The organism is Pseudonocardia sp. C8 (assembly GCF_014267175.1).
In the GTDB taxonomy this organism is placed as follows: domain Bacteria; phylum Actinomycetota; class Actinomycetes; order Mycobacteriales; family Pseudonocardiaceae; genus Pseudonocardia.
In genome coordinates, this window is the sequence record NZ_JACMTR010000002.1 from 2068608 (window position 1) to 2124341 (window position 55734).

At 73.2% G+C, this 55734-nt stretch carries 59 protein-coding genes, 1 other RNA gene and 1 riboswitch (2 of these 61 running past the window's edge); of the genes, 38 read left to right on the forward strand and 22 right to left on the reverse strand.

Features of this window, described 5'->3' with window-relative positions; genetic code table 11:
* From H7X46_RS10330 to H7X46_RS10350, 5 genes are all read left to right on the forward strand, one after another.
* Window positions 1-228, forward strand: the 3' portion of a protein-coding gene (locus H7X46_RS10330; RefSeq protein ID WP_186362576.1) for a bile acid:sodium symporter family protein. Its footprint begins 741 nt before the window's first position; only the last 228 of its 969 coding nucleotides appear in the window; the start codon falls outside the window, past its left edge; it ends in the stop codon at window positions 226-228.
* The gene (locus tag H7X46_RS10335) at window positions 225-1067 is read left to right on the forward strand and encodes an aldo/keto reductase (RefSeq protein WP_186359195.1); all 843 of its coding nucleotides are present in this window, start codon (window positions 225-227) and stop codon (window positions 1065-1067) included. Before H7X46_RS10330 ends, H7X46_RS10335 begins: the two co-directional genes overlap by 4 nt.
* Window positions 1068-1104: 37 nt before the next feature.
* Window positions 1105-2562 carry a YdiU family protein gene (locus H7X46_RS10340; RefSeq protein ID WP_186359196.1) on the forward strand — a complete coding sequence of 486 codons (1458 nt, stop codon included), beginning with the start codon at window positions 1105-1107 and terminating at the stop codon, window positions 2560-2562.
* A gap of 152 nt (window positions 2563-2714) precedes the next feature.
* Window positions 2715-3114, forward strand: an RNA gene (gene rnpB, locus H7X46_RS10345) — RNase P RNA component class A.
* A 380-nt stretch (window positions 3115-3494) separates the two neighbouring features.
* Window positions 3495-4643 carry a hypothetical protein gene (locus tag H7X46_RS10350; RefSeq protein ID WP_186359197.1) on the forward strand — a complete coding sequence of 383 codons (1149 nt, stop codon included), beginning with the start codon at window positions 3495-3497 and terminating at the stop codon, window positions 4641-4643.
* A 167-nt stretch (window positions 4644-4810) separates the two neighbouring features.
* Here H7X46_RS10350 and H7X46_RS10355 read toward each other — a convergent pair whose 3' ends face one another.
* The 3 genes from H7X46_RS10355 to H7X46_RS10365 are packed head-to-tail and all read right to left on the reverse strand — an operon-like array spanning window position 4811 to window position 8066.
* The gene (locus tag H7X46_RS10355; protein WP_186359198.1) at window positions 4811-7126 is read right to left on the reverse strand and encodes a restriction endonuclease; all 2316 of its coding nucleotides are present in this window, start codon (window positions 7124-7126) and stop codon (window positions 4811-4813) included.
* A gap of 2 nt (window positions 7127-7128) precedes the next feature.
* The gene (gene cutA, locus H7X46_RS10360) at window positions 7129-7464 is read right to left on the reverse strand and encodes a divalent-cation tolerance protein CutA (RefSeq protein ID WP_186359199.1); all 336 of its coding nucleotides are present in this window, start codon (window positions 7462-7464) and stop codon (window positions 7129-7131) included.
* Entirely contained in the window at window positions 7461-8066 is a 606-nt protein-coding gene (locus H7X46_RS10365) for a helix-turn-helix transcriptional regulator (RefSeq protein WP_186362577.1), read from the reverse strand. Before H7X46_RS10365 ends, cutA begins: the two co-directional genes overlap by 4 nt.
* Window positions 8067-8233: 167 nt before the next feature.
* Between H7X46_RS10365 and H7X46_RS10370 the strand changes: the two genes are divergently transcribed.
* From H7X46_RS10370 to H7X46_RS10415, 10 genes are all read left to right on the forward strand, one after another.
* Window positions 8234-8680 carry a plasmid replication, integration and excision activator gene (locus H7X46_RS10370; RefSeq protein ID WP_186359200.1) on the forward strand — a complete coding sequence of 149 codons (447 nt, stop codon included), beginning with the start codon at window positions 8234-8236 and terminating at the stop codon, window positions 8678-8680.
* A 116-nt stretch (window positions 8681-8796) separates the two neighbouring features.
* The gene (locus tag H7X46_RS10375) at window positions 8797-9258 is read left to right on the forward strand and encodes a hypothetical protein (RefSeq protein WP_186359201.1); all 462 of its coding nucleotides are present in this window, start codon (window positions 8797-8799) and stop codon (window positions 9256-9258) included.
* A 140-nt stretch (window positions 9259-9398) separates the two neighbouring features.
* The gene (locus H7X46_RS10380) at window positions 9399-9680 is read left to right on the forward strand and encodes a WhiB family transcriptional regulator (protein WP_186359202.1); all 282 of its coding nucleotides are present in this window, start codon (window positions 9399-9401) and stop codon (window positions 9678-9680) included.
* Window positions 9681-9855: 175 nt separating this feature from the next.
* The gene (locus tag H7X46_RS10385; protein ID WP_186359203.1) at window positions 9856-11442 is read left to right on the forward strand and encodes an FtsK/SpoIIIE domain-containing protein; all 1587 of its coding nucleotides are present in this window, start codon (window positions 9856-9858) and stop codon (window positions 11440-11442) included.
* Window positions 11439-13118, forward strand: coding sequence for a replication initiator (locus H7X46_RS10390; protein WP_186359204.1), 1680 nt, complete (start codon window positions 11439-11441; stop codon window positions 13116-13118). The genes H7X46_RS10385 and H7X46_RS10390 overlap by 4 nt, the downstream gene beginning before the upstream one ends.
* Complete coding sequence (locus H7X46_RS10395) at window positions 13108-13308, forward strand: AlpA family transcriptional regulator (RefSeq protein ID WP_186359205.1); 201 nt, start codon at window positions 13108-13110, stop codon at window positions 13306-13308. Before H7X46_RS10390 ends, H7X46_RS10395 begins: the two co-directional genes overlap by 11 nt.
* On the forward strand, window positions 13308-14507 hold the full coding sequence (locus tag H7X46_RS30595; protein WP_186359206.1) for a site-specific integrase: 1200 nt from the start codon (window positions 13308-13310) through the stop codon (window positions 14505-14507). Before H7X46_RS10395 ends, H7X46_RS30595 begins: the two co-directional genes overlap by 1 nt.
* Before the next feature lie 103 nt (window positions 14508-14610).
* On the forward strand, window positions 14611-15117 hold the full coding sequence (locus tag H7X46_RS10405) for a hypothetical protein (protein WP_186359207.1): 507 nt from the start codon (window positions 14611-14613) through the stop codon (window positions 15115-15117).
* A gap of 324 nt (window positions 15118-15441) precedes the next feature.
* The gene (locus tag H7X46_RS10410; protein ID WP_186359208.1) at window positions 15442-16101 is read left to right on the forward strand and encodes an MmpS family transport accessory protein; all 660 of its coding nucleotides are present in this window, start codon (window positions 15442-15444) and stop codon (window positions 16099-16101) included.
* 62 nt (window positions 16102-16163) lie between these two features.
* Window positions 16164-16868 carry a hypothetical protein gene (locus H7X46_RS10415; RefSeq protein WP_186359209.1) on the forward strand — a complete coding sequence of 235 codons (705 nt, stop codon included), beginning with the start codon at window positions 16164-16166 and terminating at the stop codon, window positions 16866-16868.
* On the opposite strand, the gene H7X46_RS10420 is transcribed toward H7X46_RS10415, so the two are convergent.
* On the reverse strand, window positions 16869-17282 hold the full coding sequence (locus H7X46_RS10420; RefSeq protein ID WP_186359210.1) for a VOC family protein: 414 nt from the start codon (window positions 17280-17282) through the stop codon (window positions 16869-16871).
* Window positions 17283-17387: 105 nt separating this feature from the next.
* On the opposite strand from H7X46_RS10420, the gene H7X46_RS10425 reads away from it, so the two are divergent.
* From H7X46_RS10425 to H7X46_RS10435, 3 genes are all read left to right on the forward strand, one after another.
* A complete protein-coding gene (locus tag H7X46_RS10425) occupies window positions 17388-17654 on the forward strand; it encodes a hypothetical protein (protein WP_186359211.1) in 267 nt (88 codons plus the stop codon).
* 40 nt (window positions 17655-17694) lie between these two features.
* Window positions 17695-19596 (forward strand): molecular chaperone HtpG, encoded by a 1902-nt coding sequence (htpG, locus tag H7X46_RS10430; protein ID WP_186359212.1) that lies wholly within the window; start codon window positions 17695-17697, stop codon window positions 19594-19596.
* Window positions 19597-19657: 61 nt separating this feature from the next.
* Complete coding sequence (locus H7X46_RS10435) at window positions 19658-20710, forward strand: ABC transporter substrate-binding protein (protein WP_186359213.1); 1053 nt, start codon at window positions 19658-19660, stop codon at window positions 20708-20710.
* A gap of 109 nt (window positions 20711-20819) precedes the next feature.
* Here H7X46_RS10435 and H7X46_RS10440 read toward each other — a convergent pair whose 3' ends face one another.
* Complete coding sequence (locus tag H7X46_RS10440) at window positions 20820-21425, reverse strand: TetR/AcrR family transcriptional regulator (protein WP_186359214.1); 606 nt, start codon at window positions 21423-21425, stop codon at window positions 20820-20822.
* Window positions 21426-21708: 283 nt separating this feature from the next.
* On the opposite strand from H7X46_RS10440, the gene H7X46_RS10445 reads away from it, so the two are divergent.
* Together H7X46_RS10445 and H7X46_RS10450 are read left to right on the forward strand one after the other, a co-directional pair.
* Window positions 21709-22383: an HAD family hydrolase gene (locus tag H7X46_RS10445; RefSeq protein ID WP_222131263.1), complete on the forward strand. Its 675-nt coding sequence runs from the start codon at window positions 21709-21711 to the stop codon at window positions 22381-22383.
* A 27-nt stretch (window positions 22384-22410) separates the two neighbouring features.
* A complete protein-coding gene (locus tag H7X46_RS10450) occupies window positions 22411-23313 on the forward strand; it encodes a pseudouridine-5'-phosphate glycosidase (protein WP_186359215.1) in 903 nt (300 codons plus the stop codon).
* Window positions 23314-23430: 117 nt separating this feature from the next.
* On the opposite strand, the gene H7X46_RS10455 is transcribed toward H7X46_RS10450, so the two are convergent.
* From H7X46_RS10455 to H7X46_RS10470, 4 genes are all read right to left on the reverse strand, one after another.
* Entirely contained in the window at window positions 23431-23964 is a 534-nt protein-coding gene (locus tag H7X46_RS10455; RefSeq protein WP_186359216.1) for an NAD(P)H-dependent oxidoreductase, read from the reverse strand.
* Complete coding sequence (locus tag H7X46_RS10460; RefSeq protein WP_186359217.1) at window positions 23961-24482, reverse strand: flavin reductase family protein; 522 nt, start codon at window positions 24480-24482, stop codon at window positions 23961-23963. The genes H7X46_RS10455 and H7X46_RS10460 overlap by 4 nt, the downstream gene beginning before the upstream one ends.
* A 161-nt stretch (window positions 24483-24643) precedes the next feature.
* Window positions 24644-25759 (reverse strand): sigma-70 family RNA polymerase sigma factor, encoded by a 1116-nt coding sequence (gene sigB / locus H7X46_RS10465; RefSeq protein ID WP_222131264.1) that lies wholly within the window; start codon window positions 25757-25759, stop codon window positions 24644-24646.
* A 296-nt stretch (window positions 25760-26055) separates the two neighbouring features.
* A complete protein-coding gene (locus tag H7X46_RS10470; RefSeq protein ID WP_186359218.1) occupies window positions 26056-27408 on the reverse strand; it encodes an alpha/beta fold hydrolase in 1353 nt (450 codons plus the stop codon).
* Window positions 27409-27681: 273 nt separating this feature from the next.
* On the opposite strand from H7X46_RS10470, the gene H7X46_RS10475 reads away from it, so the two are divergent.
* The 3 genes from H7X46_RS10475 (at window position 27682) to H7X46_RS10485 (ending at window position 30634) form a co-directional block, all read left to right on the forward strand.
* Window positions 27682-29466 carry a PHA/PHB synthase family protein gene (locus H7X46_RS10475; RefSeq protein WP_370588694.1) on the forward strand — a complete coding sequence of 595 codons (1785 nt, stop codon included), beginning with the start codon at window positions 27682-27684 and terminating at the stop codon, window positions 29464-29466.
* Window positions 29467-29633: 167 nt separating this feature from the next.
* On the forward strand, window positions 29634-30140 hold the full coding sequence (locus H7X46_RS10480) for a helix-turn-helix domain-containing protein (protein ID WP_370588695.1): 507 nt from the start codon (window positions 29634-29636) through the stop codon (window positions 30138-30140).
* Between the two features lie 131 nt (window positions 30141-30271).
* Entirely contained in the window at window positions 30272-30634 is a 363-nt protein-coding gene (locus H7X46_RS10485; RefSeq protein ID WP_186359220.1) for a hypothetical protein, read from the forward strand.
* Between the two features lie 63 nt (window positions 30635-30697).
* On the opposite strand, the gene H7X46_RS10490 is transcribed toward H7X46_RS10485, so the two are convergent.
* The 3 genes from H7X46_RS10490 to H7X46_RS10500 all read right to left on the reverse strand — a co-directional run bounded on the left by H7X46_RS10490 (window position 30698) and on the right by H7X46_RS10500 (window position 33031).
* Window positions 30698-30982 (reverse strand): YggT family protein, encoded by a 285-nt coding sequence (locus tag H7X46_RS10490; RefSeq protein ID WP_186359221.1) that lies wholly within the window; start codon window positions 30980-30982, stop codon window positions 30698-30700.
* A gap of 79 nt (window positions 30983-31061) precedes the next feature.
* Window positions 31062-31520: a D-aminoacyl-tRNA deacylase gene (gene dtd / locus H7X46_RS10495; protein WP_186359222.1), complete on the reverse strand. Its 459-nt coding sequence runs from the start codon at window positions 31518-31520 to the stop codon at window positions 31062-31064.
* The gene (locus tag H7X46_RS10500; RefSeq protein WP_186359223.1) at window positions 31517-33031 is read right to left on the reverse strand and encodes a methyltransferase; all 1515 of its coding nucleotides are present in this window, start codon (window positions 33029-33031) and stop codon (window positions 31517-31519) included. Before H7X46_RS10500 ends, dtd begins: the two co-directional genes overlap by 4 nt.
* Window positions 33032-33070: 39 nt before the next feature.
* Here H7X46_RS10500 and H7X46_RS10505 point away from each other — a divergent pair, with 39 nt between their 5' ends.
* The 5 genes from H7X46_RS10505 (at window position 33071) to H7X46_RS10525 (ending at window position 36023) form a co-directional block, all read left to right on the forward strand.
* Window positions 33071-33661 (forward strand): HhH-GPD-type base excision DNA repair protein, encoded by a 591-nt coding sequence (locus H7X46_RS10505; protein WP_186359224.1) that lies wholly within the window; start codon window positions 33071-33073, stop codon window positions 33659-33661.
* A gap of 18 nt (window positions 33662-33679) precedes the next feature.
* The gene (locus H7X46_RS10510) at window positions 33680-34087 is read left to right on the forward strand and encodes a metalloregulator ArsR/SmtB family transcription factor (RefSeq protein ID WP_186359225.1); all 408 of its coding nucleotides are present in this window, start codon (window positions 33680-33682) and stop codon (window positions 34085-34087) included.
* Window positions 34084-35280, forward strand: a complete 1197-nt coding sequence (locus H7X46_RS10515) for an AMP nucleosidase (RefSeq protein ID WP_370588696.1) — start codon at window positions 34084-34086, stop codon at window positions 35278-35280. Before H7X46_RS10510 ends, H7X46_RS10515 begins: the two co-directional genes overlap by 4 nt.
* Before the next feature lie 82 nt (window positions 35281-35362).
* Window positions 35363-35734, forward strand: a complete 372-nt coding sequence (locus H7X46_RS10520; RefSeq protein WP_186359226.1) for a DUF3099 domain-containing protein — start codon at window positions 35363-35365, stop codon at window positions 35732-35734.
* A 37-nt stretch (window positions 35735-35771) separates the two neighbouring features.
* The gene (locus H7X46_RS10525) at window positions 35772-36023 is read left to right on the forward strand and encodes a DUF3039 domain-containing protein (protein ID WP_186359227.1); all 252 of its coding nucleotides are present in this window, start codon (window positions 35772-35774) and stop codon (window positions 36021-36023) included.
* 5 nt (window positions 36024-36028) lie between these two features.
* Here H7X46_RS10525 and H7X46_RS10530 read toward each other — a convergent pair whose 3' ends face one another.
* Both H7X46_RS10530 and H7X46_RS30375 read right to left on the reverse strand, forming a co-directional pair.
* Window positions 36029-36871 (reverse strand): alpha/beta fold hydrolase, encoded by an 843-nt coding sequence (locus H7X46_RS10530; protein ID WP_222131265.1) that lies wholly within the window; start codon window positions 36869-36871, stop codon window positions 36029-36031.
* 64 nt (window positions 36872-36935) lie between these two features.
* The gene (locus H7X46_RS30375) at window positions 36936-38489 is read right to left on the reverse strand and encodes a hypothetical protein (RefSeq protein ID WP_186359228.1); all 1554 of its coding nucleotides are present in this window, start codon (window positions 38487-38489) and stop codon (window positions 36936-36938) included.
* Between the two features lie 88 nt (window positions 38490-38577).
* On the opposite strand from H7X46_RS30375, the gene H7X46_RS10540 reads away from it, so the two are divergent.
* Window positions 38578-39216 (forward strand): class I SAM-dependent methyltransferase, encoded by a 639-nt coding sequence (locus H7X46_RS10540; RefSeq protein ID WP_186359229.1) that lies wholly within the window; start codon window positions 38578-38580, stop codon window positions 39214-39216.
* 156 nt (window positions 39217-39372) lie between these two features.
* Window positions 39373-41103: a DEAD/DEAH box helicase gene (locus tag H7X46_RS10545; protein ID WP_186359230.1), complete on the forward strand. Its 1731-nt coding sequence runs from the start codon at window positions 39373-39375 to the stop codon at window positions 41101-41103.
* Between the two features lie 24 nt (window positions 41104-41127).
* On the opposite strand, the gene H7X46_RS10550 is transcribed toward H7X46_RS10545, so the two are convergent.
* On the reverse strand, window positions 41128-42078 hold the full coding sequence (locus tag H7X46_RS10550) for an EamA family transporter (RefSeq protein WP_186359231.1): 951 nt from the start codon (window positions 42076-42078) through the stop codon (window positions 41128-41130).
* Between the two features lie 290 nt (window positions 42079-42368).
* On the opposite strand from H7X46_RS10550, the gene H7X46_RS10555 reads away from it, so the two are divergent.
* Window positions 42369-42554, forward strand: coding sequence for a hypothetical protein (locus H7X46_RS10555; RefSeq protein WP_186359232.1), 186 nt, complete (start codon window positions 42369-42371; stop codon window positions 42552-42554).
* A gap of 63 nt (window positions 42555-42617) precedes the next feature.
* Here H7X46_RS10555 and H7X46_RS10560 read toward each other — a convergent pair whose 3' ends face one another.
* Window positions 42618-44306, reverse strand: a complete 1689-nt coding sequence (locus H7X46_RS10560; RefSeq protein ID WP_186359233.1) for a choline dehydrogenase — start codon at window positions 44304-44306, stop codon at window positions 42618-42620.
* A gap of 121 nt (window positions 44307-44427) precedes the next feature.
* On the opposite strand from H7X46_RS10560, the gene H7X46_RS10565 reads away from it, so the two are divergent.
* The gene (locus tag H7X46_RS10565) at window positions 44428-44847 is read left to right on the forward strand and encodes a hypothetical protein (RefSeq protein ID WP_186359234.1); all 420 of its coding nucleotides are present in this window, start codon (window positions 44428-44430) and stop codon (window positions 44845-44847) included.
* Window positions 44848-44919: 72 nt separating this feature from the next.
* Here H7X46_RS10565 and H7X46_RS10570 read toward each other — a convergent pair whose 3' ends face one another.
* Window positions 44920-45615 carry a hypothetical protein gene (locus tag H7X46_RS10570; protein WP_186359235.1) on the reverse strand — a complete coding sequence of 232 codons (696 nt, stop codon included), beginning with the start codon at window positions 45613-45615 and terminating at the stop codon, window positions 44920-44922.
* A 149-nt stretch (window positions 45616-45764) separates the two neighbouring features.
* Window positions 45765-45877: riboswitch (TPP riboswitch) on the forward strand.
* Between H7X46_RS10570 and H7X46_RS10575 the strand changes: the two genes are divergently transcribed.
* The 3 genes from H7X46_RS10575 to H7X46_RS10585 all read left to right on the forward strand — a co-directional run bounded on the left by H7X46_RS10575 (window position 45872) and on the right by H7X46_RS10585 (window position 48377).
* Complete coding sequence (locus H7X46_RS10575; protein WP_186359236.1) at window positions 45872-46894, forward strand: ABC transporter substrate-binding protein; 1023 nt, start codon at window positions 45872-45874, stop codon at window positions 46892-46894. Its footprint overlaps the riboswitch before it by 6 nt.
* The gene (locus tag H7X46_RS10580; RefSeq protein WP_186359237.1) at window positions 46891-47643 is read left to right on the forward strand and encodes an ABC transporter permease; all 753 of its coding nucleotides are present in this window, start codon (window positions 46891-46893) and stop codon (window positions 47641-47643) included. The genes H7X46_RS10575 and H7X46_RS10580 overlap by 4 nt, the downstream gene beginning before the upstream one ends.
* A complete protein-coding gene (locus tag H7X46_RS10585) occupies window positions 47640-48377 on the forward strand; it encodes an ABC transporter ATP-binding protein (protein ID WP_186359238.1) in 738 nt (245 codons plus the stop codon). Before H7X46_RS10580 ends, H7X46_RS10585 begins: the two co-directional genes overlap by 4 nt.
* A gap of 46 nt (window positions 48378-48423) precedes the next feature.
* On the opposite strand, the gene H7X46_RS10590 is transcribed toward H7X46_RS10585, so the two are convergent.
* Entirely contained in the window at window positions 48424-49086 is a 663-nt protein-coding gene (locus H7X46_RS10590) for a haloacid dehalogenase type II (protein WP_186359239.1), read from the reverse strand.
* An 18-nt stretch (window positions 49087-49104) separates the two neighbouring features.
* Here H7X46_RS10590 and H7X46_RS10595 point away from each other — a divergent pair, with 18 nt between their 5' ends.
* Both H7X46_RS10595 and H7X46_RS10600 read left to right on the forward strand, forming a co-directional pair.
* Window positions 49105-49869, forward strand: coding sequence for a cobalt-precorrin-6A reductase (locus tag H7X46_RS10595; protein WP_186359240.1), 765 nt, complete (start codon window positions 49105-49107; stop codon window positions 49867-49869).
* Between the two features lie 21 nt (window positions 49870-49890).
* Entirely contained in the window at window positions 49891-50517 is a 627-nt protein-coding gene (locus tag H7X46_RS10600; RefSeq protein WP_370588697.1) for an HAD-IA family hydrolase, read from the forward strand.
* Between the two features lie 335 nt (window positions 50518-50852).
* Here H7X46_RS10600 and H7X46_RS10605 read toward each other — a convergent pair whose 3' ends face one another.
* From H7X46_RS10605 to H7X46_RS10620, 4 genes are all read right to left on the reverse strand, one after another.
* Entirely contained in the window at window positions 50853-52412 is a 1560-nt protein-coding gene (locus tag H7X46_RS10605; protein ID WP_186359241.1) for a precorrin-2 C(20)-methyltransferase, read from the reverse strand.
* Entirely contained in the window at window positions 52409-53047 is a 639-nt protein-coding gene (locus H7X46_RS10610; RefSeq protein WP_186362583.1) for a precorrin-8X methylmutase, read from the reverse strand. Before H7X46_RS10610 ends, H7X46_RS10605 begins: the two co-directional genes overlap by 4 nt.
* Window positions 53044-54429, reverse strand: a complete 1386-nt coding sequence (locus H7X46_RS10615) for a precorrin-3B synthase (protein ID WP_186359242.1) — start codon at window positions 54427-54429, stop codon at window positions 53044-53046. Before H7X46_RS10615 ends, H7X46_RS10610 begins: the two co-directional genes overlap by 4 nt.
* A gap of 79 nt (window positions 54430-54508) precedes the next feature.
* On the reverse strand, window positions 54509-55306 hold the full coding sequence (locus H7X46_RS10620) for an IclR family transcriptional regulator (RefSeq protein WP_370588698.1): 798 nt from the start codon (window positions 55304-55306) through the stop codon (window positions 54509-54511).
* A gap of 130 nt (window positions 55307-55436) precedes the next feature.
* Between H7X46_RS10620 and H7X46_RS10625 the strand changes: the two genes are divergently transcribed.
* Window positions 55437-55734: the beginning of an oxaloacetate decarboxylase gene (locus tag H7X46_RS10625; RefSeq protein ID WP_370588699.1), read on the forward strand. 557 nt of this gene lie beyond the right edge of the window; the window shows 298 of its 855 coding nt (coding positions 1-298); it begins with the start codon at window positions 55437-55439; the stop codon falls past the right edge of the window.

Below are 55734 nucleotides of genomic sequence, written 5' to 3' on the forward strand. Positions count from 1 at the left end.
CGGCTCGACCTCGGTGCCGCGCGGGCGGTGTCCATCGAGGTCGGCATGCAGAACTCGGGGCTCGCCGCGACACTGGGCACCGTGCACTTCGGCCCGGCCGCGGCGCTGCCCGGCGCAGTCTTCTCGGTGTGGCACAACGTGTCCGGTGCGGCACTGGCCGGGTACTGGTCCCGCCGTCCGGTGACGCCCGAGCCGGCGGGGGCGACCGTGGACGGAGCGGACCGGTGAGCCGGGCCGAGCTCCCCACCGTCGTCCTGCCCGGGGGCGAGCGGGTCCCCGCGCTCGGCCAGGGCACCTGGGGTTACGCCGAGGACCCGGCCCGCCGGGCCGACGAGATCGCCGCGCTGCGCCACGGCGTCGACCTGGGCATGACCGTCGTCGACACCGCCGAGATGTACGCCGACGGGGGTGCCGAGGAGCTCGTCGGCGCGGCGCTGGGGGACCGGCGCGACGAGATCTTCCTGGTCGACAAGGTGCTGCCGTGGGACGCCTCCCGGGCCGGGACCGTCGAGGCCGCCGAGCGCGCGCTGCGCCGGCTGGGCACCGACCGGATCGACCTCTACCTGCTGCACTGGCGCGGCGGGCACCCGCTCGACGAGACCGTCGCCGCGTTCCACGAGCTGCGCGACGCCGGGAAGATCCGGAACTGGGGCGTCAGCAACCTCGACGCCGCGGACATGGCCGAGCTCGCCGCGATCGATCCGGGCGCGGCCACCGACCAGATCCTCTACAACCTCACCCGCCGCGGCCCGGAGTGGGACCTGCTGCCGTGGCTGCGCGAGCGCGGCATCCCGGTGACCGCGTACTCGCCGATCGAGCAGGGACGGCTGCTCGGCCACCCCGCGCTCGACGCCGTCGCCGCGGCCCACGGTGCGACGGCCGCCCAGGTCGCGCTGGCCTGGGTGCTGCGCGACGGTGACGTCCTCGCCATCCCGAAGGCCACCGGCACCGCGCACGTCGAGGAGAACCGGGCCGCCGCCGGGCTCGCCCTGACCGCCGACGACCTCGCCGCGCTGGACCGCGCGTTCCCGCCGCCGGACCGGGCCCGGCCGTTGCAGATGCTGTGAACGGGCCGCGTCGCCGTCCGGTCCGTAGCCTGGAGGCATGACGGCAGCCACCGAGATCGCGTTCGAGAACACCTTCGTCCGCGACCTGGAGGGCCTGTACGTGCCGTGGCAGGGAGCCCGGGTCCCGGAGCCGCGGACGGTGCTGGTCAACGACGCCCTGGCCCGCGAGCTGGGCCTCGACCCGGCGGTGCTGCGCTCGCCCGAGGGGCTCGGACTGCTCACCGGGACCGCGGTGCCGGAGTCCGCGACGACGGTCGCCCAGGCCTACGCCGGGCACCAGTTCGGCGGCTACGCACCCCGGCTCGGCGACGGCCGCGCGCTGCTCGTCGGCGAGCTCGTCACCCCGACCGGGGAGCGGCGCGACCTGCACCTGAAAGGGTCGGGGCGGACGCCGTTCGCCCGCGGCGGCGACGGCAAGGCCCCGCTCGGGCCGATGCTGCGCGAGTACGTCGTGTCCGAGGCCATGCACGCGCTCGGCGTGCCCACCACCCGGTCGCTGGCGGTCGTCACGACCGGCGAGCACGTGCTGCGTGACCGCGGTCCGGAGCCGGGGGCGGTCCTGGCCCGGACGGCGGCCAGCCACCTGCGGGTCGGGACGTTCCAGTTCGCGGCCTCCACCGGCGACGCCGACGTGCTGCGCCGGCTGGCCGACCACGCGATCGCCCGCCACCACCCGTCCTGCGCCGGGGCCGCGAACCCGTACCTGGAGCTCTTCCGCCGGGTCGTCGAGGTGCAGGCCACGCTGATCGCGCAGTGGATGCACCTCGGCTTCGTGCACGGCGTCATGAACACCGACAACATGACGATCTCCGGCGAGACGATCGACTACGGCCCGTGCGCATTCCTCGACGCGCACGACCCCGCCGCCGTCTACAGCTCCATCGACCACGGCGGCCGGTACGCCTACGGCAACCAGCCCGGGATCGCCCAGTGGAACCTGGCCCGGTTCGGCGAGGCCCTGCTGCCGCTGCTGGACGACGACCGGGACGAGGCGGTCCGGCTCGCCACCGAGGTCCTGGAGGGCTTCGCCGAGCTGTACCTGTCCGCCCGCGACGACGGCTACCGCACCAAGCTCGGCCTGCCCGCCGGGTTCGCCGCGGGGCCGATGCTGGAGGACCTCGCCCGGCTGCTCGCCGAGCAGAAGCCCGACCACACGCTGTTCTTCCGCCGGCTGTCGACGGCGGCCCGCGGCGACGCCGGCCCGGTCCGCGCGCTGTTCGACGACCCGTCCACCGCCGCCGACGACTGGCTGGCGTCCTGGCGGGCCGCCGGCCCGGACGGCGCCGCCATGGACCGGGTCAACCCGATCTACGTCCCGCGCAACCACCTGGTCGAGGAGGCGCTCGGTGCCGCCGTCGCCGACGGTGACCTCGAACCCGTCCAGTGGCTGCTGCAGGTGCTGGGGCACCCGTACGAGGAGCGCCCCGGGTACGAGCGGTACGCCGAGCCCGCCGGGCCGGATGCCCCGCCGTTCGTGACGTTCTGCGGGACCTGACCCCTGCTCGCGCCGCGCCCTCGGTCCCACCCCCGCCGCCGAGATGCAGCCGAGGGTTCCGTGGAGATCGACAATTCGCGCTGGGGCTACATGTCGGCGGGGGAGCGGGTCGCCGGCCGACCACGCGCGGCGGCTATCCTCGAACGCGCGGACGAGTCGGTCGGGCGGCCGCGTCGGGGCCCCCGGGTCCCGCCGAGGAAAGTCCGGACTCCACAGGGCAGGGTGGTTGCCAACGGCAACCCGGGGTGACCCGCGGGACAGTGCCACAGAAAACAGACCGCCTCCGGGCTCGCCCGGAGGTAAGGGTGAAACGGTGGTGTAAGAGACCACCAGCACCCCGGGCGACCGGGGTGGCTCGGTAAACCCCACCCGGAGCAAGGTCAAGAGGTCGCGCACGCGCGTGGCTGCGCAGGCGTTCGAGGGTGGCCCGCCCGATGCCTGCGGGTGGACCGCTGGAGCCTGCCGGCGACGGCAGGCCGAGATGGATGGTCGCCGAACGGTGCACCGTGAGGTGCCCGGGAACAGGATCCGGCTTACAGACCGGCTCGTCCGCCCCGCTCTCCCTCGACTGCGGTGGGGGAGCGCGGCATGTGCGTTGACCAGGCAAGACGCTCTCGCGGCCTCTTGCGAGTTCTCGACGCTCTGCAACGCCCGACGGCCCAGCCACGGCCCGGGGGTTGATCTTGGTGGCCATTCTCCCGGCATCGCCCTCGTCCTGGCCGCGCTGCTCGTCGCAGAGGCGGGGGCAAGGGTGGCGCCAGCCATCGCGTCAGCGACGCCGTCAGGCGCCCTTGTGGCCGACTCTGCGGCGTGGACACTCCTCGGCCGAGGGGGTGGCGGTCGTACGCGTCGGAACTGTCGGAGGCGGGTGCTTCACTAGTAGGTGACTGCTCATCGCTTGGGGTGGGCAACCGGTTCGCCTGGAGGTGCCCGTGGCCATACGCGCCACAGAGGTGGGTTCTGGCAGGGAGATCGATCTCGAGCGAGCGGCTGAGCCGGAGATGGCTGAGTTGCTGGCGGAGCTGCATCACAAGACCACCTCGGGAGACCGTCCGATCGGCGGTCGGTACGTGCTGGAGTGTCGAGAGCACGACCAGCCGGGACAGCCGTTTCACGGCGCCTGGGTCTATCTCCGTCTGGATGAATACAAGCGGTGGATCTTGGCTCACTTCGACGCCACGTTGGGCGAACATAAGGCCAGCCGCATGACGGACCAGCACCGCTGGCAGCAGGACTACTGGATGCGAGCGGGCTCCGACGCTGGACACTCGGTCGAGCCGGAGAAGACGATCCCGGGGGCGACGGTCGATGTACTGATCGAAGGGTCCGTCAAGGTTGGCGTTGAAGTCCAGCACAGTGGCATGAGCGAGCAGACCGCGAAGGCGAGGACATTCAAGGCAGCGCGAAGCGGTATCACGAGGCTCTGGTCGGGGGACAGGCCAGACGGACCGCCGAAGTGGGCGTACCGCGTGCCGACGGTCCTGACCAACGAACTCCCGCACGGTTTCGCCCCGCGCGGCTCGTGGACCGTCGTCAACGGGCTGCGGCAGCTGCACGAGTTCAAGTGCGCACGTCCCTGGTTCCAAGACACCACGGCGCAGGGGTTCGGCGGTGTGTGCCCTCACACAAAGCGCCCCCGCCCGTGTGGAGAGTGGCACCCGAAGTTCTTCCCCCTCGGTGGCTACAGCGTCGATGACGTAGCAGAGCAAGCACCGGACGGTGGCCTTCTTCCGATCGAGGTCTCGGTCGGCGTCAGGCGGATCAAGGCCACGTACATGGTCAGGGCGAAGGACGCCGCTCGGTTCGCTGAGATGACGGCAGGGACGTTCATCGACCCGGATCCGGTTGCCCGAGGTGCGAGCGAGCACGACGAGGTCGGACCGATCGGACCATGCACGGCGGACGTCGAGCGTCGGTTGACGGCACTGATCCCGCAGCAGCGTGGCCGGGTGGAGACGCGGTACCTCGCGCTCGATCACACGAGTGCGTGCCGATACTGCGGCGAACCGCTTCGGGAGGTGTCGGTGCGGCAGGGCATCCGGAATCACCTCCGCTGCTGGCAGGAGTCAGGGCGGCCCTGAGCGGCGCGGGCCGGGTAGCCGGACCGACGGCCGCGACCGGGCCGGAGGTAGAGGGAGCGAAGCCGGCGGGCCGGCGTGGCCGGCCCGCGCGCCGCCGAAGGCGGCGCTCTTGATCTCATAGAGGTAGATTCGGCAGGCTAGTTGGTCGTAGGGTGACAGTTGGGTTCTTACTGAAGTGGGCGAAACAGGCTGTCGATCGCCTCGTCAGGGCCAGCTATCCGGGGCGCGTCGCGCGCTTCAGTGATGCGTTCCAGCAAGCTAGCTGATGTGCTGCCGCTGCTGCTCCTGTCGCCGTACTCTGCGAGGTATCCAGCGCCATCGAATTCTTCGAACTTCTCCGTAACCTTCTGCTCGAAGTTTTCAAACTCGAATGAGAATCGTTCGGATCCGAACAATCGGTGCGCTTCGGTCTCGGCTTCTGAAATCCAGTCTCGCGCTTCTTGTGCGCTCGTCGCGTTATCGACTATTCCGTCAATCTCGCCGTCGAGCCACGTGCCAAAGTGGGAAGCTATGGTGTCATAGCATTGACGATACTGTTCATCGGTCAGTTCTTCTCGCACCGACGCGAGAGCGGAGTTCAGGTCGGTCCATTTGCTGTTGCCCTCCATTGCTAGCGCGCTAGCGACGGCGCGGAAAATCAGAACAAGGTTGGAGGTCTCTGCGGGCCTGAGAGGCGACTCCCTATTGCCTATTTCGCTGAGAAGGTCGAGTGCATCTGCGCTTAGGTCTGCCTCATCCGGGAGTGAGATTTCGAGAGCATGGTCGACGATCCATTGAGTTAGCCCGAGTTCAAAGTGCTGACTCGCCGACAGGAGGTAGCTGAGGTCGTCGATCTCCTCGTCGCCCGGGCGCTTGCTGCGCTGCTCCCAGGCGCGAGTAATCAGGTGGCCAATTTCCGGAAGATTCGCGGAGATAGCTTCCCAGATCCTAGGGTACTTTCTGCTGTCCTGAGAAGTTCGAGCTAACGCATATCGCAATACGACCGTCGGCGATTCTATAGACTCGGAGCGCCTAAGCAAGTCCATGATGTACTCAGGCTGGGAATCGAGAAACGCAAGAACGAAATCTCTGCAGCTCGGGTCATGGAAGCGAACCAGCGGCATCTGGTCGCCTGGCTCCTGTAAGACTCGAATCCAACTACCTTCAAGGCGCTTGATCGCATTTGTGAAGGCAATTGGCGTGCTGTCATCTGACACGGCCCGTCGGAGGTTGTAAATACCCGCTCCACGGGTCTGATGCATTGCGACGTGCATTAGGATCCTACGAGATAGCTCATCTAGTGATTCGCGAAAGCTGTTTCCCCACAGCAGAACTGGACGTTCTAGTACCGTGGTGAGTCGCTCATCGAGGCTCCCACTCTGGTCGTCGATTGCATGTTGCAGAATAGATTGCTCAATGAGCCGCGGAGTGAAGTTACGGTGTCTCACAATCTGGAGGTATCGCCGACTCTGAACGAATTCTCGAACAACATCGCGATTGAGGTCGCCAAAATATACGTGATTGTAGAGAATTCGAGCCTTCTGCATTACGCTGTAGTCCGACAACTGAACAACGCACTCGCGAGCGGCGATCCGTGATCGCTCGATTCTCTCATCGCGCATCTCGGCGTCACGGAGTATGTGTGTGCGGCTGGTAACGACAACTCGTTTTGTTGCGGCGCGAGACGCGCGATCGATGAGACGAGCTAGGTGGGGCCCGCTGTCTCGCCCCAGTCTCTCCTGCAGGTCGGTCTGGCCGAACACGTCATCCAAATAGAATAGCTGCTTGGTCTCCTTGTTCCACGCATCCCAACAACGGGAGATCTCGTGCGATTCGAGAGTGACTACCTGCCATCCGTCATACCAATGGGTGAGCGAAAGCATGTCAGCGATCATGCTCTTTCCGACACCGGGTGTGCCGGTGATGACGCACACGTGCTTATCGTCGAGCATTGCACGAGCGCGTGAATATCCATCGTTCGATACGAACCGCTGGACTCGATCCTGAATCTCTTCTAGGAGAGCTTCACTTCGAAACCACAGGCCCGACTGGACAATCTGACTGAGGACGGCGCTGGATGCCATCCAGAGCTTGAAGTTCGCCTGTTCGACGCCAGGATGCTGAGAAAGCATCGTGTTCAGGTCCCGCATTGCGACGATGTTGTTCACATTATCGACCCACGGGGCGAGGTCATCTGCCAGCTCAAGCTGTTGGGTGAGCGTCAGATCTTGCGTTGTGACAAACAAATACTGATTAGGTTGCTGGACGTCCATCTTCTGCTTCTCTGCGCGTGCAGCACGTCGCAGATCGGAAAAACGTGAATTGAAGTAGTGCTTGCACTGTACGATAAATCGCCCGGACTCGGTCGTTGCCAATAGATCAATTCCACCGTCCGGACTGCGACGGAAGCATTTAAACTCGACGTTGTAGTGGGCTCGCAAGAGTTCGCATGCAAATGTTTCGAAGTCGTCGGGAGATAAGGTGCGATAGTCGTAGTCCGGCATCGTCAGCCCGCCTCGGCAGGGTCTCGGGTTGCATTTTCGATCCACTGCAGGTACTCGGGGTTACCATCGTGAATTGGGCGCGCACTTATGCCGGGCACCTGGTACGGGTGAAGGTCGCTGGCACGTTGGACGATCTCAGAGATGAGGGCGCGGCGTGTGTGCAGCGAGGCGCGGCCTTCGGTGCGATCGTGGATCTCACCTTGCCATCGATACGTTGACTGCACCGGTGTGAAGTTGTGGACGCTGGAGGCGAGACGGTCCGCGACGAGGCTGCGGGTGAAATCGCGGAGCCATTCCGGGTCGGGCGCGGTGATCACCACTTCGGAGAGTTCCGTCATGTTGTGCCCCCTCGGGTGCTGATCAGCTCGGTTATTGCACGTTCGGAGTCGTCGCGTGTCTTGCCCATGCTCGCCCAGCCGGTCATGACCTCGTCGTCGTAGCCGAGGCCGACCCATCGGCCGGTCATGTAGATGCCGTGGGGGTGCATTGCGAGGAACATCGTTCCTTTGGATCGGACGGCGCCGTCGGAGGCTGCGTACCAGCCTGTGAGGACCTGGTTGTCCCAGAGTCGCAGTTCGCCCGTCCAGAGGTAGCCGCCTTCCTCGGCGCTGAGGCCGCGCTGCGTGGCGGCGATGTGGACCAGGTCGCCCTCCTGGCGCATGTGCACGGGCTGGGTGGCGATCTTCTCGACACCGTCGCGGGTGGTCTGCCAGGACGCCCACCACTCGCCGGTGACGGTGACCCGGTTCGGGGTGCGGCCGGCCAGCTCGCTCACGGAGATCCCGAGGGCGTCGGCAATCGTGACGGCCACCGACAGCAGCGGTTGCTGCTCTCCTGCCTCGTAGCGGCGGATCTGCCGGGTGTCGACCCCGGCCGCGCGCGCGAGGTCGCCTTGCGACATGCCCAGTGCGGCACGGCGCTGGCGGATCACTTCGGACATCTCCACCCCTCCCATCGTTGTAGGACTTCCTGGTCCTTGACAACCGGACTAGGTCGCCCGACTATAGGACGAGTTAGTCCGCAACACGGGCGAGTGAGTCCGCTGACCTCGGGCTGACGCGGCCGAGCCATCCCGGCCCGGCCGAGCTACCAGGAGGAGTGAGCCACATGGCCATCAAGAGCAGGTTCGCGGTCCCGATGGGTGAGGTGTTCCCGCACGGGGCCTACGTCGTCTCCGAGGTCGCACCGGTGCGCGACTTCGAGAAGTCGCAGCCGGGCCGTCCGGTCCAGCAGCTCGACAAGGAGACCGGGCTGCCGGTCTGGTCGGTCTCGGTGCTCGACGCCGACCCGGAGGCGCGGAGCAAGGACAAGACGGTCGTGGTGAAGATCGCGGCCACCCACCAGCCGGTTCCGCCGGAGGCTGCGGCCGGGCTGCCGTTCCGCCCGGTGGAGTTCGAGGGAGTGACCGTCACGCCGTACGTCGCCGAGAACGGCGGCCGGCCCCGGGTCGCGTACAGCATCCGTGCGACCGGGATGCGCGCTCCGGGCGGGCACGGCTCATCCTCCGGCGGCCGGGGCAAGCAGCAGAGCGGCCAGGACGGTGAGGCCGCTTGATCCGATCCCGCCCCACGTGGGTGGAGGGGAGTCCGTTGGAGCGGACCCCCCTCCGTCTCCCGCATCACGCATTCGCCCTGGCAGGCAGCAGAGATCCGGAAGGACACCAATCCTAGATGTACGTCTCGCGACCGACCCATGCCCACACCCCGCCCGACATCGATACTCCGGCCGGCCTCGCGGTCCGGCTGGCCGCGCAGTCCATCGCCCGGCTGACGACCGCGATCCTCGCCGTCTGCGACCAGCGGCCGACCGACCCGACGGAGCGAGCGGCTCGCGCACTGCGGCTGGAGCAGCTGCACGCCCGCGAGGCCCGATGGTGGGCCGTGCTCCAGCGTGCCACTGATCACCGGACGGTCCCGTTCGTCTACATCGACGCCGCGATCCGGGCTCGGTGCAAGGCCGCGGACGATGCCCGGTTCTGGCGGGACACGGCTGCCGACTGGACCGCCCACGCTCTCGACCGGCCCACCTCGGACTGTGCGGGCGCGATGTCGAACTGGGATGCCCTCGGGGTCACTGACCTCGGCCGCCCGCATCTCGCGGAGACGGTCCCGACGATCGGGGCACGGCGGTGACCGGGGGTGCGCGTCTACAGGCGATGCGCCCGCTGCGGACGGCCGATCCCACTTGCGCCGGGAACGCGGGCGCGCGTGCTGTGCCGGCGGTGGTGGTGTCGACTGTGGCGCTGCTGGGACCGCTGGCACACCACGCTCCGATGAGTGCGGGGGAGTGGCGCCGGGACGCGGGGTGCGTGGACAGCGACCCGGAGACGTTCTTCCCGGTGTCCTACCGCAGGGAGCACCTGGTCCGTCCGGCGCGGCGGATCTGCGGTCGCTGCCGGGTCCGCGCGGCGTGTCTGGCCGACGTGATGGCCACCGAGGACCCGGCACGCCGATGGGGCGTCTACGGCGGCACCACCCCTGACGAGCGCGCCGCGCTGCATCGAGCCGGGCTGACCATCGCCCCGGCCTCGACGCTCGGGGGTGGTGTCGCGTGAGCGCCACCGAGAGCCCGGGCCGGTGCGAGGTGTGCCGGACGGTCCTGCACGAGCGGCCCGACCCGCGTCGGCGCCGCTGCGCCGATCACCTCAATCAACTCACCCTCGTCCCGCTCAACCAGGTCCCGGGACGACCCCGCCCACGCAAGAACGGCCGGCGCGGAGGTGGCTCGCGATGAACGTCGGAACCATGATCGTGCTCGGCGGCGGCCTCGCCCTCGGCTGCTGGATGTTGGCCAAGATCGCGCACGCGGTCACCAAGGCATTGGAGACCCTGGCTGCGATCGCGGCCGTGTTCGTCGCGCTCTGGCTCGCGATCAAGGGCGCCTACCTCGGCGTGCGCTGGCTGGTCCGCCACCCGCGCACTGTCGGAACGTCGGCCGCTGTGATCGCGTGGTGGCACTGGCTCGGCTGGCTCTCGCTCGCGGTCACCATCGCCGCGATCGTGGCCGGGTTTGGCGTGTGGCGATGGGTCTCGGTGTCCTCGTTCGATGTGTGGGCCGGGCGCCGGATCCGGGCGCGGTGGCAGCGCTGGACCATCTACGCCCCGCGCATGCCGAGGTGGCTCCGCGCTTGCCGCCTGACCGTCTCGGACGACCGCCACGCCCTGGTCGTGAACGTCAACCCATTGGGCCGTAGCGGCGCCGTCTCTCGCCGGCGGCCCCGCCGGGACCAGACTCCGCGGATCCTCGGCGTGCGCTCCGGGCCCTCGTGGGACGAGGTCAGGGTGCGGCTGGTGCCCGGTCAGACTCCGGAGGACGTCGATGAGGCCGCCCGCGCGCTGGCCGTCGCCCGGGGTGTGGCGCGGTGTCAGGTGCGGGAGCTGGAGTCCAACGTCGTGTCGATCGACTTCCAGCGCCGCAACCTGCTCTCCGACGTGGTCGCCTGCCTTGATGTGGCCGAGCTACACCAGGCCACCGGGGACGAGGTCGACCTGTCGCGGGTGTGGTCCGGGCGCACCGAGTACGGCACCGACTGGCACCAGCCCCTCGCCGGTGGGCACACCCTGTGCGCCGGCGCCACCGGCGCCGGGAAGAACTCGGTGATGTGGGCACCCATCGTGTCCATCGGCCCGGCGATCCGCGACGGACTCGTGCGGGTCTCCGGGATCGACCCCAAGGGCATGGAGCTGGCCTACGGCCGGGACGTGTTCCACCGCTACGCGGTCACCAGCAAGGACGCCCTGGAACTGCTCGACGAGCTCGTCGACGGCATGGAGGCGCGCAAGGGCGAGCACGCCGGATCGGTCCGCACCGTCCCGATCACCCGGGAGAACCCCCTCGAACTGCTGGAGTTCGACGAGATCGGCGCACTCGTGCGCTACGTCAGGGACCGCAAGACCCGCGAGGCCATCACCGAACGCGTCGCCCTGCTCACCACCCAGGGCCGGGCACTCGGCTACACGATGCGCGGCTACGTCCAGGAACCCACCAAGGACACGGTCCCGGTGAGGGAGCTGTTCCCGCGCCGCATCTGCCTGCGGGTGGCCACCAAGTCGCACGTGGGAATGGTGCTCGGCGAGCACGCCTACGACCGGGGCGCCTGGGCCAACCGGATCGGCGAGTCCGAGGCCGGCGTCGGCTACCTGTTCGGCGAAGGCATTCGCGAGCCGCTGCGCGTGCGCGCCGCGTGGGTGCCCGACGACGCGATCAAGGACCTGGAGCGGCTCGTCACCGGCCCGGCGCCGCTGGCGATCCCGGGGCCGCGCCCGGTCCTGCCGTTCCCACAGCCGGCCGCATCCCCTGCAGGAGGTGCTGCATGACCACCACCGAGACCCGCACCGAGACCGTCGACCAGGACCAGCTCACGCGGGCGCAGAAGGCGCTCCTGGCGCTCTCGAACGACGTCGCGAGCCAGCTCGCCGAGGACCACGGCGTCTGCGTCCGGCCGCTGGCGATGCGCCGGATCGACACCACGACCGGACGCGTCGACATCGTCCCGGTGCCGTGCGGGTCGACCCGGGAGGACCAGTGCCGCCCGTGCTCGGACAAGGCACGCCGGTTGCGGATGGTGCAGTGCCGGGAGGGCTGGCACCTCGAGGAGGAACCACTCTGCAAGTCCGCCGACCCCTCGCAGGCGCAGAAGGACCTGATGGCCACCCGCGCCGACCTGCACGCGGCCTATCAACTCGCCCGGAAGGAAGGCGACGAGTCCGAGTGTGAGGAGATCAGCGAGACCGTCGCCGACATCGATGCCGAGCTACGGGCGCTCGGGGTGCGGGGCCGGCTGGCGCCGCTGGAGCCGACACCGCAGACCGTGCGGCGGTCGACCCGGCGGCGGCAGGACGCACCGAACCTGCCCCGGCGGCCGGTGGAGGACCGCACCGTCGGGCGGGTGTTCGGCGGCAAATACCGACCGTCCACCTTCCTGACGCTGACCCTGGACAGCTACGGGCGGGTGGACAAGAACGGCGCCGCCGTCGACCCGGACAGCTACGACTACCGTCGGGCCGCGCGGGACGCGATCCACTTCCCCAAGCTGGTCGATCGGTTCTGGCAGAACACCCGCCGGTGTGTCGGCTGGGACGTGCAGTACTTCGGCACCGTCGAACCCCAGAAACGCGGGGCGCCGCACTTCCACGCGGCGATCCGGGGCACCATCCCGCGCGCGGAGCTGCGCGCGATCACGGCGGCGACGTATCACCAGGTCTGGTGGCCCCCGCACGACACGATCGTCTACTCCGGCGAACGGCTGCCGCGCTGGGACAACCACCACAAGGCGTTCGTCGACCCGGACACCCGCGACCCACTGCCGACGTGGGAGGAGGCTACCGACCCGGACGTGTTGCTCACTCCGGCGCACACCGTCACGTTCGGGCCGCAGGTGCACGTGAAGGGCATCCTGGGCGGCACCGAGGAGGCCGGGCGGCACATCGGCTACCTGACCAAATACCTCACCAAGAGCGTCGGGCAGGCGGCCGGGCTCGACGAGACCGCGACTGAACGCCAGCGCGAGCACGCCCGACGCCTGGCCGCCGAACTCGCGATCACGCCGTGCTCGCCGCGCTGCCCGATCTGGCTCGTGTACGGCGTCGAACCGAAGGGCGCCCGACCCGGCACCGTCCCGGGCCGCTGCCGGGGCAAGGCACACAAGCCCGAACACCTCGGCATCGCCGGCCGCCGCGTCCTGGTCTCCCGCAAGTGGTCCAACAAGAGCCTGTCCGACCACCGCGCCGAGCGGACCGCGTTCGTTCGGCAACTCCTCGACAAGGCCGGAGTCCAGCCCGGCTACGCGGTCGACGACGGCCCGTTCCAGTGGGAGACCACCCGACCCGCGGACACCGACGTGCCGCCCCGGCCGGTCCTGCTGCTGCACGCGATCCACCAACGCCAGCGATGGCGGGCCGACTACGACGCCGCGCTCATGGCGACCGGCGAACCACCCGACCGTTCGGCAACCGAGATCGACGACAGCACGGGAGGCCGCAATGCCGCGTGAACGACCGGTGATCGATCCGATGTGGACCACCGCGGAGACGTCCTACTACCTCGGTGTCCCCGTCCAGACGCTCTACCAGTGGAAGTGGCTCGGTCAGGGCCCGCCCGTGCACAAGATCGGCCGTCATCTGCGCTACGACCCGGCAGAGGTCCGCACCTGGGTCGACTCCCTGCGCTCGGAGGTGGCGTAGTGGGGCACGTCGAAGATCGGTGGTGGCGGGACGAGTGGGATCCGGCCACCGGCACGACGGTGCGGCGCAAGACCGAACGCTTCGGGCGGGGCAACCGCTACCGCGTGCGCTTCCTCGACCCGGAGGGCCGCGAACGGAGCAGGAGCTTCCCGGACCGCAAGAAGCGTGCGGCCGACGAGTTCCTGGTCAGCATGGAGAGCGACAAGAGCCACGGCAGCTACATCGACCCGAAGGCCGGCCGGATCACCTTCGGCGACTACGCGCGTCGCTGGCTGGACTCGCAGACGTTCGAGGCGTCGACCCGCAACAGCGTGACCTGGCGGCTGAACGCGCAGATCCTCCCGTTCTTCGAGCGCCGGGAGCTGGGCGGGATCAATCCGACCGATGTCCGGACGTGGATCCGCAGCATGCAGGACCGGGGCGTCGCCGAGAGCTACCAGGCCGGGTGCTTCGCGCACGTCTCGTCGATCCTGAGCGCGGCCGTGGACGACCGGCTCATCCGGGAGAACCCGTGTCAGGCACGGTCGGTGGTCAGGCCGAAGCGTCCGCCGGTGAAGGTCGTGCCGTGGTCCCGGGCGCGGGTGACGAAGCTCCGGCTCGCGATGCGGGAGCGGTACGGGATCTTCGTCGTGCTCGGTGCCGGGTGCGGGCTGCGCCAGGGGGAGGCGTTCGGTGTCTCGCTGGACGACATCGACCGGGAGGCCGGGGTCCTGCACATCGTTCGGCAAGTGCGCCTCGTCGACAGCCGGTTGGTCTTCTCGCCGCCCAAGCGCAACAAGACGCGGGAGGTCCCGATCGCACGCAGCGTCGTGCGCCTTGTCGACGAGCACGCCGAGCGCTTCCCGACGGTGCCGGTGACCCTGCCGTGGCGCGTCCCGGGCGGCGAACCGACCACGGTCCGGCTGCTGATCACCGACGAGCGCGGGGGAGCGTTGAGGCGCAACCACTTCAACGAAGCTGTCTGGGCTCCGGCCCGGAGGGCGGCCGGTGTCGACAAGCCGACCCGGCAGGACGGCACGCACGCGCTGCGCCACTACTACGCCTCGGTCCTGCTGGACGCGGGCGAGAGCATTCGCGCGCTGTCGGACTACCTGGGCCACCACGACCCCGGGTTCACGCTCCGGACCTACACCCACCTCATGCCGTCCAGCGCGGCCCGCACTCGGCGCGCGATCGACGCCGTGTTCGCGGCCGACTAGTGGGCGTTCCCCTACATGTTGTGGTTACACTGATGTTGTTCCCACAGATGTGGGTCGGAACGGGCAGGAGTGACCCCAGCACTCATGCGAGGAGGCACTGGGCATGTCCAGCAAGGGCTTCAAGATCAATAAGCGCGGGATCGATCGTTTCACCCGCGACCTCAACAACGAGCTGCAGCGGTCGGCGCAGAAGAACGTCAAGCCGATCACGTTCGACGTCGAGTCCGGCGACACCGCAGTCGGACCGGGCGGGATCGTGAACAACATCTACGGCCCGGTGAACAACAGCGGCCAGATGGCTATCGGAATCTCCGGACCCGTGGATCAGAGCCGGTGGCAGGGTGACGCTCCCATCGCGAACGTCGATGGTCTCCGGGAGTGCCTCGTCCTCCTTCGTGACCAGCTGGACACCCTCGGACTCGACGACGACAGCCGGACCGCGGTGGAGGAGTCGACGACGGAGGTCGAGAGCGAACTCGAAAGCGGGGCGCCGGATCCGGGGAAGGTCCGACGGACTGTCGGCCGGGTGCAGCAGTTGATCACAACCGGCGCGGCGGCGGGGACGTTGACGAAGCTGATCGTGGACGGCCTGGGCACCGCGCTCGGGTAGTGGGCACGGCCCCGAGACGGCCCACCGCGCCTAGCAGGTCTCTGACCTGCGGCGACCTCTACATCCGGCTTACAGGCCGGCTCGTCCGCGCCGCTCCTTCGGTCTGCAGGAACGGCGGTCATCCTCGATCGACAGGTCCGTCGGGCCTCTGAAGCCGCTCTCGTTGGCGACCCCTTCTCGGGAAGGTTGCTAACACGGGCAGCCCCCTTTGCGACTGCTGCTTGCGTACGTAGCGCCGTCCGAGAGGGCTTCTCGATCATGTCTTTCCCTGCTGCACCGCCGAGCCACCCCGGCACGGCGCACGCCTACCGCAACGGCTTCGGTGTGACCGGCTTCGTGCTCGGCTTGCTGTCCGTCTTGTTCGCGTGGATACCGATCATCGGAGTCATCGCGTGGCCGTTGTCCATCCTCGGTCTGATCTTCGCCGTGTTGGGCTGGCTGCGCGTCCGCAAGGGCGTGGCCAACAACAAGGGCCTGGCCATCGCCGGAACCGTGCTCTCGGCCATCGGACTGGTCGTCTGCATCGCGTGGGTATCGGCCATCGCGACGGCCGAGCCGACGCCGCTGCCGACCCCGGTGGCCGTCGCCCCGCCCCCGCCGGCTGCGGTGGTGCCGCCCGCCCCGGTGGCTCCGGCGCCGGTAGCGTCCGCGCCGGGCCCGGAGGCGGTCACCGCGCCCGAGCCTGAGGTTGAGGCGCCGGCGAGCCAGGAGGTGACCTACCGGATCACCGGGTCGGGCAAGGCCACGAGCATCACCTACGCCAAGGAGAACTTCGGCCAGGAGCAGGCCAACGGTGTCTCGCTGCCGTGGAGCAAGACCGTGGAGTTCCCGGACTCCGGGTTCACCGTCATGACGGTGGTGGCCCAGTCCGCATCGGGCTCGGCCGACAACGAGATCACCTGCGAGATCCTGCGTGGCGGAAAGCTCGTCACCAGCTCGTCCAGTTCCGGTCCGTACGCCGTGGTGACGTGCTCGGGTAGCTGAGGACGGCGTATCGCCCCGCCCCGCGCCTCGTTGATCCCCACACCACGACCCGAGGGGGACCGATGCGTCTAGGACGTCGGAACGGGCTGATCGCCACGGCGGCGACCCTGGCCGGGCTGCTGGCGACGGCCGCACTGCACCCGGCGCTCGCCGTCGACCCGTTCGGGCCGTCCGGCACGGTGACCGTCACCCCGGCCGAGTCGAACCAGTTCGCCGGGACCTACGACCGGGGTGCCGGCAGCCGCGAGTTCACCTCCCGGCTGGGCGCCCCGCCCGAGGGCGGGACGGGTGCGCTCGAGCTGCGCACCCCCGGCGACGACGACAAGGTCCAGTTCACCACCGGTGATGTCGCCGGGCCCCTGGAGCGCTTCCGGTCGAGCAGCTACCGGGCGATCCGTGACCCGCGGTCGGGGACCGACGCGATGCCGTCGTTCCAGATCGCCGTCGACATCAACGGCGGCGAGCTCGGCCCGCAGGAGCTCCACCTGCTGACCTTCCTCCCGGAGCCGGCGCCCGCCGGCACCTGGACCCGGTACGACGTCGGCTCCGGCACGTTCTGCCTCACCCAGCAGATCGGTGGCGCCGACGCCTACCGGGCCTGCGCCGGCGGCGACCGGCAGTACACCCTCGACGAGGTCATGGAGGCACACCCGGACGCCACGGCGTTCGCCGCCGGGGTCAACCAGGGCGCCGGGAACGGCGGGCTGACCGCGGCCGTCGACCTCGTCCAGGTCGGGAAGCGGACCTACGACTTCGAGCCCGGCTGATCAGGACACGCAGAACTCGTTGCCCTCGGGGTCGCGCAGGGTCACCGTGACCGGCCCGCGGTCGGACGTCGTCCACAGCACCTCCGCGCCCAGTCCGACCAGCCGGTCGACCTCGGCCTGCGCGGCCTCCGGGCCGACCTGCAGGTCGAGGTGCACCCGGTTCTTCGCGGTCTTCGGCTCCGGCACCCGCTGCACGAACACCCGCGGGCCCGGCCCGCGGCAGGTGGTGACGTCGCGGAAGGACTTCCGGTCGCCGTCGCTCAGCACCTCGTCGGCGGTGAGGTGCCCGGCGGCCAGCAGGTTCTCGATCAGCGCGGTGTGGTCCTCGACCTCGTAGCCGAGCGCGGCGGCCCAGAACCGGGCGAGCGCGTGCGGGTCGGCGGCGTCGAAGGCGATCTGGACGGTCGGCGTCATGGGAGCGATCCTCCCGCGCCTCCAGGACAGCTACCGTCCTCGATCGTGCGGGGGCGGCCGGGAAGTGTCGGGGTCCGTGCAGGACGACCTCGACGCGGAGCTGCGGTGGGACGAGCGGCCCTCGCCGCTGCCGGGGAGGTGACCGCCGAGCGGGCCCGGGCCGTGCACGCCTCGCTGGAGGTCGCGGGGTTCCACCCGTCGTTGCACCTCAACCTGGCCGACGTGCACCGCCGGCTGGGTCACGACGAGGAGGCCCGCCGGCACCTGGCGCTCGCCGGGGACCACGCAGGCGCGCTCCGCGACGACGGCTACGGGCGGATGATCCGGTCCGGGATCGCCCGCTGCGCCGCACGACTGGACGGGGCGTCGTGACACCGTCGTCGCGCACGGCAGAATCGCACCGTCTGACCGCATGGACGCCAGGAGGGAAGAGACGTTGAGCACGGAGACGATCGAGTTCCAGGCCGAGGCCCGCCAGCTGCTCCGGCTGATGATCCACTCGATCTACTCGAACAAGGACGTGTTCCTGCGTGAGCTGATCTCCAACGCCTCGGACGCGCTGGACAAGGTCAGGCTCGCCGCCTACCAGGACAAGGACCTCGGCGCCGACACCTCCGACCTGCACGTCGAGCTGGTCCCGGACGCGGAGGCGCGCACCCTCACCGTCCGCGACAACGGCATCGGCATGACCCGCGACGAGGTCGTCGAGCTCATCGGCACGATCGCGAAGTCCGGCACCGCGGAGCTCCTGGAGAAGCTGCGGGAAGCGGGGGACTCCGAGCACGCGCAGGAGCTGATCGGCCAGTTCGGCGTCGGCTTCTACTCCACGTTCATGGTCGCGGACCGGGTCGAGCTCACCACCCGCAAGGCCGGGACCGCCGAGGGCGTGCACTGGTCCTCGGACGGCGAGGGCAGCTACACGATCGAACCGGTCGCCGACGCCCCGCAGGGCACGTCGGTCACCCTGCACCTCAAGGCGTCCGACGCCGACGACCAGCTGCACGACTACACCGACCGCTCCGTGCTGCGCCGGATCGTGAAGACCTACTCGGACTTCATCACCTGGCCGGTGCGGATGCCGGCCGAGGACGCCGACGGCGAGCCCGAGACGCTCAACTCCATGAAGGCCCTCTGGGCCCGCCCGCAGCGCGACGTCTCCGACGAGGAGTACGCCGAGTTCTACCGGCACATCAGCCACGACTGGCAGGAGCCCCTCGAGACGATCCGGCTCGCGGCCGAGGGCACCTTCGAGTACCAGGCGCTGCTGTTCCTGCCGAAGATCGCGCCGATGGACCTGTTCATGCGCGACGCCCGCCGCGGCGTGCAGCTCTACGTCCGGCGCGTGTTCATCATGGACGACTGCGAGGCGCTCGTCCCCGAGTACCTGCGGTTCGTCAAGGGTGTGGTCGACGCCGCCGACCTGTCGCTGAACGTCTCCCGCGAGATCCTCCAGCAGGACCGGCAGATCTCCGCGATCCGCCGCCGGCTGGTCAAGAAGGTGCTGTCGACGATCGGCACCCTGCGGGAGGAGCAGCCGGAGAAGTACACGACGTTCTGGGAGCAGTTCGGCCGCGCCCTCAAGGAGGGCCTGCTCTCCGACCCGGACAACCGCGAGACGATCCTGGGTGTCTCGTCGTTCGCCTCCACCCACGGCGAGGAGCCGACCACGCTCGCCGCCTACAAGGAGCGGATGCGCGAGGGCCAGGACGCCGTCTACTACATGACCGGCGACTCGCGGAGCGCGATCGAGGCCTCGCCGCACATGGAGGCGTTCCGGGAGAAGGGCTACGAGGTCCTGCTGCTCACCGACCCGGTGGACGAGGTCTGGGTGGACGCGGTCGAGGGCTTCGACGGCACCCCGTTCCGGTCGATCGCCAAGGGTCAGGTCGACCTGCAGACCGACGAGGAGAAGCAGCAGGCCGAGGAGCGGAAGGCCGAGTTCGCGGGGCTGTGCGAGTGGATGGCCGGCGTGCTCGGTGACGACGTCAAGGAGGTCCGGCTGTCGTCGCGGCTCACGACCTCCCCGGCCGTGCTCGTCGGCGACGAGTTCGACATGACCCCGACCCTGGAGAAGATGTACCGGGCGATGGGGCAGGAGCCGCCGAAGGTGAAGCGGATCCTGGAGCTGAACCCGTCGCACCCGCTGGTCACCGGGCTGCGGGATGCCCGGGGCGCCGAGGGCGGCGACGAGGCCGCGCTCGCCGAGACCGCGGAGCTGCTGCACGGCATGGCGCTGCTCGCCGAGGGCGGCGAGCTCGCCGACCCGTCCCGGTTCGTCGGCCTGCTGGCCGGACGGCTGCAGCGCACCCTGTGACAAACTACTGAACAACTGCACAGGTGTCGAGTTGGGCGGGAGATGGCGGTAGCGTGTCCGCGTGCCCCGCTCCCGCCCGCCGCGTCGCGTCGCCCCGGCCGCGCTGCTGCTCGCCCTGACCCTGCTCGCCGGCTGCGGCACCGGGCCTTCCCCGGCGGGCCCGCCCTCGCCGGCCGCCGCGGAGACCCTCCACAACTGCGGTGTCGACGTACCGGTCGAGCGGCCCGCGCGGATCGTGGCCATGTTCCAGAACGGCGTCGAGGCGGTGCTCGCGCTCGGCGCCGGGGACCGGCTGGTCGGTGCGGCCTACCTGGACAACGTGCTGCCGCCCGAGCTCGCGGCCGGTTTCCGTCCCGACCGCGAACGCCCGGTCTACTGGCCCGAGGAGTACCCCTCCCGGGAGGAGGTGCTGCGGCTGGCGCCGGACCTGGTCGTCTCCGGGTTCACCGGCGCGTTCACCCGTGAAGGCCTGGGCACCCGGGCCGAGCTGGTGCGGGCGGGCATGGACACGTTCTTGTTCAGCGCCTACTGCCCGACCGCCGACGGCGGCACCCAGGCGTCGCTCGGCGCGGTGGACGTGACGTTCGAGGGCGTGCAGCGCGACCTCACCGCGCTCGGGCGCCTGCTCGGGGCGCAGGACCGGGCCGCGGAGCTCACCGCCCGGATGCGGTCCACCCTGGACGGCGTCGCGGGGCGGCTCGCCGGGATCACCGAGCGCCCGCGGGTCGCGATGCTCAACAGCCCGTCCGGGGCCGGCGAGTTCCGGGTGTTCGGCTCCGGCGACATCGCGACGACGATCATCGAGGCAGCCGGCGGCACCCAGGCCTTCCCGCAGATCAGCGGCCGCCAGCAGACCGTCACCGCGGAGGGGATCATCGCCGCGCGGCCGGACGTCATCGTCGTCCCGGCCTGCTGCGGGGCGGACAAGGGACCGGAGGCCGCGGAACCGCTCGCCGAGGAGCTGCGGCGGGACCCCGCACTCGCCACGGTGCCCGCCGTGCGCAACGGAAGGATCTTCACGACGACGTTCGCGGAGGTCAGCCCGGGTATCCGGAATGCCGACGCGGTGGCGGCGCTGGCCGGGCGGCTGCATCCCGGCCGGGCCGGCGGGTGAGGCCGGGCCGGACGAACGAAATCCGCCCGGCGCCGTTGCCGAGCGGACGGGTGCGACCGTAACCGCTCATCCGTGGTCGCGGAAGGGCCGCGCCGGAAGTGGAAGCCGGCTACTGGTCCGGCGGCAGCGGCGGATGTCCCGGGCGCAGGCCGTCCAGCAGGAGCGCGACGTAGCGGCGCCGCTCCTCGCCGGTGGCGTCCGGCGCGGTCTCGGCTCCCTCGGCGACCGCCATCGCCATGACCAGCACCGCCGACAGGTCACCGGGCGTGAGTTCGGGGCGGACGGCCCCGGCGTCGCGGGCCCGGTCGAGCAGCCGGGTCAGGGTGCGGCCGTAGCGCTGGACCGGCTCGGCGTCGAACGCGCCGGCCTCGCGGGCGAGTTTCAGGATGGTGCGCCGGACGGCGATCGCCTCGACCGCGCGGGACAGCGAACCGGCCAGGTCCGTCCACGGGTCGCCGTCCCCGGCGGCCGCGGTCGGCTCGATCTCGGAGGCGAAGACCTCCTCGAGCACGGCCCGGACGAGCTGGTCGCGGGTCCGGAAACGGCGGTACAGGGTGGCGACGCCGACCCCGGCGCGACGTGCGATCTCGTCGAGCGCGACGTCCGGGCCGTCCGACTCGAACGCCGCGGCGGCAGCCTCGACGATGCGGCGGTGGTTGCGTGCGGCATCCGCCCGCAGCGGCCGGGTCGGGCCGGTGCCGGTCGTGGTGCTCATCGCTGAACGGTAGCGCCCCGCACGTCACGCGCAGTGAGTACATGCCGACGGCGGGCGCGGCCGGCGCCACCCGCCCCGGTGGACGCGACCCTGGGTGGCCCGGTACCAACGCCGCGTAGCGATCACGGCCCCGGATGTCCGGTGGAGCGCCGGCCTGCCGACCGGGACCGGCGGGAAAGCGTGCGTGTCGTGGGCGTTCCTTCGCCGGAGTGCCGCAGCCGGTTCACCGGCCGGTCAGGTGGACGACGGCCGCCGGACACCCGCGAGGACTGGAGTTCGTCCCGTGCAACTGGCGGTCCTCGATCTCGCGGGCACGACCATGGCCGACGACGGGCTGGTGCTCGCCGCCGTGCGCGCCGGCCTGCGGGCGGCGCGGGTCCGGGTCGACGGCCCCGGCTACCCCGCGCTCGACCGGCAGGCCCGCGCGACGATGGACCGGTCGACGATCACCGTGTTCGGCGAGCTGCTCGACGGCGACATGTACCGGGCCCGGCGCGCGCACGCCGCGTTCGTCGAGTACCTGACCGCCGCTGCCGGGGACGGCCGGGTGCGCCCGGTGCCCGGTGCCGGCGAGGCGCTCGACGCGCTCCGGGAGGCCGGCCTGAGTGTCGCGCTGACCTGCGGGTTCGCCCCCGAGCTGCGGGACCTGCTCGTGCACGCGCTCGGCTTCGGCGGCCGGGTGGACGTGCTGCTGTCCCCGGCCGACGTCGACGGACGCGGCCTGCCCGACCCGGACCTCCTGCACGCCGCCGCGAAGCGCACCGGCTGCGAGCCGGCCCGTGCGGCCGTGGCCGGGGACGCGTACGCCGACATCGACGCCGCGGTCCGCGCCGGGGCCGGCCTGGCGGTCGGGGTGCGCGGGGGCGCGCACGGCGAGCCGCGGCTGCGGGCGGCGGGGGCCGACGCCGTCATCGACTCGGTCGCCGACCTGCCCGCCCTGCTGGGCCTGCCCAGCTGAGCCCGTGGGGCATTAGGGTCGCTCGCGATGAGGATCGGTGACGAGGTCTCGCGCGCGCTCGCCCAGGGCCGCCCGGTGCTGGCCTGCGAGTCGACGATCGTCACGCACGGCCTGCCACGTCCGCGGAACCTGGAGGTCGCGACCGAGGCCGAGCAGCTGATCCGGTCGCTGGGGACCGTCCCGGCCACGATCGGGGTGCTGGACGGTGAGGTCGTCGTCGGGCTGTCCGCCCGGGAGCTGGAGCGGCTCGCGTCCGACCCGGACACCGTCAAGCTCAGCGCCCGCGACCTGCCCGTGGCCTGCGCGACCGGGGCGTCCGGCGGGACGACGGTCGCCGCCACCGCCCATCTCGCCCACCGCGCGGGCATCCGGGTGTTCGCCACCGGCGGGCTCGGCGGGGTGCACCGCGGGGCGTCCTCCACCTTCGACGAGTCCGCGGACCTGCCGGCGCTGGCCCGGCTGCCGATCGTCGTCGTCAGCGCGGGGGTGAAGTCGGTGCTCGACATCCCCGCCACCCTCGAACGGATGGAGACCCTCGGCATCTCCGTCGCGGGCTACCGGACGCACGCGTTCCCCGGTTTCTACGTCGCCGACTCCGGTCACACCGTCGCGCAGCGCGTCGAGTCGCCGGAGCAGGTCGCCGTCGCCTGGCGGCACGCCCGGCACCTCGGGCTGTCCTCGGCGCTCGTCGTCGCCAACCCGGTGCCCGCCGACGAGCAGCTCCCACCGGCCGAGCACGAGACCGCCCTCGCCGACGCCCTCAAGGCCCTCGCCGAGGCCGGGATCACCGGGCAGGACGCGACACCGTTCCTCCTGCAGCGGGTGCGCGACGCGACCGGGGACCGGAGCCTGGCGGTGAACGTGGCCGTCTACCGGAACAACGTGACGCTCGGGGCCCGGGTCGCCGCGGCGCTCGCGACGGGGGACTGAGGGACCCCGCGACATGGCGGTCCGGGCGCCGCACAGGCTGTCCGGGCGCCGCACAGGTTGGGGCTCGTGCGGCGAGCACCGAACCTGTGCGACGCCTCGGCCCGCGCTACGCGGCCGTCAGACCACCGGGGTGATCGCGCGCAGCGCCGCGGACGAGCGGACGGCCTCGGTCAGGTCGGCCAGCGCCCGCCCGTGCGCGGCGGCCAGCTCCGCGGACTCCGGGGTGAGGGTGTTCCGGTCGACGAAGCCGGAGTGATCCAGGTACAGGCCGGGGGAGAGCACCTGCACCGCGAAGAACCCGGCCAGCACCGACCGCAGCCCGTCGACGGCGAGGAAATGGTGCCCGCTCGCCCCGGTCAGCACGATCGCGGCGGTCTTGCCCTGCAGCGGGGCGGTCGTCTCGCCCCACTTCCCGCGCTCGGTCGCCTCCAGCAGCGCCTTCAGCGACGCCGTGTGCCCGGCCCGGTAGACGGGGCTGCCGAACACGACGGCGTCGGCCTCGGCGAATCCGGCGACGACGTCGGCGAACGGCGTCTGCGAGAGCTCGACCAGCTCGGTCGGCGCACCGGTCCCGGCCAGCAGGCCGGCGACCGCGGTGGCGGTCCGGCCGCCCGGCTCCGGACCGGCGACGACGCCCAGGACGCGGGTCACGACGCGCCCCGCGGGGTCAGGTGGTAGCCGCCGCGGAAGAACAGCAGCGGCATCCGGTCCGGGTCGGTGCCCAGCGCCTCGACCCGGGCGGCGACGATCGTGTGGTCACCGCCGTCGTACTCGTTCCACAGGGTGCAGTCGATCCACGCGCTGACGCCCTCCAGGACCGGCGCGCCGGACGGCGCCGGGGCCCAGGAGACCCCGGCGAACTTGTCCACCCCGGACCGCGCGAAGCCGGTGCTGTGGTGCTCGTGGTCGGCGGCGAGGACGTTCACGCAGAACCGGCCGATCTCGCGGATCCGCGGCCAGCTCCCCGAGGTGCGGGCGGGGGAGAAGCACACCAGTGGCGGGTCCAGCGACAGCGACGAGAACGACTGGCAGGTGAAGCCGATCGGCCCCGCGGGTCCCTGCGCGGTCACGACGACCACACCCGAGGCGAACGCGCCGAGCGCGTCCCGCATGGCGCCGGGGGTCACCGGACCGGGAACGGACGTGGAGTGCGTCGTCGAGCCGGGCATGACCCGACCCTAAGGCGGCGGGGCGGGCCCCGGCCACCGATCACCGCCGGCCGGTCCCGTGCCGTGCGACACGCGGCGACCCGTCCGGACCGGGCACGAACGACGACGGCCGTGCGGAGCGGTCGCTCCGCACGGCCGTCGGGTCGTGCCGGGTGTCCGGCTCAGCTCGCGTAGGCCCGCAGCTTGTCGGCCCGCTCGCCGACCCGCAGCTTCGCCATGACCTCGCGCTCGATCTGGCGCACCCGCTCCCGGGAGAGCTTGAAGGCGCGGCCGATCTGGTCGAGCGTGTGCGGCTGGCCGTCGTCGAGGCCGAAGCGCATCCGGATCACCCGCTGCTCGCGGTCCTCCAGGGTGGCGAGCACCCGGCGGAGGTCGTCGTGCAGCAGGCTGGAGATCACGGTGTTCTCCGCGTCGGTGGCCTCTGCGTCCTCGATGAAGTCCCCCAGCGGGGCCTCCTCCTCGGAGCCGACCGGCATGTCCAGGCTCACCGGGTCCCGCGCGTGGTCCAGCAGGTCCTGGATCTTGTGCTCGGGGATGCCGGACTCGGCGGCCAGCTCGGCGTCGGTGGGCTCGCGCCCCTGCCGCTGGTGCATGTCCCGCTTGATCCGGGCGAGCTTGTTGACCTGCTCCACCAGGTGCACGGGCAGCCGGATGGTGCGGGCCTGGTCGGCCATCCCCCGGGTGATCGCCTGGCGGATCCACCAGGTCGCGTAGGTGGAGAACTTGAAGCCCTTGGTGTAGTCGAACTTCTCGACCGCGCGGATCAGGCCCAGGTTCCCCTCCTGGATCAGGTCCAGCAGCGGCATGCCACGCCCCGTGTAGCGCTTGGCCAGGCTGACCACCAGGCGGAGGTTGGCCTCCAGCAGGTGGTTCTTGGCCCGCGCGCCGTCGCGGACGATGGCCCGCAGGTCCCGCCGGTACTGCAGGTCCATGGCCTCGAGGGTGCCGTCGGCGGCCGCGGTGTCCAGCCGGTGCTGCGCGAAGACGCCGGCCTCGACCCGCTTGGCCAGCTCGACCTCCTCGGAGGCGGTCAGCAGCGCGGTCTTCCCGATCCCGTTCAGGTACACGCGGACGAGATCGGCAGCGGGGCTCTGGGCGTCCAGATCCTCGGCCACGGCGGCCGCCGCCCCGGGTACGGTGGTGTCGAGCGCGGTGTCCTGCGTGGCCCTCGTCGGACGGGGGTGGGTGCGAGCGGGGGCCTCCGTGGTGCGGCGGGGGCCGGGAACGGCCGGGGTGTCGGCCGTCGGCACGGCCGGAGCGGTCGTGGTCACCGTCATGTGTCTTTCCTCCCCTGCTCGGGCGCGACGTGCGTCGGATGGGGCCTCGTCGCATCGCCCTACACCGTCACCAACGCGTTCCGGGGGTGGATCGTTCCCGCGAGACGGCCCCGGCGGCGGGAAAATCGCCGTCGGGGCCGTGTCGTCGGCCACATGCAGTTGCAGGATCGGGCCGCTCGGGCGCTAAGCGAGTAGCGCCAGCGGATCGCGCATCGGCATAGCGAGTAGCGCCAGCGGATCGCGCATCGGCATAGCGAGTAGCGCCAGCGGATCGCGCATCGGCAGGAAGCGCCCGGTCAGGGTGCGGGCACCCGCGGGGAGTCCCGCGGGTCGGCCACCGCCCGGACGCTGTTGCGCCGCCGGGAGGCCTTGCCGGTGCCACGCGCCGTCCCGGGCACCGAGTGCGAGTACACGGTCTCCATCAGCACCGGCCAGTCGTGGCGCAGCGCGTCGCGGCCCATGAACAGGCCCAGGTGGCCGGCCGAGGCGGTGCGGTAGGTGATGTCCTTCGCGGGCGTGCTCACCTTCTCGGCCGCGGCGAACAGCTGGGGCGCGGGCGTGATGTGGTCGGTCGAACCGGCGAGCAGCAGCAGCGGGCAGTCGATGGCCGCCATGTCGACCTTCCGGCCGCCGACCGTGAGCGTCCCCCGGATCAGCCGGTTCTTCCAGAACAGGTTCTCCACCAGCCACAGGTAGAACGCGCCCGGGATGTCCTGGGTGTACTTGAACCAGTCCTCGAACACGCGGTAGCGCTCGACGTGCGTGGGGTCGTCGATGTTCTCGAGCAGCTGCAGCTGCCGGGACACCTCCGACTGCGGCTGGATCGAGATGAAGTTCGACAGCACCGCCGCACCGGGCATGTTGCCGCCACCGGCGGCCACCAGGGCGCGGTACGGCGCCATTCCCAGCGTCCCGGCCATCAGGCGGGTGGACGCGGCGATCACCGACTCGCCGGCGTGGAAGTCGATCGGCGCGCCGGCCAGCGTCAGCGTGTTGACGCGCTCCGGGTGCAGCGCCGCGTAGATCGTGGCCAGCCAGCCGCCCTGGCAGTCGCCGACCAGGTTGGCCTTCCCGCCCATCCGGCGGATCGAGCGGTCGATGACCTCCAGGTAGTCGGTCACCGTGACGTGCTTCGTCGCCGTCGTCGCCGGGCGCCAGTCCAGCGAGTAGAGCCGGGTCAGGCCGGCGGCGCGGATCATCGCCAGCTGGCTCTGCTGCGGCGAGTAGTCCACGACGGTGGACGAGTGCCCGGCCTGCGGCGGCAGCACCAGGGTGGGGACGACGTCGTCGTCGCGGTGCTCGGGTGCGGTGAAGTCCCGCAGCAGCGCGAACGGCGTGGAGAGGGCCACCTCGTTCGGCAGGTGCCAGGTCGGCGTGCTGCGGTCGGCCCAGGCCGACACCCACAGCAGGGACCGGCGCGCGGCGTCACCGGGCTTGGCGATCCGCTGTGCCGCATCGATCCAGTACGCCCCGGTCGCCCGGCCGACCTCCCGCACCACCTGGGTGAGGTTGCGGGCGTTGTACGAGACCAGGAAGCGCAGGGGGTCGGGCCGGTCGTCGCGTTCGGGGGTGGCGGCGGGGGTGTCCGGCAGGGCGCGGGGGCCGCGCCGGGACGCCGGGACGGACCGCGAGGTGCTCGCCGTGCTCATGGGCCTCTCCCATCAACTCTGATGACCGGGCTCACCGGTTACCGCACGGTAAATCGCGTTCGGGATGTCAAGCAACACAATCCTTACCGGGGAGTAGTGCTTGCTTCATCAAGCGCTGGTGAGGGGGGTCTCAACGTGACGCGCCCGGCGAGGGGGTGCCTACCCGTGAGTATCCCGTCACGATGGGCGCATCCCTTCGCGCCACCCCCTCGTCGGCGGGTCTGCGCACCGAGGCCCGGACACCATCCCGGTCGACCAGGAGTGTGACGAACAGTGACGACGCAGCACACATCGCATCCCGAGTCCCCGAGCGCCGCCGCGCCGGACAACCAGGCGGAGGTGCTGCGACGCCAGGCGGCCGGTCTGGTCCGCGACCTGCGCGAGCTCGCCGACCCCGAGGGGTGGAAGGCCCGCGTCGACCCGGTCGGGTTCGGTGGCGCGCTCGGCGAGGCCGCGAAGTCGCTCGCCGGCAGCCCCGGTGCGGTCCTGCGGGCCGGGTTCGGTTTCGGCGTCGACTCGGCGAAGGCGGTCGCGGCGGCGGCCTCGCGGGCCGTCGGCGGCACCGCGAACGGCCCGGCGCCGCTGCCGGAGAAGGACCGGCGCTACGCCGACCCCGCGTGGGAGGGCAACGCCTGGTACTACCTGGCCCGCCAGGAGCACGCGCTGCTCGCCGACCGGCTGACCGAGCTCGCGCGGGCCGCGCGCGTGTCGCCGGTCGCGCGCCGCAAGCTCGACTGGCTGGTCGGGCAGACCATCGAGGCCCTCGCGCCGCCGAACACCGTCCTCACGAACCCGGCGTGGCCGAAGAAGATCGTCGAGACCGGCGGGCTCAACCTCGTGCGCGGGGCCCGGAACATGCTCCGCGACACCGTCCAGAACCGGGGCATGCCGCGTCAGGTCACCCCCGGCGAGTTCGTCGTCGGCAAGGACCTCGCCGTGACCCCGGGCCACGTGGTCTACCGGAACCGGCTGATCGAGCTCATCCAGTACGAGCCGCAGACCGAGAAGGTCCACGAGATCCCGCTGCTCATGAGCCCGCCGTGGATCAACAAGTACTACATCATGGATCTCGCGCCGGGGAAGTCGCTGGTGGAGTGGGCCGTCCAGCACGGCCACACGGTCTTCATGATCAGTTACCGGAACCCGGACTCGGCGCTGTCCGACGTCACGATGAGCGACTACCTGCGCGAGGGCCCGCTCGCCGCGCTGGAGGTCGTCCGGGAGATCACCGGCCAGGACAAGGTCAACGTCGCGGGCCTGTGCCTGGGTGGTGCCCTGTCCGCCGCGACGGTCGCCTGGCTCGAGGCGAAGGGCACCCAGCACGTCAACTCGCTGACGCTGATGAACACCCTGCTGGACTACACCGGGCCCGGGCAGCTGGGCGTGTTCACCGACGAGACGACCGTCAACCGGCTCGAGCGGTCCATGCGCAAGGACGGCTACCTCCCGGCGTCGAGCATGAAGACCACCTTCGACCTGCTCCGCGCCACCGACCTGGTGTGGAACTACGTGGTCAACGACTGGATGCTCGGCGAGGACCCGAAGCCGTTCGACATGCTGAGCTGGAACGCGGACTCCACCCGCATGCCGGCCGCGATGCAGACCGAGTACCTGCGCACGCTCTACCTGGAGAACCAGTTCGCCGAGGGCAAGCTGGAGCTGGCGGGGGAGCGGCTCGACGTCGCCGACGTCCACCCGGACAGCTACGTCATCTGCGCCGAGAACGACCACATCGCGCCCTGGAAGTCCGTCTACAAGGGGGCGGCGAAGATCGGCGGCACGGTCCGGTTCGTGCTCTCCAACTCCGGCCACATCGCCGGCGTGGTGAACCCGCCCTCGCCGAAGTCGCGGACCTGGTACGGCGAGTCGGACCACCTGCCCGAGTCGGCCGACGACTGGCGCGACGACGCCGGCGAGCGCAAGGCGTCCTGGTGGGAGGACTGGACGCCGTGGATCGCCGAGCGGGCAGGCAAGGAGGTCCCGGCCCCGTCCCGCATCGGCTCGGACGCCCACCCGCCGCTGGAGCCGGCGCCCGGCCGCTACGTCGTCGCGGGCTGACCCCGCCCCGGACCAACGCCTGAGGTGATCACCGTCGATCGCCGGGGCGGTGCCGTTCCTGCGGCGTCCACAGTGTCCGCGGCGCGGGGCGGTGCGTGCACGACGGCCGGGCAGCGGGGACAATGCGCGACCATGGACCGGGTACCGAGCCAGGCAGGGGTGGCGCGGTGAGCCGCGCGCAGCGCGACCCGGGGACGGACGGCGTGCGCCGCCGGCGAACCGGGTCCGACGGTGAGAGCGCGGCCTCGGCCGCCGAGGAGCTCCACGTCGCGGGCCGGAAGGCCGCCGAGGAGGCGTGGAACGCCCAGGTGAACGCGCTCGGCGGGTTCATCCGCTCGCAGCGCCAGATGGCGAAGCTGTCGCTGCGGGAGATGGCGGCGATGACGAAGGTCTCGAACGCCTACCTGAGCCAGGTCGAGCGCGGGCTGCACCAGCCGTCGCTGAAGGTGCTGCGTTCCATCGCCGAGGCGCTGCACCTCAACACCGACCAGATGCTCAGCCGGGCGGGCTGGTCGATCCACGACGACGAGCCCGCTGCCGACCCGGCACCGGCGGCGGACCGGGACGCCGCGCCGCCCGGTGTCGAGGACGCGATCGCGGCCGACCCGCGGCTGTCCGACGAGCAGAAGACGGCCCTGCTCGGGGTCTACCGCAGCTTCCTGCGGCGGAGCTGATCTGTGATGGCACCCACGTTCACCTGGCGTGCTTGACATACTTAACGCCGATGCGTAGTTTTGTGGGCATGGCGAGATGCGAACCCGCATCGCCAGTCCACAAGACCCGTACCCGGGAAGGGGAGACAGCGATGACCGCCTCCACCGAGCAGTTCGCCGACTTCGCCAAGCGCGGCCAGGACCTCGTCACCGAGTCCGTCCGCACCTGGACCGACGCCGTGCAGGCCTTCACCCAGATCCCCGGCAGCGCCGTCCCGCAGCTGCCGGACGCCGGCGCCACCGTCGACCGCGTCTTCGACTTCTACGAGCAGGTGCTCGGCCAGCAGCGCGAGTTCGTGAAGACCGTCGTCGGCGCCGGCACCTCGGTCGTCGACCAGTTCACCGAGCAGGCCACCAAGGCCGCCGAGGCCGTGACCGAGCAGGCGACCCAGGCCGCCGACAAGGCCGAGTCCGCGCAGAAGCCGGCCCGCACCACCCGTTCGGCCGCGAAGTAAGCACCACGCGCCACCGAAGGCCCCCGCCCACCGGGCGGGGGCCTTCGCCGTGCCCGGGTCAGATCAGAACGGGATCAGCGGCACGATCACCAGCCGGGCGACCAGGACCAGCACGAACACGATCAGGACCGACAGGTCGAGCCCGACGGCGCCCATCCGGACCGGCTGCACCCGCCGGCGGACCGGCGCGACGACCGGTTCGGTGATCCCGTGCGTGATCCGGCGGGCGGTGGCCAGCGCGGCGCCGCCGCGGCCGGACCCCAGCACGTCGATCCAGTCGACGATCACCCGGGCGATCAGCACGAACTGGAACAGCACCAGCACGAGGCCGAGGAGGTATGCGATCACGGGCGGACTCCTTCCGATCCCTCCCGATCCTCCCCCTCCAGCCTGAGAACCGGATGAGAGTCCGCGGCGCGTGCGGTGGTCACACCTCGACCAGCACCGTGAACGGGCCGTCGTTGACCGACTCGACGGCCATGTTCGCCCCGAACTCCCCGGTCTCGACGGTGGCGCCGCGCTCCCGCAGCGCCGCGACGACCGCGTCCACGACCGGGGCGGCGTCCTCCGGGCGGGCCGCGCCGGACCACGACGGGCGGCGGCCCTTGCGGGTGTCGCCGTGCAGGGTGAACTGGCTGACGACGAGCAGCGGGGCACCGCTGTCGGCGCACGAACGCTCCTCGCGCAGGATCCGCAGCTCGTGCAGCTTGCGGGCCATCGCGGCGACCCGCGACGCCGTCGTCGCCGGGTCGGCGGTGTCGTCGCGGTGCACGCCGAGCAGTACGAGCAGCCCGGGCCCGATCGCCCCGGAGACCCGCAGCGGTTCGTCGCCCGCGTCGCAGATCGTCACCGAGGCCCGGCGCACCCGGGCGACGACGGCCTTCACCGCGCCCCGCCGCCGACCGGCAGCAGCAGGCCGTGCCGGACGAGCTCGCGTACGGCCGGCAGGGTCGCCGCGACGAGCGCGTCGTACGGCCGGCCGTGCGCGAACGACAGCAGCGCCAGCAGCTCGGACAGCGGCAGCTCGCCCCGGCACCCGGCGAGCAGCGCCGTGGCGGGACCGTCCACCTCGTGCTCCCAGCCGGGCCCGCCCCAGCGGCGCACGGTCGCCGACAGCTCGGCCCAGCCGTCCGGGCCGGGGCCGGACACCGACTCGAGGACCGCCTCCGGCGCGAGGCGCAGCGTGGCGTCGAGCAGGTCGTCGTCGCGGGCGTGCGCCCGGAGCCAGTCGATCCGGTCCAGCCAGCCGGTCATCTCCCGGCACAGGCCCTCACCGAGCTCACCGGGCAGGTCCTCGACGACGACGGTCGGCTCGGTGTCGATGTCGCCGGAGCGGCGCAGCAGCAGGAACCCGAACCCGACGCCCTCGACCCGTTCCCGGTCCATCCAGTCCAGCCAGGCCGAGGCCTGTTCGCGGGCCGTGGGGGAGGTGACGTCCAGCCCGGCGTCGCGCTGCCAGGTGCCGACGTGCAGCGCCGGGTCGACCACCTCCCGCTGGAGCACCCACGCGTCCACGCCCGCGGGCAGCCAGGCGCGCACCCGGTCCGGCCAGTCCTCGCCGCGCACGTGCAGCCACGAGCCGAGCAGCTGCGCGATCCCGCCCGGGTTCAGCACGCCCGGCAGCTCGCCCAGCAGCGCCGCCAGCGCCGCGTCCCCGGCCCGGCCGGAGTCGCGGTAGACGTAGTCGACCCGGGGCGGGCCCGGCACGAACGGCGGGTTCGACACGATCTGGTCGAACCGCTCCCCGTCGACCGGGTCGAACCATGGACCCTCGCGCAGGTCGACCTCGACCCCGGACAGCCCGCAGGACAGCCGGGCCAGCGCGAGCGCCCGGGGCAGCACGTCGGTCGCGACCACGTGCTGCGCGTGCCGGGAGGCGTGCAGCGCCTGCACGCCGCACCCGGTGCCGAGATCGAGCAGGGACCCGACCGGGCGGCGCACCGTGGCGGCCGCCAGCGACAGCGACGCCCCGCCGACCCCGGTGACGTGCTCGCGGTCCTGCCGGGAGGCGGGAGAGTCCAGGTCCGACACCAGCCACCAGTCGGCGCCCGGCCCGCCGTCGTCGCCGGACTCGCCGTACGGGCGGACGTCCAGGGCCGCCCGGATGCCGTCCGGGGTCCGCCGCAGGATCCGGCCCTCCAGCAGCGGGTCCAGGTCGCCCAGCGCGGCGGTCACCGCGGGTTCCGGTTCGACGCCGTCGAGCAGGAACAGCCGCACGAGCGTGCCGAGCTCGCCGCCGTCGCGGCTGGCCCGGGCGGCCGGCTCGGGTTCGCCGCGGGTCAGCGCGTCGTGCGCGGAGCGGCCCAGCAGGGCGCGGACGCCGTCCGGGGTGTACCCGGCGTCGAGCAGGCAGCCGCGGACGCGTGCGGTCGGGCCGGGGTCGAGACGGGGAAGCACCCGGGCATGATCTCATCGCACCGTGCCATCCTGTCCGGCATGACCGGCATCTGCATCGCCCAGGACCCCGAGGCGGACGCCCTGCTGGAACGCGACCCGCTGGCGCTGCTGATCGGCATGCTGCTCGACCAGCAGATCCAGATGGAGATCGCGTTCCGCGGGCCGCTGAAGCTGCACCAGCGGCTCGGCGGCCTCGACGTCCGGGTGATCGCCGACCACGACCCCGCCGAGTTCGCGACGCTCGCGACGACGCCGCCGGCGATCCACCGCTACGGCGGCTCGATGGCCCGGCGGGTGCAGGAGATGTGCCGGGCGATCGTCGACGACTGGGACGGCGACCCGGCCGCGATCTGGACCCGCGGCGATCCGGACGGGCGGGAGGTGCTGCGCCGGCTCAAGGCGCTGCCGGGATACGGCGAGCAGAAGGCGAAGATCTTCCTCGCGATCCTGGGGAAGCAGTACGGCGTCACCCCCCAGGGCTGGCGGGAGGCCGCAGGCGACTACGGGAAGCCGGACTCCCGGCTGTCGGCCGCCGACGTCGTCGACGCGCAGACCCTCACCGAGGTGCGCGACACCAAGAAGGCGATCAAGGCCGCCGCGAAGGAGCGGAAGGCCGCCGCGTCGTCGTAGGCCGCTAGCATCGGTGGCGTGCACAAGGTTCCGGAGGCACTCAGCGGCGCCCGCGTGATCGACCCGGACCAGGTCTGCGACGCCGTGGCCGTCCTCGCCGACGGCGACAAGGTCGCCGAGGCGGCCACCGTCCTCGACATCCTGGGGGAGGCCAACCGGCTGTCGATCCTGCTGGCCCTGCAGCACGCCGGGGACCTGTGCGTCTCCGACCTGGCGGTGGCCGTCGGCATGAGCGACTCCGCGGTCTCGCACGCGCTGCGGCTGCTGCGCGCGCACGGCATGGTCACCGCGCACCGGCAGGGGCGGCTGGTCCGCTACCGGCTGGTCGACGGGCTGGCCCGGCGGCTGCTCGAGGTCGTCTCGGCGGCGGCGGTCACGACCGACACCCTGCACGCGCACGGCGGCACCGACGGGGACCCGGCGTGACCCCGGCCATGATCGAGCAGGTCCGCCCGCCGGTCCCGGCCGAGAAGCTCGACCACGAGATCGACCGGCTGCTCGACGCCCTCGACGCCGTCTACCACGAGGGCTGGTACCCCGAGCTCGAGGTCGTGCGGCCCTGGTCGACGCACAACCCGCGGATCTCCGGCGAGTTCGCCCGGCCCAGCGCGATCCGCCGCTACCTGCAGCGCGAGCTGCGCGGCCTGGTCGCGGCCGGCGCGACCGTGACGGCCCGGGCGGCCCGCCCGGCGCGGGTGTTCACCGACCCCGAGTTCTTCGCCGCGCTCGACGAGGACCGCTTCGACCTGCGGGTCAAGAAGCTGTTCCTGTTCGGCCCGGAGCGGATGGCGCTGTCGCTGGACCGCCTCTCGCACTACACCGGGACGCCGGCCGAGTCGTTCCAGCGGCACGTGCTCTTCACCAACTACGCGATGCACGTGGAGTCGTTCCTGGAACGGTTCCCGGACGCCGAGCGCCCGGACCGCGACGGCGTGCAGATGCCCGCCTTCCACGCCCGCGGCGGCGCGGACGGCGGCGACGGCGTCACCCTGGTCAACATCGGCGTCGGCCCGGCCAACGCCAAGACGGTCACCGACCACCTGGCCGTCCTCCGGCCGGACACGATGATCATGATCGGGCACTGCGGCGGCCTGCGGAACCGGCAGGAGCTGGGCGACTTCGTGCTCGCCACCGCCTACCAGCGCGCCGACCACGTGCTCGACGAGGTGCTGCCCGCCGACGTCCCGGTCATCCCCAGCCTGCGGCTCAACGGGTACCTGATGGACGCCCTGCAGCGCGCGGAGGCGACCTACCGGCCCGGGGTCGTGCACACCACCGACAACCGCAACTGGGAGTTCAACCAGTCCGCGACGCTGCAGCGGATGCGGCTCGCCCGCGCGGTCGCGGTCGACATGGAGTCGGCGACGATCGCGGCCAACGGCTTCCGGTACCGGATCCCGAACGCGACCCTGCTGTGCGTCTCGGACAAGCCACTGCACGCCGAGCCGAAGCTCGCCGGCGGCGCGCGGACGTTCTACGAGACCAGCAAGCGCAAGCACCTCGGGATCGCCCTGGACGCGGTCGAACGGGTCCGCACCGAGCACCCGGACGGGCTGCCCGGCTCCGAGGTCCGCTCGGTCGACGAGCCGCTGCTCGGCAACGGCCCCGACAGTGCCTGAACCCGGGGCCTGAACCCGGGTCTGATCCCGGGGCCTGCCCGTTCGGCCGCCGCGTGCGCGGGAATCCGGCGCGAGTGACACCATGGACGCCGGAGGTGCCGACGTGACCGATCCGCGACGCGAGGACCCCGTGCTCATCACGGACGCCCAGATGTCCTACGACGAGGAGCTGGAGGTCCGGAAGCGGCGGTACAAGTGGACGATGGGCCTCCGGATCCCGTGCATGCTGCTGGCCGGGCTCTGCTACGAGACCCCGTGGCTGGCCGTCACCCTGCTGGTCATCTCGATCCCGCTGCCCTGGATCGCGGTCGTCCGGGCGAACGACCGGCTGCCCCGGAAGGCGGAGCGGCCGAACCGGTACCGGCACGGCCACCGGGAGATCGAGGCCCGGCCGCACGAGGTGATCGACTCGTCCGGGGACGCCGCACCGGGTGGCGCAGGCGGCTCCGGCTGACCCCCGGCCGTCGCCGGGTGTGGTGCATCATGGGGCCATGTCCACGACGACACTTCCCGAGGTCGACACCCGGCCGGAGGCCACCGACAGCACCGGCGACGACACGCCGGACATGTTCCACTACGTCCAGAAGTCCAAGATCGCCGAGAGCGCGGTCCTGGGCAACATGGTCGTCGCGCTGTGCGGGGAGACCTTCCCGGTCACCAAGTCGCCCAAGCCCGGCTCGCCGGTCTGCCCGGAGTGCAAGGAGATCTTCGAGGGTCTGCCCAAGGGCGACGACGACTCCTGACCGGGTCACGAGGACAGGAACCGGTCGATCTCGGCGGCGAACGGCGCCGGGTCGAGCAGCAGGTCCAGGTGACCGCCCGGGTACCGGTACAGGCGCGAGCGCCGGATCCCGCGCTCGAGCAGGGTCGCGTTTCCGCGCGGGACCATCGGGTCGTCGTCCCCGGCGATGATCAAGGTGTCGGCGGTGATCGTCGGCAGCAGCGGCAGGCTGGTCCAGCCCGACAGCGCGAGCAGCTGGTAGTAGTAGCCGCGCATCGGAGCGCGGCGCGCTCCCGAGTGCAGGACCTCCTTCGCCCGCTCGGGGTGTGCGCGGAGGGGGCCGCCGTAGAGGTCCGCGGCGACGGCGTCGACGTAGGCCGGGTCCTGGTGGCGCTTCGGTGAGGTCAGCACGGCCAGGACCCGCGGCGACGCCGGGATCATCAGCGCGCCGGGCGCGGTCGCGGCCAGCACCAGCTTGCGGACCCGGCGCCGGCGGCTGATCGCGAGCTGCTGGGCGAGCATCCCGCCCCACGAGAAACCGAGCACGTCGACCTCGTACACGCCCAGCTTCGTCAGGACCTGGGCGACCCGGTGCGCCATCCACGACAGGTGGTAGGGCATCCGGGGCGGCGGCGAGCCGCCGATCCCGGGCGGGTCGAACCGGATGATGTCGAGATCGGCCGGCAGCGCCGCGACCAGCGGGTCGAGCACGTCGGTGGCGGCGCCGATGCCGTTGCACAGGAGCAGGGGCGTGCGCCGGGCACCCGGCCCGGACGCGGGGCGTCGCACGACGCGCAGGGTGCGGCCCCCGACGAGCACGTCGTGCTCCTCGAGTGCGGCACCGGCGGGCCGGGGAAGTGGAGTGGCCATCCCGGGGAGCGTAAGGGCCGTCGGGCCCCCTGCGGGGGTGACGGCGGGTGTGACGAACCGCCGGTCACATCGTGGTGGCCGGCACTCCGCGCTCGGCCGCCAGGTAGGTGCCCGGGGCCGGGAACAGGGGCCGCAGCCGGCGCCCGCCCAGCTCGGGTGGCGCGTCCCGCAGGCTGCCGGACCGGTCGGCCAGCCAGCCGGCCAGGTCGTCCCACCAGGAGCCCTCGACGTGCTCGGCGCCCTCCGGCCAGGCCTCCGGGAGTCCCGCACCGGCCTCGCAGGAGGCCACCCGGAACGAGGTCGCGGCCCGCGGCGGCGCGATCAGCGCGCCCGCCCGGTCCCCGGGGGCGAGGACCAGCCGGCACGACCCGCCGGGCGCCCGGTCCCCGGTCCACGGCGGCGCCGGGTCGCCGGCCGCGGCGACCAGGTAGCCGTCCCGGCGCAGCTCGGCCGGGTGCACGGGTGTGCCGAGCACCCGGATCCCGGCGCCGTCGTCGGCGGCCAGCGCGGCCAGGCCGGCCTCCAGCGCGGGCGGCAGCGGTCTCAGGTCCGCCGCCCAGGCCCGCAGCGCGGCCGCCGCGCGCTCGCCCACGCCGTCGGGCGGGTCCGGACGCGCCGCGCCGGCGGGATCGAGCCCGGTCGCCAGGTAGCCGACGGCGGCGACCCGGTCGTCCAGCCCGACCGCGGCCTGGTGGGCCTGCACGGCGGCCGCCAGTAGGCCACCGGAGCGCACCCCGAGCAGCGAGGCCCGCGGGGTCCGCGCGATCCGGGTGCCAGCCTCCAGCGCGTCCAGGACGGCGGCGGCGTGCGCGTCGAGGTCCCGTCCGGTGTCCGCCGGGCCGGCCGGGCGCCAGGACAGCGCGAACACCTGCAGGCCGCGCGCCACCAGGTGCTCGACCAGCGAGTACCCGGGGGCGAGGTCGGCCAGCCAGTAGGGGTGCGCCGGCGGGGGCACCACGAGCACCGGTGCGTCGTGCACCCGCTCGGTGACCGGCAGGTACTGCAGCAGCTCGAACACCGGGGTGCGGAGGACGACCGCCCCCGGCGTGGCGGCGACGTCGCGACCGCGGACCGGGCCGTCGCCGGGGGACGGGGTGCCGGGGCCGGCGGGCTCACCGGTGCGGGCAACCGACCGGGGCGGGCCGCCGGGGGGAGCCGGAGCCGCGGGGCCGGGTGGGGTGGCCGGGCCGCCGGGGCGCAGCGGAGCCGCGGGGCCGGGCGGGGCGCCGGCGGAACCCGGCGTGCCGCCCAGCAGGGCCCGCAGCCGCGCGGCGTCCCGGGCCGGGAGCGGGAAGTCCGGGCCGGCCTGCGCGTCGTCCAGCAGCCCGGACAGGGCGTCGGTGGTGACGCGCAGCGCCTGCGTCGCGCGCCGCCGCACCGGACCGGGCAGCAGCCACCCGCCGCCGGGCGGGCCCGCATCCTCGCGGGGCTCGCCGGCGGAGCAGCCCAGCCCGACCCGGCCGAGCGCGGCGGCCCAGGCCCCGCCGCGGCGCAGGAGCACCGCCGGCCGGGCGGTCAGTGCGGCCGCCAGCCGCAACCCGGCCGCCGGCAGGGCCGGCGAGCCGTCCCCGGCCCCGGGTGCGTCGCCGGCCGGGCTGCTGGGATCGCGCGTGCTCATCGCCGCCCATCATCCCCACCCGTACCCGCCGCGGCGCGTTCACCCCGGTGTCGCCGGGCGGTCAGGCGGACCGGGCAGCGTGGTGCCGATGACCACGACGCCCGCCGCCCGGCCCGCGACCGCCCCCATCGGTTCCGGTGCGTTCCTGCGCGAGTTCCTCCGTCACCCGGTGCGCACCGCATCCTGCCTGCCCAGCTCCCCGGCGCTCGCCGCGGCCGCAGGCGCGCCGGTGCCGGAGACCGGCGACCCGGTGGTCGTCGAGCTGGGTGCCGGCACCGGGGCGTTCACCGACGTCATCGCGCGGCGGCTCGACGGCCGCGGGCACCAGCTCGCGATCGAGCTGAGCCCGCGGCTGGCCGAGCTGCTGCAGCACCGGCACCCGGGCCTCGACGTCGCCGTCGCCGACGCGGGCGAGCTGCCCCGGCTGCTGGAGGAACGCGGCCTCGGCGGCGCCGACGTGATCGTCTCCGGGCTGCCGTGGGCCGCCTCCCCGGCGCAGCGCCCGTGGCTCACCGAGGTGCTCGCCGGGTCGCTGCACCCGGACGGCGCGTTCACCCAGTTCGGCTACACCTGGACCCGGCGGCTGCCCCCGGCCCGGCGGCTGCGGGAGCGGCTGGCGGAGGCCTTCGAGGAGGTCGTCGTGGGGCGCTCGGTGCTCGCGAACCTGCCGCCGGCGTTCGTGATCACGGCGCGCCGTCCCCGGCCGGGACGCGCGCCGCGGGCCTGACCTGCGTGGGCGCCGACACGCGCCCACCCGTCCGAGCAGGGGGCGGCCGCCGGGCTACCCTGATCGGCGCCCCGCGGCCGGTCGCCGTCGACCCCCCGAAGCCGGCGGGGCTCGCAGGTTCCCGTCCGGGAACGACCCACGGACCAGGGGAGACGTGTGTCGCAAGCCCAGCTCGTGTCGCCGGAGACCCGCCCGCTGCGCGCCTGGCAGCGCAGCGCGCTCGCCCGCTACCTCGCCACCGCGCCGCGGGACTTCCTCGCCGTCGCGACCCCCGGCGCGGGAAAGACGACCTTCGCGCTGCGGGTCGCCGCGGAGCTGCTGCGCGACCGGGTGATCGACGCGGTGACGGTCGTCACCCCGACCGAGCACCTGAAGTACCAGTGGGCCGCGTCCGCCGCCTCCGCCGGGATCGCGATCGACCCGGAGTTCCGCAACGCCACCGGCGGGACGTCGCGCGACTACCAGGGCATCGCCGTCACCTACGCCGGGGTCGCGGCGCACCCGATGTTGCACCGCAACCGCACCGAGAACCGGCGGATGCTGGTCATCCTCGACGAGATCCACCACGCCGGTGACGCGAAGTCCTGGGGCGATGCCGTCTACGAGGCGTTCGAGCCGGCCACCCGGCGGCTCGCGCTGACCGGTACCCCGTTCCGGTCCGACGACAACCCGATCCCGTTCGTCGAGTACGTCCCGGACGTCGACGGCGCCCCGCGCAGCCGCGCCGACCACCAGTACGGCTACGCCGAGGCGCTCGCCGACAACGTCGTGCGGCCGGTGGTGTTCCTGGCCTACTCCGGCACCTCCAACTGGCGGACCAGCGCCGGTGAGGAGATCTCGGCGCGCCTCGGCGAGCCGCTGACCCGCGAGCAGACGGCGATGGCCTGGCGGACCGCGCTCGACCCGTCCGGCGACTGGATCCCGTCCGTGCTCGCCGCCGCCGACCGGCGGCTGCAGAGCCACCGCGACGGCGGCATGCCGGACGCCGGCGGCCTGGTGATCGCCTCCGACCAGACGACCGCGCGGGCGTACGCGGCGATCCTGCAGAGGATCACCGGGGACCGGCCCGCGGTCGTGCTCTCCGACGAGGCGGGCGCCTCGGACCGGATCGCCGAGTTCGCCGAGTCCCGGGAGCGGTGGATGGTCGCGGTGCGGATGGTGTCCGAGGGCGTCGACGTGCCGCGGCTGGCGGTCGGGGTGTACGCGACGTCGGCGTCGACCCCGCTGTTCTTCGCCCAGGCCATCGGCCGGTTCGTGCGGTCGAGGCGGCCCGGCGAGACGGCCTCGGTGTTCCTCCCCAGCGTGCCGGTCCTGCTCGGGCTGGCCAGCGAGCTGGAGGCGCAGCGCGACCACGTCCTCGGCAAGCCGCAGCGCCCCGAGGAGACCTGGAACGACGCCGAGCTCGTCGAGGCCAACAAGGTCAAGGACGAACCGGGCGAGCAGGAGAAGGCGTTCACCTCGCTGGGCGCCGACGCCGAGCTCGACCAGCTGATCTACGAGGGCGCGACCTACTCCGCCGACGAGGAGGACTACCTCGGGCTGCCCGGGCTGCTCGAACCCGAGCAGGTGCGGACGCTGCTGTCGAAGCGGCAGGCCGAGTGGATCGAGAAGGGCTCGCCGCGCACCGGGGCCCAGGCCCGCGCGACGCCGGCGACCGAGCCGACGCCCCCGCCGCCGTCGCAGCGGGGCACGGTGAGCGTCCGGGAGCGGCTGCAGACGCTGCGCAAGGAGCTGAACACGCTGGTCGCGCTGCACAACCACAAGACCCGCAAGCCGCACGGCGCGATCCACAACGAGCTCCGCAAGGCGTGCGGCGGGCCGCCGGTCGCGATGGCGACCATCGAGCAGCTCGAGGAGCGGATCGCGACCCTGCGCTCCTGGCGCTGACCGCTCCCGCCCGCCCCGGAGCGGTCAGCCCGGGAGGGGGCCGGTGTCGCCGGTCCGCACCCGGTCGCCCGCCGGCTCCGGGACGGGCTCGTCGCCGTCCCGGGACCGCAGCGCCACGGCCGCGATCACCAACAGGATGCCGAGGGCCTCCAGCGCGCCCGGCAGCTGGGAGAGCAGCACGAGCCCGATCAGGGTCGCCGTCGCCGGCAGCAGCGCCAGCAGCACGGCGAACCGGGCCTGCCCGACCCGGCGCAGCACGACCTGGTCCAGGACGTACGGCACGACCGACGACAGCACCCCCAGCCCGACGGACAGGGCGAGCACCCGCGGATCGGCGAGCGGTGCGAGGTTCGCCACACCGAACGCGGTGTCCGACCGGGCGCCGCCGGCGAGCAGCAGCGGCGCCAGCAGCACGGCCGCGACCGCGAACCCGGTCGCCAGGTCGTCGATCCCGTTGCCGGCCCGCGCGACCCGCTTGCCCAACAGGACGTAGGCCGCCCACATCGCGGCCGCGCCGAGCGCCCACAGCACACCGGACGGGCTGCCGGACCAGCGGACGTCGGCGATCAGCAGCACGCCCGCAGCGGCCAGCACGACCGCCCCGACGTCCCGGAACCGGCGCGAGGCCAGGGCCGCGACCAGCACCGGGCCGGTGAACTCGATCGCCACCGCGGTGCCGAGCGGGAGCCGGGCGATCGCCTCGTAGTAGGCGACGTTCATCAGCGCCGTGGCCAGCCCGAACAGGCCGGCCCGGACCAGCCGGACACCGCGCCAGGCGTCCCGGCCGGGGCGCCGCCAGGCCAGCAGGACCAGCGCTGCTCCGATCAGCCGCAGCTCGGCCACCGCGGACGGCGCCAAGCGGTCGAACAGGCCTACGGCGAGTGCCGCACCGACGTACATCGTGGTCCCGCCCGCCAGGAAGAGGAGCGGAGCGGGTATCCGGTCTCCGATCGGCCGAGCGCTCACCTGGGTCACGATACGGCGACACACCGTGGCGACGTCGAGCGCTTGCACGAGCGGCTCCGTCCCCTCATGATTCACGCGTAGTCAACTTCATACGCAATCGGTCACCGCGGGTACATCGCGGCGTCACCGACCCCGGATCGGAACCTCCGAAACGTGACGGTCGTCGCGACGCGCCCCGGGAACACGTGCAGGGGCTTCAAGCGTCTGTTTAGGTGTGGGCGATCCGCCTGGTGCGGTCGTCACAGTGATACGGCGGAGGGGCCGCCCGAGCCCCGCCGCCGCGACGGAGGGAGACCGCTATGCAGCCCGAAACGCTGACCCGGCCCGAACTGACCCTCGCCGACCGCTGTGACCGTTGCGGTGCGGCGGCCAAGGTGCGCGCGATCCTGCCCTCCGGTGGGGAACTCCTGTTCTGCAACCACCACGGCCGTGCTCACGCCGACAAGCTGCGTGAGTCGGGTGTCGAGGTCCAGAGCGGGGAGTGAGGCCCGTACAGACCTGATCGGACGGGGCGGGGATCCACTGCGGATCCCCGCCCCGTCCGTGTCTCAGTGCCGGACGAGTTCGGCCGCACCCGCCCGGTCGGGCGGTGCCGCGGTGATCGGCGGGTCCGGCGGCAGCGGTGTGTTCCCGAGGACGAGGTCGGCCGCCCGCTCGGCCACCATCACGACCGGCCCGTAGGTGTTGGCGTTCGGCACGTCCGGGAACACCGAGGCGTCGACCACGCGGAGCCCGCCGACACCGTGCACCCGCATCGTCGCCGGATCCACGACGGCGCCCTCGCCGGTGCCCATCCGCGCGGTGCTCGTCGGGTGGAGGCCGTTCTGGGCCCTGCGGGCGACCCAGTCGAGCACCTGCTCCGGGGCACGGACCCGCGGTCCCGGGAAGGTCTCGCCCCCGCCCAGCCCGGCGAACGCAGGCTGGGCGAGGACGTCCCGCGCGATGGCGACCGCCTCCACCCAGCGCTGGCGGTCGTCCGCGGTGGCCAGGTAGTTCATCCGCAGCGCCGGCGGGACGGCGGTGTCGCGTGAGACGGCCCGCACGGTGCCGCGGGCGTCGCCGGCCATCACGCTCACGTGCAGCTCGAACCCGTGCCCGGTCGGCCGCACGTCCGGCGCGAACCGCATCGCCACCGGGGCGAAGAGCATCATGACGTCCGGGATCCCGGCGCCGAGCGAGGTCGTGGCGAACCCGCCGATCTCGAAGTGGTTGCTCGCCCCGATGCCGGTGCCCGAGACGACCCACCGGGCGGCGGCACCGGGCAGTCGGTGGACGCGTCGGTGCGTGGACAGCGAGACCGGCTGCAGGCAGGAGTGCTGCAGGTGGATCGCGAGATGGTCCTGCAGGTTCTCCCCGACCCCGCCGAGCGCGGCGCGGACCTCGACCCCGAGCGTGGCCAGGTGTGCCGGATCGCCGATCCCGGACACCTGCAGCAGCTGCGGGGTGGCGATCGCACCGGCGCAGAGGATCGTCTCGCCCGCGTCGACGTCGTGTGTGGATCCGTCCGCGGCGCGGAACCGGACCCCGGTCACCCGCCTGCCCCGGGCGTCGAACAACAGCTCCCGCACGGCGGCCCCGGTCCGGACCTGCAGGTTCGGCCGGGACGTCGACACCGGATGCAGGTAGGCGTCGGTGGCCGAGTACCGACGGCCGCGGAAGATCGTCCGCTCGGTGCGGGAGAAACCCTCCTGCACCGGCCCGTTGACGTTGTCCACCACGGCGTGCCCGGCCTGGCGGGCCGCGATGAGGAAGGCGTCGTTCAGCAGCCCGCCGGCCGGGGCCCGCTCGAGGATCTGGGGGCCGTGGCCGTCGGCGTCGAACGCGATGCGGTGCTCGGAGAGTCGCCGTTCCAGGCGCCGGAAGTAGGGCAGGCAGTGCGCGGAGCTCCAGCCGGCCAGCCCCGCGCCGGTGGCCCACCGGTCGTAGTCGCCGGGGTGGCCGCGCTGGTAGACCATGCCGTTGATGCTGCTGCTGCCGCCGAGCACCTTCCCTCGCGGGACGGCGAGCCGTCGGCCGGCCAGGCCCGCCTCAGGCTCGGTGGTGTAGCACCAGTCGTAACGCGGGTTGCCCCAGGCCCGGGACAACGCGGCCGGCATCCGGATCACCGGGTCCCAGCGGTGGTCCGGCCGGCCGGCCTCCAGCACGAGCACGCGGCGGGCCGGATCGGCACTGAGCCGGTTCGCCAGCACAGCGCCGGCCGAGCCGCCACCGACGATGACGACGTCGTAGCGCGCCATCCGTTCCTCCCGATCCGCGACCGGCGCCGCGAGTGACCCCTCCAGGGGCGCAACCCCCCTTGCGGCTGTCACGGTACGCGTCGCACCGGACCGGCGATGAGGGACCCGTAGGCTCCGTGGCGTGACGACGGCGGGGGACGGCGACCGGACGGCCGGTGCGCGTGCGGCGCCCGGCGGCGCCGACGCGGCACTGGCCGCGCTGGGCGCCCAGCTGGAGGCGTCGATCGCGGACCTGGAGTCCGCGCGGGAACGGGTGCGGGAACTGCAGGCACTGCGCGCCGAGGGGCTGGGCTGGCGGGAGATCGTGCCGCGGGAGAAGCGGCCGCTGATCGTGGAGAGCGTGACCCGCGCGCTCGACGGCCTCGGCGCCGTCGGCGGGCGGTTCCGCCGGGAGGAGGCGGTCGCGCTGCACGATGAGGGCGAGACGATCGCCGGGATCGGCAGGCTGTTCGGCGTCAGCCGCCAGCGCGTGTCGTCCTACCTGCAGGAACACGTCCAGGTGCAGGGGGAGCGGGCGGCTGGGGAGGACCCCGGGCGCTGAGTCGGTGCTGCGTGCTTCGGCCCTCGGCCGCCGGGCCTCAGTGCTGCTGCTTCGGCCCTCGGCCGCCGGGCCTCAGGCATCCCGCCGGCGGTGCCGGGCCCGCCGCGGTGCCGGCACGTGCGGGATCGGTCCGGTGCGCTCCACCTCCGGGAGCCGCGGCGCCGGCACCCGGGCCTGGGCCCGCTCCGCCGCCCGGGCGACCTCGGCCTCGAGCCGGGCCAGCTCGCGGACGTCGCCGATCCGGGCCGCCAGTGCCGCCGCCACCGGCCGCAGCCCGGTGGCGAGGTGCTCGGTCAGCCGGTCGCCACCGGGCCCTGCGCGCGCCAGCAGCTGCAGCGCCCCCGCCGGGCGGCCGGCGAGCGGCACCGGGACCGTGAGCGACCGCACCAGCCCGCAGCCGGCCGCCGCCGCGGCGAGCTCCGGCGGCCCGGACCGGGTGAGGTCGGGGGTGAGCAGCACGCGGTCGCCGCGCTCGGCAGCCGGCCCCGGACCGGCGTCCGCCCGGCGCTGCAGCTCGCCGAGCCGGGTGGCCGCGGTGTCCGACCCGAACACCCGCCGCCCCTCGGGGTCGCGCGGGTCGGCCGGCTCCCGCAGCAGCAGGGTCGCGCCCGCCACCCCGGCCGCCGGCACGAGCGCCACGCAGATCCCGGACAGCAGGGCGGCGACGTCGACGTGCGCCACCGGGGTCGCCCCCGCCTGCAGCGCCACGCGCACGAGCGCGGCCGTCGGGTCGGACGGGGAGCGCCCGCGGGGGCCGGAGACCGCCATGTCGTCCTTCCTCACGTGCCGTCACGCAGCGTCGTCGTTCGGGTCCGGAGGATAACGATCCGGCTGAGCCGTGGGCCGACCGGCCGACCACGATCACTGTCCGTCACCCACGGGGAGTGGTCCGGGCGGTCGCACCCGCGTAGAGTGATCGCCCGTACCGCGGGAGCCCGCGCACCGAGGCTGAGAGGGCGGCAGGACCGGCCGTCGACCGTTCGAACCTGATCCGGTTGACACCGGCGTAGGGAGGCCCGTCCTCGTGCTGTCACGTGCCCGTCCGTTCGTCCTGCTCGTCGCGCTGCTGCTGGCGCTGTCCGGCTGCGCGGCCGGCGAGACCGCGCCGCAGCAGCCCGGCGGGCCGCCGATCCGGGTCGCGCTGGACTGGACGCCCAACACCAACCACATCGGCCTGTTCGCCGCCCAGCAGGCCGGGTACTTCCGCGAGGCCGGGCTGAACGTCGAGTTCCTGCCCTACAACGCGACCTCGCCGGACACCCTGGTCGCCAGCGGGGCCGCCGACTTCGGGATCAGCTTCCAGGACTCGTTCACGTTCTCGAAGGCCGCAGGCGCCGACATCACCTCGGTGATGGCGATCCTGCAGCACTGGGCCACCGAGATCGCGGTGAAGGCCGACCGGCACGACATCCGGAGCCCGCGCGATCTGGACGGCAAGGTGTACGCCGGGTTCGGCGGTCCGGGGGAGATCCCGAAGATGCAGGCCGTGATCAAGGCCGACGGCGGCCGCGGAGAGTTCCGCACCGAGGTGCTCAACACCGCGGCCTACGAGGCGCTCTACGCCGGCCAGGCCGACTTCACCGAGCCGTTCGTCAACGTCGAGGGCATCGAGGCGCAGCTGCGTGGCGAACCGGTCAAGACCTTCCGCTACACCGACTACGGCTTCCCGGACGCCTACAACGTCCTGCTGATCGCCAACTCCACCGTGCTGAAGAACGACCCCGACCGGTCGCGCGCGTTCGTCCAGGCCGTGCAGCGCGGCTACCGGCTCGCCGCCGACGACCCGGCCACGGCCGCCCGGATGCTCAAGGAGGCCAACCCGGGCGCGTTCACCTCCGACGAGCTCGTCGACCGCGGCGCCGCGATGCTCGCCGGGAGCTTCCTGCGCGACCCGCAGGGCAGGGTCGGGCACCAGACCCCCGAGCAGTGGGCCCGGTTCTCCGGATTCCTCTACGACACCGGCACGGTCGCCGGCCCGGACGGGAAACCGGTCCGGCAGAAGCCCGACTTCACGACGTGGTTCACCAACGACCTGCTCGCGCCATGACCCGCCGCCTCGCCCCCGCCGCCCTGCTCGTCGCCGCGCTGCTGGTCGCCTGGCAGCTCGCGGTGACGCTGACCGGTGTCCGGCCGCAGGTGCTGCCGTCGCCGTTGCGGGTCGTCGAGCAGGGCTGGGCGTTCCGGTCCGCGTTGTGGGCGAACACGCTGCCCACGATCCAGGTGACGGCGATCGGCTTCACCGTGTCGCTGGCCGTGGCCTGGGCGATCGCGGTCGCGGTCGACTTCTCGCCGTGGCTGCGCCGCGCCCTGACCCCGCTGCTGGTGGCCTCGCAGACCCTGCCGGTGGTGGCGATCGCCCCGCTGCTCATCCTCTGGTTCGGCTTCGGGCTGCTGCCGAAGGTCCTCGTGATCGCGCTGGTGACGTTCTTCCCGGTCGCCGTCGGGCTGATCGAGGGGTTCGCCGCGACCGACCGGTCGGCGACCGCCCTGCTGCGCTCGATGGGCGCGAGCCGCTGGCAGCGGTTCCGCTACGTGCGGCTGCCGGGCGCGCTGCCGTCGTTCTTCACCGCGCTGCGGATCGCGATCACCTACGCGGTCACCGGGGCGATCTTCGCCGAGTACGTCGGCGCCCGCGCCGGGCTGGGGATCTTCATGCAGCTGCAGAAGAACCAGTTCCGCACCGACCTGGTGCTGGCCGCGGTCGGGGTGACCGCGGTGCTCTCGGTGGCCCTGTTCGGGCTCACCTACCTGGTGCAACGCCTGGTCACGCCCTGGTACCGGGGTGATCACCGGTGAAGGTGGCGGTGCGGGACCTGTCGGTGTCCTACGGCGACCTCGACGTGCTGTCGGGTGTCTCGCTGGACGTGGTCGCCGGGGAGTTCGTCGCGATCGTCGGGCCGTCCGGGTGCGGCAAGTCGACGCTGTTCGGGGCGCTGGCCGGGATCCTCGACGGGGCCGACGTGCGCGGCACCGTCGAGGTCGACGACACCGCCGTGCGCGGGGCGCCGTTCGGGCTGATGCCGCAGCAGGACCTGCTGTTCCCGTGGCGGTCCGTGCTGGACAACACCACGCTCGGGCTGGAGGTCGCCGGGGTGCCCCGGCGGGAGGCCCGCGAGCGCGCGCGGGCGCTGTTCGCACCGTTCGGCCTGGCCGGGTTCGAGAACGCCCGGCCGGGCGAGCTCTCCGGCGGGATGCGGCAGCGGGCGGCGCTGCTGCGGACCGTGGTCGGCGGGCACTCGGCGCTGCTGCTCGACGAGCCCCTCGGCGCGCTGGACGCCATCACCCGCCTGGAGACCCAGGAGTGGCTCGAGGACATGCGGTCCCGCTACGGCTGGACCATGCTGCTCATCACGCACGACGTCCGGGAGGCCGCGTTCCTCGCCGACCGGGTCCTGGTGTTCTCGCCGCGCCCGGCCACGGTGCGGACCGAGGTCGTCGTGGACCTGCCCCGCCCGCGGACGCGGACGGTGCTGACCGACCCGCGCCTGGCCGCCGTGGAGGCGGAGCTGCTGGACGCGCTGCGGGCCTGACCCCCGGAACCGGCCGCGCCGCCTGCTCCGGCGGCGCCCGGCCCGGTCAGGCCAGCCGCGGCGCCAGCTCCGGCAGCGCCCGCACGGTGTGGGTCGGCGGGTCCAGGTGGCCCGGCCAGGTCTCGCCCGCCCGGTCCAGCCACGCGGTCGCCATCCCGACCCGGCCGGCGCCGTGCAGGTCCCACGGGTGCACCGCGACCATGACCGCCTCGGACGCGGCGACCCCGCAGGTCCGCAGCGCGTACTCGTAGGGGGCCCGGGCCGGCTTCCAGAGACCGGCGTCCTCCACGGACAGGACCGCGTCGAACTGCCCGCGCAGCCCGTGGTCGGAGAGCAGCTTCTCCGCCACCGCCGTGGCGCCGTTGGACAGCGTCACCAGCCGCAGCCCGGCGGCGCGCAGGGCGGCGACGCCGTCGTGGACGTCGGGGTGGACCGGAAGTTCCAGGAACGCCTCCAGCAGCTCGCGGGCGCGGGCGTCGGCCCAGCGCACGCCGAGCCGGCGCAGCAGCTGCGCCGCCGTCTCCCGGCCGATCTCGGCGAAGGGCCGCAGCTCGCCGCCCGCGGCCAGCGCGATGCCCTCGCGCAGGGTGGTCGCGAACCAGTAGGGCCCGGACCAGTCGGGCGCGCCGATCTCGCCGAACCGCCGGTGCAGCGGCGTGAGGTCGGAGAGGGTCTCGTTGACGTCGAACACCACGGTCGTGATCGCCATCCGCCTACCCTGGCGGGTGTGAGCGATCCGCGCACGGTGCTCGTACTCGGCGGCACCACCGAGGGACGGGCCGCGGCCGCCGCGCTGTCCGGCGTCGACGGTGTGCGGGTGGTGTCGTCGCTGGCCGGGGCGGTGCGCAGCCCGCGGCTGCCCGACGGTGAGGTCCGCATCGGCGGGTTCGGCGGCGCCGACGGCCTCGCCGCGCACCTCCGCGCGGAACGGGTGGCCGGGGTGCTCGACGCCACGCACCCGTTCGCGGCCCGGATGACGGCCAACGCCGCGGCCGCGTGCACCGCCGCCGGCGTGCCCCTGGTCGTGCTGCGCCGTCCCGGGTGGACGGCCGGGCCGGGGGACCGCTGGCACCGCGCCGCCTCGGTCGGGGAGGCCGCCGCCGCACTGCCCGCGCTGCTGCCCGGCCGCGACGGGCGGGTGCTGCTCACGACCGGCCGGGGCGGGCTCGCGTCGTTTGCGCCGGTCGACGCCGCGTTCTGGATCCGCGCCGTCGACCCGCCGGAGCCGCCGCTGCCCCGGCGGCACACCCTCCTGCTGGACCGCGGCCCGTTCCACCTCGACGCCGAGCGGGCCCTGTTCGCGGAGATCCGGCCGGACGTGCTGGTCACCAAGGACTCGGGCGGGGCGGCGACGGCACCGAAGCTGGCGGTGGCCCGCGAGCGCGAGGTGCCGGTCGTCGTGGTGGACCGGCCGCCGCTGCCGGCGGGGGTCGCCCACGCGGCCGACGTGGACGGCGCGGTGGCCGCGTTGCTCGGCCGGCTCCTCCGATAGACTCGCTGCGCGAGGAAAGGGGTGGCGGTGCTCGACGCGGTGCTCTTCGACATGGACGGCACGTTGATCTCCTCCGACGCGGCCGTGGCCCGCGCCTGGGCGAGCTGGGCCCGGGAGTTCGGCGTGCCGGAGTCCGCGCTGGCGGCGGTGGCCCACGGTGTCCCGTCGGACGGCACGATCCGGGTGCTGCGGCCCGACCTGGACGGTGCCGCGCTCGACGCCGCCGCGGCCCGGCAGCTGGAGCTGCAGTACGACGACCTCGACGACGTCCGCGCCCTGCCCGGCGCGCACGCCCTGCTCGCCGGCCTCGACGCCGCCCGGATCCCGTGGGCCGTCGTGACCAGCGCGGACCGCCGGCTCGCCCGGGCCCGGCTCGGCGCGGCCGGGATCGACGCGCCCGTCCTCGTCGCGCGGGACGACGTCGCCCGCGGCAAGCCCGACCCGGAGAGCTACCTCGCCGGGGCCGCCGCCCTCGGGGTGGAGCCGGGCGCCTGCCTGGTCGTCGAGGACGCCGAGGCCGGGCTCGCCGCCGGGCGCGCGGCCGGGGCCCGGACCGCGGCGCTGCGCGGGCTGGACGGGGACCTGCGGCCGTCCGACCTGCACGATCTGGCCGGGATGCTGGGGATCGCCGTCGCGGCCGGCCGGTGACCCGGCCGGACCGCGACGCCCGACCCGCGCGCACCGTCGCCGGCTGAGCCGGGTCCGCCGCGGGCGCTGCCGGGGCCGCCGGGTAGTGGCCGGCGGAATCCCCTCCGGTGGCGGCCGCTCGGCCCCGGGTGGGCGAGAACGTGCTGCTCGGGTGCGCCCGGCGCGTCGATCTGCGCGTTCTCGCCCCGGGTCGGGCGGCATCGTGCTGCTCGCCCCGCAGGCGGAACGCACCTGCCGGGAGCGCGGAGCGGCGGGCGGGCCCGACCGCGGGCTCGCCGGCGTCCCACGTGGGGCCGGGTCACGGCACGGTCCGCGTTCCGCGGAACGTGCCGCGCTCAGCCGGTCGTCGTCCTGCCCGGCCCGTAGTGGCGTGGCGTGAAGACGACCGGCTCGCCGCTCCGCTCCACGACCCGGGTGGTCGACGACCCGACGATCACCAGCGTGCGCATGTCGACCAGCTCCGGATCCAGCGCGCCGAGCGTGGTGACGGTGACCCGCTGACCGGGGCCGCCGACGTCGCGGCCCAGCACGACCGGCGTGTCCGGGGAACGGTGCTCCAGCAGCACGTCGCGGGCCGCACCCACCTGCCACGGCCGGGCCTTCGACCGCGGGTTGTAGATCGCGATCGCGAGGTCGGCGGACGCGGCCGCCCGCAGCCGGCCGGCGACGACGTCCCAGGGCTTCAGCCGGTCGGACAGCGAGATCATCGCGTGGTCGTGACCCAGCGGGGCGCCGACCGCGGCGGCGACCGCCTGGGCCGCGGACAGCCCGGGCAGCACCCGTACCGGCACGTCGCGGTACTTCGGCCCGGCCGCCACCTCCAGCACGGCGGCGGCCATCGCGAAGATCCCCGGGTCACCGGCCGAGACGACCGCGACCCGCCGCCCGGACGCGGCCAGGTCCAGCGCGTGCGCCGCCCGCTCGGCCTCCACCCGGTTGTCCGACGGGTGCCGGGCCTGGCGCGGGTTCGCCGGCACCCGGTCCAGGTACGGGCCGTACCCGACGAGGTCGTCGGCCTCGGCCAGCGCCGCGGCGACCTGCGGGGTCAGCCAGTCCCGCCCGGCCGGACCGGTCCCGACCACGACCACCTCGCCCGGCCCCGGGGCGGGGGCCGGGCCGGCCCCGTCCGGGACGGAGGCGGCGACCTCGCCGGGGACCAGCGCGACCGCGAAGTACGGGACCTCGCCCGGGTCCACGCCGGCCAGCTCGCCGGTGCGCTGGTCGGCCGTCGTGGCCCGCTCGACGTAGCGGGCCCGGTCCAGCTTGCCGGCGTCGGCGAGGGCGTCGCGGACGGTGCCGAACGTCCGGCCCAGCTTGAGCACGGCGGCCGCGTCGGTGCCGGCGAGCCGGCGGGCCAGCTCGTCGCGGGGGAGCGTGCCGGGCAGCACGGTGAGCACCTCGTCGCGCTCCACGAGGGGCTGCCGGAGCGCGGCCGCGGCCCCGCTGACCGACGTGACCCCCGGGACGACCTCGGTGCGGTAGCGCCCCGCGAGCCGCTTGTGCATGTGCATGTAGGAGCCGTAGAAGAGCGGGTCGCCCTCGGCGAGCAGGACGACGTCCCGGCCCGCGTCCAGGTGCGCGGCGAGCCGGGCGGCCGCCTCGGCGTAGAACTCGTCGATCGCGCCCTGGTAGCCACCCGGATGATCGGTGACCTCGGTGGTGACCGGGTAGACCAGCGCCTCCTCGATCGCGGTGCCGGACAGGTGCGGCTCGGCGATCCGGCGGGCGATCGAGCGGCCGTGCCGGGCGGAGTGGTAGGCGACGACGTCGGCGTCGCGGATCAGCCGGGCCGCCTTGATCGTGGTCAGCTCGGGGTCGCCGGGGCCGAGCCCGACGCCGTACAGGGTGCCGGTGCCGTCCGGCCCCTCCGCCGGAGGTCGTACGTCGGGGCTCACGCGAGGATCTCCTGTTCGTGGGCCAGCGCGTTGAGCGCGGCCGCGGTGATCGCCGACCCGCCGCGCCGGCCGTGGACGACGAGGTGCTCCAGGTCGGTGCGCGCGGCGAGGGCCTGCTTGGACTCGACGGCCCCGACGAACCCGACCGGGATGCCGAGGACCGCCGCCGGCCGCGGCGCGCCTCGGTCGAGGAGGTCGAGCACGTGGAACAGCGCGGTCGGGGCGTTCCCGATCGCGATCACCGCGCCGTCGAACCGGTCCGCGAGCAGGTCGAGCGCGGCCGCCGAGCGGGTGTTGCCGATCGCGCGGGCGTGCTCCGGGACGCGCGGGTCGCGCAGCAGGCAGACCACGTCGTTGCCGGCGGGCAGGCGGGCCGCGGTGACCCCGGACGCGACCATCATCGCGTCGCACAGGATCGGTGCGCCCGCCTTCAGCGCCCGGCGGGCGTTCTCGACGACGTGCGCGGAGGCCGCGATGTCGGCGGTGAGGTCGACCTGGCCGCAGGCGTGGATCATGCGGACGGCGACGTCGGCCATCCCGGGCGGCAGCCCGGACAGGTCCGCCTCGGCGCGGATCGTGGCGAACGAGCGCCGGTAGATCTCGGCACCGTCGGTGATGTAGTCGTGGCCGCTCAGCGGGAACTCCTCGGTCGGTCCTGCGGGGACGGGGGCGCGCCGCGATGCGGTGTCGGATCGGGCGGTGTCGGGTCGCGCAGCGGGGTCGCGGACGGTCGCCCTGCGCCGGCTGGAGCGGCCGCCACCTGGTGCAGCGGGCCGGACGGGCCGTCGCCGTCGATCTCGTAGGCCTGCGGCCCGGTGGCGACGGCGTCGGCGTGCAGGGTGTGCGGGGCCCCGCAGCGGCGGGAACACCCCGCCACGTGCACCGGTCGGGCGGGTGCCAGCCGGATCAGCTCGCGGGCGTCGGCCCGGACGTCGGCCAGCGACCGGGCGCACCCCGGCCTCCCGGCGCAGGCGCTCACCCGCAGTGCCGGGTGGTCCGGGTCCACGACCAGCCCGGCCGCGCGCAGCCGGTCGGCCGCGTCCCCGGCCGGGGCGGGCAGTACGAGGGAGCGCCACGGGGTGACCAGCAGCTCCGGCGCGAGGCCGGCGAGCAGCTCCAGCTGGGCCGCGGACACCTCGCCGAGCACCGGAGCGGCGCCGAGCGCCCGGTCGCCGAGGGGGCCGACGGGTGGTCCGGCGGTCTCCCGATCGGAAAGCCGCCCGGCGGGACGGTGCGGCCCCGGCGCCCGGGCGGCGTGGTCGCCCGGGACCGGTGGGGCGTCGGGTGGCTCGGCCGGCGACGGCCGGGGCGGCGTACCGGCGCCGGGCGCGGCCCTCCCGCCCAGGGCCGCGGCGATGCGCGCCGGCGCGCCGGGCAGCTCGGCGGCCCGCCAGGCCCGGGCGGCCGGGTCGCCGGCGTGCGCGGCCCGCAGGTCCAGGAACGCGGCCGCGGCGTCCACCAGCAGCGCCGGGGCGGACCCCGGGGTGCAGCGCAGGCCGGTGGCGCTCCCGGCGACGTGCAGCTCGCCGTCGTCCGGGGCGCTCGCCCGCCAGCACAGGTCGGGACGCTCGCCGGCGACGTCGCCGCGGCCGTCGTCGAGGGCGACCAGGAACCGGCCGGGCAGCGCCGCGAGCTCCGGGCGGGCACACAGACCGCGGTCGACGGCGGCGGCGAGCCCGCGGACGTCGGCGAGCCCGCCGCGGATCCCGGACAGCGGCGAGGCCAGGACGTTCCGGACCCGCTCGTGGGTGAACGACGGCAGCAGCCCCGCCTCGGCGAGCCGCCGCACCGGGCGCGGGTCGGCCGGGTCGAGGCCGCGCAGCTGCAGGTTCCCGCGGGAGGTGAGGTGGACGGTGCCGTCGCCGGCGTCGGCCGCGAGCCGGGCGACCGCGCGCAGCGCCGGCGCGGTGATCACGCCGCCGGGCAGCCGGATCCGGGCCAGCGCACCGTCCGCCGCGAGGTGCGGCGACACGACGCCCGGGCAGGCGTCGGCGCGGGTACGGGCGGTCGTCGGCACCCGGTCACTGTAGGCACGGACCGCGCCGCCCGACCCCGTGCGGGTGCGGCGGGATCGATCACATACCTCGGGCGCGCCCTCAGGCCGGCCGCTCACCCACGGCCGCGCTGAGCCGGCGCGCCGCCTTCCGCACCGCGGCGGCCCGGACGTCGCCCTCCGGGCCGGTGAAGTCCTCGCTGCGGCCACCCAGGCTGATCGTGGCCTCGAGCGCGCGGTCCCGGCCGAGCACCGGTGCCGCGACCGCGGACACGCCCCGGAGGAAGTCGTCCCGGCTGACGGCGACACCGGCGGCTCTGACCTCGTCGAGATGTGCGGCGAACGCGACGGGGTCGACATACGTCGTTTCGGTGAAGGCGGCGAGACCGGCGGCGAGCACGCGTTCCCGGATCGCCTGATCGAAGGCCGTCATCACCACCGGAGCCGCCGCCGCGTGGTACGGGAGCACCGACCCGATCCCGATACCGGCGACCACCAGCGGTTTCCCGCCCTCGACCCGGTCGATGCAGACTGCGCCGGCATCCGACGGGACCATCAAGAACGCTGTGTCGCCGAACCGTGCCGCGAGGTCCTCGAGTGCTGGGCGCGCCTCGGTCCGCAGATCGAACTCCGCCAGCGCCGCCGCGCCGACGGCGAAGACCGGCATCCGGATCCGGTACGCGCCGGCAGGGTCCCGGTGCACCCATCCGGCCTCGACGAACGAGGTCATGAGCCGGTGCACGGTCGGCTTGTTGAGCCCGCTCGCGGCCGTCAGCTCGGCCAGCGTGATCACCGGCCGATGGGCGCCGAACTGTTCGAGCAGCCTGCACGCCCGCAGGACCGAACCCACGGTCTCCCGGCTCGTCGCGTCACCGCCCTCGACGGGGGACGCACCGCCCACGGTCACCTCCCTCGTCGCCTCGTCCTGCGCCAGATTATCGACCGGTTCGCGCCGGTGCCTTGACAGAGCGCCATCCGCCCGGCCACATTTCTCGGAACGCGTATCGCATGACGATACAGGGAGGCGTGCAGTGGAACTACGCGAGATGATCTCCAGGGGCCTCGTCCGTGCCCCCGGCGTGTGGGACGGTCTGACCGCACGGCTGGCCGAGCAGGCAGGCTTCGGAGCGCTGTGCGCATCCGGCTTCGCGATCTCGGCATCGCTGGGCTACCCGGACGCCGAGCTCTACACGATGTCGGAAAACCTGCAGGCCGTCCGGACCGTGCGGGAAGCCAGCGCGCTGCCGCTGATCGCCGACATCGACACCGGATACGGCAACGCCGTCAACGCGGCCCGGACGGCTCGCCGGTTCGCTGACGCCGGGGTGG

Coding starts and splice junctions, on each gene's coding strand:
- H7X46_RS10340 (WP_186359196.1), top strand. CDS start 1,105: ATGACGGCAGCCACCGAGATCGCGTTCGAGAACACCTTCGTCCGCGAC.
- H7X46_RS10355 (WP_186359198.1), bottom strand. CDS start 7,126: ATGCCGGACTACGACTATCGCACCTTATCTCCCGACGACTTCGAAACA.
- cutA (WP_186359199.1), bottom strand. CDS start 7,464: ATGACGGAACTCTCCGAAGTGGTGATCACCGCGCCCGACCCGGAATGG.
- H7X46_RS10365 (WP_186362577.1), bottom strand. CDS start 8,066: ATGTCCGAAGTGATCCGCCAGCGCCGTGCCGCACTGGGCATGTCGCAA.
- H7X46_RS10370 (WP_186359200.1), top strand. CDS start 8,234: ATGGCCATCAAGAGCAGGTTCGCGGTCCCGATGGGTGAGGTGTTCCCG.
- H7X46_RS10375 (WP_186359201.1), top strand. CDS start 8,797: ATGTACGTCTCGCGACCGACCCATGCCCACACCCCGCCCGACATCGAT.
- H7X46_RS10380 (WP_186359202.1), top strand. CDS start 9,399: ATGAGTGCGGGGGAGTGGCGCCGGGACGCGGGGTGCGTGGACAGCGAC.
- H7X46_RS10385 (WP_186359203.1), top strand. CDS start 9,856: ATGAACGTCGGAACCATGATCGTGCTCGGCGGCGGCCTCGCCCTCGGC.
- H7X46_RS10390 (WP_186359204.1), top strand. CDS start 11,439: ATGACCACCACCGAGACCCGCACCGAGACCGTCGACCAGGACCAGCTC.
- H7X46_RS10395 (WP_186359205.1), top strand. CDS start 13,108: ATGCCGCGTGAACGACCGGTGATCGATCCGATGTGGACCACCGCGGAG.
- H7X46_RS10405 (WP_186359207.1), top strand. CDS start 14,611: ATGTCCAGCAAGGGCTTCAAGATCAATAAGCGCGGGATCGATCGTTTC.
- H7X46_RS10415 (WP_186359209.1), top strand. CDS start 16,164: ATGCGTCTAGGACGTCGGAACGGGCTGATCGCCACGGCGGCGACCCTG.
- H7X46_RS10420 (WP_186359210.1), bottom strand. CDS start 17,282: ATGACGCCGACCGTCCAGATCGCCTTCGACGCCGCCGACCCGCACGCG.
- htpG (WP_186359212.1), top strand. CDS start 17,695: ATGGACGCCAGGAGGGAAGAGACGTTGAGCACGGAGACGATCGAGTTC.
- H7X46_RS10440 (WP_186359214.1), bottom strand. CDS start 21,425: ATGAGCACCACGACCGGCACCGGCCCGACCCGGCCGCTGCGGGCGGAT.
- H7X46_RS10450 (WP_186359215.1), top strand. CDS start 22,411: ATGAGGATCGGTGACGAGGTCTCGCGCGCGCTCGCCCAGGGCCGCCCG.
- H7X46_RS10460 (WP_186359217.1), bottom strand. CDS start 24,482: ATGCCCGGCTCGACGACGCACTCCACGTCCGTTCCCGGTCCGGTGACC.
- sigB (WP_222131264.1), bottom strand. CDS start 25,759: ATGACGGTGACCACGACCGCTCCGGCCGTGCCGACGGCCGACACCCCG.
- H7X46_RS10470 (WP_186359218.1), bottom strand. CDS start 27,408: ATGAGCACGGCGAGCACCTCGCGGTCCGTCCCGGCGTCCCGGCGCGGC.
- H7X46_RS10485 (WP_186359220.1), top strand. CDS start 30,272: ATGACCGCCTCCACCGAGCAGTTCGCCGACTTCGCCAAGCGCGGCCAG.
- H7X46_RS10505 (WP_186359224.1), top strand. CDS start 33,071: ATGACCGGCATCTGCATCGCCCAGGACCCCGAGGCGGACGCCCTGCTG.
- H7X46_RS10520 (WP_186359226.1), top strand. CDS start 35,363: ATGGACGCCGGAGGTGCCGACGTGACCGATCCGCGACGCGAGGACCCC.
- H7X46_RS10525 (WP_186359227.1), top strand. CDS start 35,772: ATGTCCACGACGACACTTCCCGAGGTCGACACCCGGCCGGAGGCCACC.
- H7X46_RS10530 (WP_222131265.1), bottom strand. CDS start 36,871: ATGGCCACTCCACTTCCCCGGCCCGCCGGTGCCGCACTCGAGGAGCAC.
- H7X46_RS30375 (WP_186359228.1), bottom strand. CDS start 38,489: ATGAGCACGCGCGATCCCAGCAGCCCGGCCGGCGACGCACCCGGGGCC.
- H7X46_RS10540 (WP_186359229.1), top strand. CDS start 38,578: ATGACCACGACGCCCGCCGCCCGGCCCGCGACCGCCCCCATCGGTTCC.
- H7X46_RS10555 (WP_186359232.1), top strand. CDS start 42,369: ATGCAGCCCGAAACGCTGACCCGGCCCGAACTGACCCTCGCCGACCGC.
- H7X46_RS10560 (WP_186359233.1), bottom strand. CDS start 44,306: ATGGCGCGCTACGACGTCGTCATCGTCGGTGGCGGCTCGGCCGGCGCT.
- H7X46_RS10570 (WP_186359235.1), bottom strand. CDS start 45,615: ATGGCGGTCTCCGGCCCCCGCGGGCGCTCCCCGTCCGACCCGACGGCC.
- H7X46_RS10580 (WP_186359237.1), top strand. CDS start 46,891: ATGACCCGCCGCCTCGCCCCCGCCGCCCTGCTCGTCGCCGCGCTGCTG.
- H7X46_RS10590 (WP_186359239.1), bottom strand. CDS start 49,086: ATGGCGATCACGACCGTGGTGTTCGACGTCAACGAGACCCTCTCCGAC.